Annotated in this window: 58 protein-coding genes and 1 tRNA gene (1 of these 59 running past the window's edge); 33 read left to right on the top strand and 26 right to left on the bottom strand. The window is 58.5% G+C overall.

Annotated features, from left to right (window positions below):
- Both DXY10_RS08590 and DXY10_RS08585 read right to left on the bottom strand, forming a co-directional pair.
- A protein-coding gene (locus tag DXY10_RS08590) for a heme o synthase (RefSeq protein ID WP_115018528.1) crosses the window boundary here: on the bottom strand, positions 1-722 show its 5' portion. The gene continues 283 nt to the left of window position 1, outside the view; 722 of the gene's 1,005 nt are visible here — the first part of the coding sequence; it begins with the start codon at positions 720-722; the stop codon falls past the left edge of the window.
- Positions 715-1,653, bottom strand: a complete 939-nt coding sequence (locus DXY10_RS08585; RefSeq protein ID WP_115018527.1) for a heme A synthase — start codon at positions 1,651-1,653, stop codon at positions 715-717. The genes DXY10_RS08590 and DXY10_RS08585 overlap by 8 nt, the downstream gene beginning before the upstream one ends.
- Before the next feature lie 282 nt (positions 1,654-1,935).
- Here DXY10_RS08585 and DXY10_RS08580 point away from each other — a divergent pair, with 282 nt between their 5' ends.
- The 4 genes from DXY10_RS08580 to DXY10_RS08565 all read left to right on the top strand — a co-directional run bounded on the left by DXY10_RS08580 (position 1,936) and on the right by DXY10_RS08565 (position 5,630).
- Complete coding sequence (locus DXY10_RS08580; RefSeq protein ID WP_115018525.1) at positions 1,936-2,826, top strand: cytochrome c oxidase subunit II; 891 nt, start codon at positions 1,936-1,938, stop codon at positions 2,824-2,826.
- Positions 2,823-4,493: a cytochrome c oxidase subunit I gene (gene ctaD, locus DXY10_RS08575; RefSeq protein WP_115018523.1), complete on the top strand. Its 1,671-nt coding sequence runs from the start codon at positions 2,823-2,825 to the stop codon at positions 4,491-4,493. Before DXY10_RS08580 ends, ctaD begins: the two co-directional genes overlap by 4 nt.
- Positions 4,490-5,089 (top strand): cytochrome c oxidase subunit 3, encoded by a 600-nt coding sequence (locus DXY10_RS08570; protein WP_115018521.1) that lies wholly within the window; start codon positions 4,490-4,492, stop codon positions 5,087-5,089. The genes ctaD and DXY10_RS08570 overlap by 4 nt, the downstream gene beginning before the upstream one ends.
- Positions 5,090-5,219: 130 nt before the next feature.
- Complete coding sequence (locus DXY10_RS08565) at positions 5,220-5,630, top strand: AbrB family transcriptional regulator (RefSeq protein ID WP_115018519.1); 411 nt, start codon at positions 5,220-5,222, stop codon at positions 5,628-5,630.
- Positions 5,631-5,709: 79 nt separating this feature from the next.
- Here DXY10_RS08565 and DXY10_RS08560 read toward each other — a convergent pair whose 3' ends face one another.
- The gene (locus DXY10_RS08560; RefSeq protein WP_115018517.1) at positions 5,710-6,294 is read right to left on the bottom strand and encodes an HdeD family acid-resistance protein; all 585 of its coding nucleotides are present in this window, start codon (positions 6,292-6,294) and stop codon (positions 5,710-5,712) included.
- An 87-nt stretch (positions 6,295-6,381) separates the two neighbouring features.
- Complete coding sequence (locus DXY10_RS08555) at positions 6,382-7,047, bottom strand: riboflavin synthase (protein ID WP_115018796.1); 666 nt, start codon at positions 7,045-7,047, stop codon at positions 6,382-6,384.
- 66 nt (positions 7,048-7,113) lie between these two features.
- On the opposite strand from DXY10_RS08555, the gene DXY10_RS08550 reads away from it, so the two are divergent.
- Both DXY10_RS08550 and DXY10_RS08545 read left to right on the top strand, forming a co-directional pair.
- Positions 7,114-7,752, top strand: coding sequence for a bifunctional nuclease family protein (locus tag DXY10_RS08550; protein ID WP_170955760.1), 639 nt, complete (start codon positions 7,114-7,116; stop codon positions 7,750-7,752).
- A gap of 18 nt (positions 7,753-7,770) precedes the next feature.
- Entirely contained in the window at positions 7,771-8,928 is a 1,158-nt protein-coding gene (locus DXY10_RS08545; RefSeq protein WP_115018514.1) for an aldo/keto reductase, read from the top strand.
- On the opposite strand, the gene DXY10_RS08540 is transcribed toward DXY10_RS08545, so the two are convergent.
- Genes DXY10_RS08540 through topA form a run of 5 tightly spaced genes read right to left on the bottom strand, consistent with a single transcriptional unit; the run spans position 8,917 to position 15,054 of the window.
- Positions 8,917-9,951 carry an ABC transporter substrate-binding protein gene (locus tag DXY10_RS08540; RefSeq protein WP_115018512.1) on the bottom strand — a complete coding sequence of 345 codons (1,035 nt, stop codon included), beginning with the start codon at positions 9,949-9,951 and terminating at the stop codon, positions 8,917-8,919. The two genes, DXY10_RS08545 and DXY10_RS08540, sit on opposite strands and share 12 nt — an antisense overlap.
- On the bottom strand, positions 9,948-11,165 hold the full coding sequence (locus DXY10_RS08535; RefSeq protein ID WP_115018794.1) for a nicotinate-nucleotide--dimethylbenzimidazole phosphoribosyltransferase: 1,218 nt from the start codon (positions 11,163-11,165) through the stop codon (positions 9,948-9,950). Before DXY10_RS08535 ends, DXY10_RS08540 begins: the two co-directional genes overlap by 4 nt.
- A 33-nt stretch (positions 11,166-11,198) precedes the next feature.
- Complete coding sequence (locus DXY10_RS08530) at positions 11,199-11,864, bottom strand: DUF2232 domain-containing protein (protein ID WP_115018510.1); 666 nt, start codon at positions 11,862-11,864, stop codon at positions 11,199-11,201.
- A gap of 20 nt (positions 11,865-11,884) precedes the next feature.
- Positions 11,885-12,364: a hypothetical protein gene (locus DXY10_RS08525; protein ID WP_115018509.1), complete on the bottom strand. Its 480-nt coding sequence runs from the start codon at positions 12,362-12,364 to the stop codon at positions 11,885-11,887.
- Positions 12,364-15,054: a type I DNA topoisomerase gene (topA, locus tag DXY10_RS08520; protein WP_115018507.1), complete on the bottom strand. Its 2,691-nt coding sequence runs from the start codon at positions 15,052-15,054 to the stop codon at positions 12,364-12,366. The genes DXY10_RS08525 and topA overlap by 1 nt, the downstream gene beginning before the upstream one ends.
- A gap of 137 nt (positions 15,055-15,191) precedes the next feature.
- Between topA and DXY10_RS08515 the strand changes: the two genes are divergently transcribed.
- The 3 genes from DXY10_RS08515 (at position 15,192) to DXY10_RS08505 (ending at position 18,268) form a co-directional block, all read left to right on the top strand.
- Complete coding sequence (locus tag DXY10_RS08515; RefSeq protein ID WP_115018505.1) at positions 15,192-16,763, top strand: NAD(P)H-quinone oxidoreductase subunit N; 1,572 nt, start codon at positions 15,192-15,194, stop codon at positions 16,761-16,763.
- The gene (locus DXY10_RS08510) at positions 16,756-17,472 is read left to right on the top strand and encodes an ABC transporter ATP-binding protein (protein ID WP_115018503.1); all 717 of its coding nucleotides are present in this window, start codon (positions 16,756-16,758) and stop codon (positions 17,470-17,472) included. Before DXY10_RS08515 ends, DXY10_RS08510 begins: the two co-directional genes overlap by 8 nt.
- 61 nt (positions 17,473-17,533) lie before the next feature.
- Positions 17,534-18,268, top strand: coding sequence for a response regulator transcription factor (locus DXY10_RS08505; protein ID WP_115018501.1), 735 nt, complete (start codon positions 17,534-17,536; stop codon positions 18,266-18,268).
- On the opposite strand, the gene DXY10_RS08500 is transcribed toward DXY10_RS08505, so the two are convergent.
- The 5 genes from DXY10_RS08500 to DXY10_RS08480 form a co-directional block, all read right to left on the bottom strand.
- Complete coding sequence (locus tag DXY10_RS08500; protein ID WP_115018499.1) at positions 18,234-19,229, bottom strand: M23 family metallopeptidase; 996 nt, start codon at positions 19,227-19,229, stop codon at positions 18,234-18,236. The genes DXY10_RS08505 and DXY10_RS08500 overlap by 35 nt on opposite strands.
- A gap of 32 nt (positions 19,230-19,261) precedes the next feature.
- The gene (locus DXY10_RS08495) at positions 19,262-20,041 is read right to left on the bottom strand and encodes a biotin--[acetyl-CoA-carboxylase] ligase (RefSeq protein ID WP_371411141.1); all 780 of its coding nucleotides are present in this window, start codon (positions 20,039-20,041) and stop codon (positions 19,262-19,264) included.
- Positions 20,023-21,216 carry an aminotransferase class I/II-fold pyridoxal phosphate-dependent enzyme gene (locus DXY10_RS08490; protein ID WP_115018495.1) on the bottom strand — a complete coding sequence of 398 codons (1,194 nt, stop codon included), beginning with the start codon at positions 21,214-21,216 and terminating at the stop codon, positions 20,023-20,025. The genes DXY10_RS08495 and DXY10_RS08490 overlap by 19 nt, the downstream gene beginning before the upstream one ends.
- Complete coding sequence (gene trxA / locus DXY10_RS08485) at positions 21,203-21,529, bottom strand: thioredoxin (protein ID WP_115018493.1); 327 nt, start codon at positions 21,527-21,529, stop codon at positions 21,203-21,205. Before trxA ends, DXY10_RS08490 begins: the two co-directional genes overlap by 14 nt.
- A gap of 70 nt (positions 21,530-21,599) precedes the next feature.
- A complete protein-coding gene (locus tag DXY10_RS08480; RefSeq protein WP_115018491.1) occupies positions 21,600-22,370 on the bottom strand; it encodes a PspA/IM30 family protein in 771 nt (256 codons plus the stop codon).
- Between the two features lie 105 nt (positions 22,371-22,475).
- Between DXY10_RS08480 and DXY10_RS08475 the strand changes: the two genes are divergently transcribed.
- A complete protein-coding gene (locus DXY10_RS08475; RefSeq protein ID WP_115018489.1) occupies positions 22,476-23,015 on the top strand; it encodes a DUF721 domain-containing protein in 540 nt (179 codons plus the stop codon).
- Here DXY10_RS08475 and DXY10_RS08470 read toward each other — a convergent pair.
- Genes DXY10_RS08470 through DXY10_RS08460 form a run of 3 tightly spaced genes read right to left on the bottom strand, consistent with a single transcriptional unit; the run spans position 23,009 to position 26,936 of the window.
- Complete coding sequence (locus DXY10_RS08470; RefSeq protein ID WP_115018487.1) at positions 23,009-24,859, bottom strand: glycosyltransferase family 39 protein; 1,851 nt, start codon at positions 24,857-24,859, stop codon at positions 23,009-23,011. The two genes, DXY10_RS08475 and DXY10_RS08470, sit on opposite strands and share 7 nt — an antisense overlap.
- Positions 24,859-25,947, bottom strand: coding sequence for a glycosyltransferase (locus tag DXY10_RS08465; protein WP_244282139.1), 1,089 nt, complete (start codon positions 25,945-25,947; stop codon positions 24,859-24,861). Before DXY10_RS08465 ends, DXY10_RS08470 begins: the two co-directional genes overlap by 1 nt.
- 26 nt (positions 25,948-25,973) lie before the next feature.
- Positions 25,974-26,936, bottom strand: coding sequence for a DMT family transporter (locus DXY10_RS08460; protein ID WP_115018484.1), 963 nt, complete (start codon positions 26,934-26,936; stop codon positions 25,974-25,976).
- 53 nt (positions 26,937-26,989) lie between these two features.
- Between DXY10_RS08460 and sppA the strand changes: the two genes are divergently transcribed.
- The 14 genes from sppA to DXY10_RS08395 all read left to right on the top strand — a co-directional run bounded on the left by sppA (position 26,990) and on the right by DXY10_RS08395 (position 38,575).
- Positions 26,990-27,799 (top strand): signal peptide peptidase SppA, encoded by an 810-nt coding sequence (sppA, locus tag DXY10_RS08455; RefSeq protein ID WP_115018483.1) that lies wholly within the window; start codon positions 26,990-26,992, stop codon positions 27,797-27,799.
- Positions 27,796-28,191 carry a chorismate mutase gene (gene aroH / locus DXY10_RS08450; protein WP_115018481.1) on the top strand — a complete coding sequence of 132 codons (396 nt, stop codon included), beginning with the start codon at positions 27,796-27,798 and terminating at the stop codon, positions 28,189-28,191. The genes sppA and aroH overlap by 4 nt, the downstream gene beginning before the upstream one ends.
- A gap of 98 nt (positions 28,192-28,289) precedes the next feature.
- A complete protein-coding gene (locus tag DXY10_RS08445) occupies positions 28,290-28,922 on the top strand; it encodes a DUF2808 domain-containing protein (RefSeq protein WP_115018479.1) in 633 nt (210 codons plus the stop codon).
- Between the two features lie 60 nt (positions 28,923-28,982).
- Positions 28,983-29,120, top strand: a complete 138-nt coding sequence (rpmH, locus tag DXY10_RS08440) for a 50S ribosomal protein L34 (protein ID WP_115018477.1) — start codon at positions 28,983-28,985, stop codon at positions 29,118-29,120.
- A 31-nt stretch (positions 29,121-29,151) separates the two neighbouring features.
- Positions 29,152-29,550 (top strand): ribonuclease P protein component, encoded by a 399-nt coding sequence (gene rnpA / locus DXY10_RS08435; protein ID WP_115018475.1) that lies wholly within the window; start codon positions 29,152-29,154, stop codon positions 29,548-29,550.
- The gene (locus tag DXY10_RS08430) at positions 29,547-29,957 is read left to right on the top strand and encodes a PH domain-containing protein (RefSeq protein ID WP_115018473.1); all 411 of its coding nucleotides are present in this window, start codon (positions 29,547-29,549) and stop codon (positions 29,955-29,957) included. Before rnpA ends, DXY10_RS08430 begins: the two co-directional genes overlap by 4 nt.
- A 68-nt stretch (positions 29,958-30,025) precedes the next feature.
- Positions 30,026-31,174 (top strand): membrane protein insertase YidC, encoded by a 1,149-nt coding sequence (yidC, locus tag DXY10_RS08425; protein ID WP_115018472.1) that lies wholly within the window; start codon positions 30,026-30,028, stop codon positions 31,172-31,174.
- Positions 31,171-31,704, top strand: coding sequence for a DUF177 domain-containing protein (locus DXY10_RS08420; protein ID WP_115018470.1), 534 nt, complete (start codon positions 31,171-31,173; stop codon positions 31,702-31,704). Before yidC ends, DXY10_RS08420 begins: the two co-directional genes overlap by 4 nt.
- Positions 31,697-33,211, top strand: a complete 1,515-nt coding sequence (locus DXY10_RS08415; RefSeq protein ID WP_115018468.1) for an AAA family ATPase — start codon at positions 31,697-31,699, stop codon at positions 33,209-33,211. Before DXY10_RS08420 ends, DXY10_RS08415 begins: the two co-directional genes overlap by 8 nt.
- Positions 33,212-33,292: 81 nt before the next feature.
- Complete coding sequence (locus DXY10_RS14590) at positions 33,293-33,454, top strand: hypothetical protein (protein ID WP_170953791.1); 162 nt, start codon at positions 33,293-33,295, stop codon at positions 33,452-33,454.
- Positions 33,455-33,495: 41 nt separating this feature from the next.
- On the top strand, positions 33,496-34,773 hold the full coding sequence (serS, locus tag DXY10_RS08410; protein ID WP_115018466.1) for a serine--tRNA ligase: 1,278 nt from the start codon (positions 33,496-33,498) through the stop codon (positions 34,771-34,773).
- A gap of 19 nt (positions 34,774-34,792) precedes the next feature.
- Positions 34,793-35,884, top strand: a complete 1,092-nt coding sequence (rseP, locus tag DXY10_RS08405; RefSeq protein ID WP_115018464.1) for an RIP metalloprotease RseP — start codon at positions 34,793-34,795, stop codon at positions 35,882-35,884.
- Positions 35,885-35,945: 61 nt separating this feature from the next.
- On the top strand, positions 35,946-36,248 hold the full coding sequence (gene rpsN / locus DXY10_RS08400) for a 30S ribosomal protein S14 (protein ID WP_115018462.1): 303 nt from the start codon (positions 35,946-35,948) through the stop codon (positions 36,246-36,248).
- A gap of 161 nt (positions 36,249-36,409) precedes the next feature.
- Positions 36,410-38,575 (top strand): polyribonucleotide nucleotidyltransferase, encoded by a 2,166-nt coding sequence (locus DXY10_RS08395; RefSeq protein WP_115018460.1) that lies wholly within the window; start codon positions 36,410-36,412, stop codon positions 38,573-38,575.
- Positions 38,576-38,662: 87 nt separating this feature from the next.
- Here DXY10_RS08395 and DXY10_RS08390 read toward each other — a convergent pair whose 3' ends face one another.
- Positions 38,663-39,580, bottom strand: a complete 918-nt coding sequence (locus DXY10_RS08390) for a 3'(2'),5'-bisphosphate nucleotidase CysQ (RefSeq protein WP_115018458.1) — start codon at positions 39,578-39,580, stop codon at positions 38,663-38,665.
- Between the two features lie 23 nt (positions 39,581-39,603).
- Here DXY10_RS08390 and rsmI point away from each other — a divergent pair, with 23 nt between their 5' ends.
- Positions 39,604-40,485 (top strand): 16S rRNA (cytidine(1402)-2'-O)-methyltransferase, encoded by an 882-nt coding sequence (gene rsmI / locus DXY10_RS08385; protein ID WP_115018456.1) that lies wholly within the window; start codon positions 39,604-39,606, stop codon positions 40,483-40,485.
- A 19-nt stretch (positions 40,486-40,504) separates the two neighbouring features.
- Positions 40,505-40,732 (top strand): hypothetical protein, encoded by a 228-nt coding sequence (locus tag DXY10_RS08380; protein ID WP_115018455.1) that lies wholly within the window; start codon positions 40,505-40,507, stop codon positions 40,730-40,732.
- A gap of 45 nt (positions 40,733-40,777) precedes the next feature.
- On the opposite strand, the gene DXY10_RS08375 is transcribed toward DXY10_RS08380, so the two are convergent.
- A complete protein-coding gene (locus DXY10_RS08375) occupies positions 40,778-41,572 on the bottom strand; it encodes a helix-turn-helix domain-containing protein (protein ID WP_115018453.1) in 795 nt (264 codons plus the stop codon).
- Positions 41,573-41,640: 68 nt separating this feature from the next.
- On the opposite strand from DXY10_RS08375, the gene DXY10_RS08370 reads away from it, so the two are divergent.
- A tRNA-Arg gene (locus DXY10_RS08370) sits at positions 41,641-41,714 on the top strand.
- A gap of 867 nt (positions 41,715-42,581) precedes the next feature.
- On the opposite strand, the gene DXY10_RS08355 is transcribed toward DXY10_RS08370, so the two are convergent.
- Positions 42,582-42,992 carry a hypothetical protein gene (locus tag DXY10_RS08355; RefSeq protein ID WP_170955759.1) on the bottom strand — a complete coding sequence of 137 codons (411 nt, stop codon included), beginning with the start codon at positions 42,990-42,992 and terminating at the stop codon, positions 42,582-42,584.
- 215 nt (positions 42,993-43,207) lie between these two features.
- Entirely contained in the window at positions 43,208-43,414 is a 207-nt protein-coding gene (locus tag DXY10_RS08350) for a hypothetical protein (protein WP_136989125.1), read from the bottom strand.
- 291 nt (positions 43,415-43,705) lie between these two features.
- Here DXY10_RS08350 and DXY10_RS08345 point away from each other — a divergent pair, with 291 nt between their 5' ends.
- Positions 43,706-43,966, top strand: a complete 261-nt coding sequence (locus DXY10_RS08345) for a DUF1651 domain-containing protein (RefSeq protein WP_115018444.1) — start codon at positions 43,706-43,708, stop codon at positions 43,964-43,966.
- 607 nt (positions 43,967-44,573) lie between these two features.
- Here DXY10_RS08345 and DXY10_RS14725 read toward each other — a convergent pair.
- A complete protein-coding gene (locus tag DXY10_RS14725; RefSeq protein WP_206749694.1) occupies positions 44,574-44,771 on the bottom strand; it encodes a hypothetical protein in 198 nt (65 codons plus the stop codon).
- Positions 44,772-45,004: 233 nt separating this feature from the next.
- Here DXY10_RS14725 and DXY10_RS14280 point away from each other — a divergent pair, with 233 nt between their 5' ends.
- Entirely contained in the window at positions 45,005-45,268 is a 264-nt protein-coding gene (locus DXY10_RS14280) for a hypothetical protein (RefSeq protein WP_136989122.1), read from the top strand.
- A 47-nt stretch (positions 45,269-45,315) separates the two neighbouring features.
- Here DXY10_RS14280 and DXY10_RS08325 read toward each other — a convergent pair whose 3' ends face one another.
- Together DXY10_RS08325 and DXY10_RS08320 are read right to left on the bottom strand one after the other, a co-directional pair.
- Positions 45,316-45,780: a hypothetical protein gene (locus tag DXY10_RS08325; RefSeq protein WP_136989120.1), complete on the bottom strand. Its 465-nt coding sequence runs from the start codon at positions 45,778-45,780 to the stop codon at positions 45,316-45,318.
- A 185-nt stretch (positions 45,781-45,965) separates the two neighbouring features.
- Entirely contained in the window at positions 45,966-46,265 is a 300-nt protein-coding gene (locus DXY10_RS08320; RefSeq protein WP_115018439.1) for a hypothetical protein, read from the bottom strand.
- Between the two features lie 1,202 nt (positions 46,266-47,467).
- On the opposite strand from DXY10_RS08320, the gene DXY10_RS08315 reads away from it, so the two are divergent.
- The 3 genes from DXY10_RS08315 to DXY10_RS08305 are packed head-to-tail and all read left to right on the top strand — an operon-like array spanning position 47,468 to position 49,676.
- Complete coding sequence (locus DXY10_RS08315; protein WP_115018437.1) at positions 47,468-48,070, top strand: CDP-alcohol phosphatidyltransferase family protein; 603 nt, start codon at positions 47,468-47,470, stop codon at positions 48,068-48,070.
- On the top strand, positions 48,067-49,038 hold the full coding sequence (locus tag DXY10_RS08310; protein ID WP_115018435.1) for a phosphatidate cytidylyltransferase: 972 nt from the start codon (positions 48,067-48,069) through the stop codon (positions 49,036-49,038). The genes DXY10_RS08315 and DXY10_RS08310 overlap by 4 nt, the downstream gene beginning before the upstream one ends.
- Positions 48,999-49,676, top strand: coding sequence for a lysophospholipid acyltransferase family protein (locus DXY10_RS08305; protein WP_198412988.1), 678 nt, complete (start codon positions 48,999-49,001; stop codon positions 49,674-49,676). The genes DXY10_RS08310 and DXY10_RS08305 overlap by 40 nt, the downstream gene beginning before the upstream one ends.
- Before the next feature lie 273 nt (positions 49,677-49,949).
- Here DXY10_RS08305 and DXY10_RS08300 read toward each other — a convergent pair whose 3' ends face one another.
- Positions 49,950-50,219, bottom strand: a complete 270-nt coding sequence (locus tag DXY10_RS08300) for a hypothetical protein (protein WP_115018433.1) — start codon at positions 50,217-50,219, stop codon at positions 49,950-49,952.
- A 436-nt stretch (positions 50,220-50,655) separates the two neighbouring features.
- Here DXY10_RS08300 and DXY10_RS08295 point away from each other — a divergent pair, with 436 nt between their 5' ends.
- Positions 50,656-52,029 (top strand): triacylglycerol lipase, encoded by a 1,374-nt coding sequence (locus DXY10_RS08295; protein WP_115018432.1) that lies wholly within the window; start codon positions 50,656-50,658, stop codon positions 52,027-52,029.
- A 2,269-nt stretch (positions 52,030-54,298) separates the two neighbouring features.
- Here DXY10_RS08295 and DXY10_RS14585 read toward each other — a convergent pair.
- Positions 54,299-54,469, bottom strand: a complete 171-nt coding sequence (locus tag DXY10_RS14585) for a hypothetical protein (RefSeq protein ID WP_170955757.1) — start codon at positions 54,467-54,469, stop codon at positions 54,299-54,301.
- Positions 54,470-55,844 lie beyond the last annotated feature (1,375 nt).

Raw genomic sequence — 55,844 nt, 5'->3', positions numbered from 1 at the left:
ACAACCGTGGCCCAGCCGTAGCGACGGATCGCGCGAGCGGTGACAACCGGACCCTTCACCACTGGAAGCATCGGGATGCCGACAGCTCGGTAGTCATCGCGGAGCAAGAGGGCTAGGGCCCAGAAATGGGCCGGAGTCCACACCATCACCAGAGCAAACAGCCACCAACCGCTGAGGCCCACGTGCCCCGTGGCCGCAGCAGCGCCCACCAGAGGGGGGATCGCTCCAGCGACTCCGCCAATCACGATGTTCTGGGGTGTTCGCGGCTTGAGCAAGGCCGTATAGAGCAGCACATAGCTGCACAGACCAAGCAACGACAGCCCCGCCGCCAAGCAGTTCACACCGCTCACCAACAGGAGAGCAGCCGCCAGAGTGCAGGAGACGGCACCAGCGAATGCAGTGCTAGGGGAGAGGCGGCCGGAGGGAAGTGCACGGCCACTGGTGCGATGCATGCGACCGTCCAGCTCCTGCTCCCAGAGGCAATTGAGAACTCCGGCGGCAGCAGCAGCCAAAGCCCCTCCGCCAAGAGTGCAGGCCAATCGCGGGGACGACAAAGGCCACCCCTCGCTCAGGGCCATCCCACCCAGGGTCGTGGCCAGGAGAAGGGGAATCAGACGCGGCTTAGCCACCTCAAGCCAAGCCGGCAGCTTGACCCGTTTTCGAGAAGGCACCACCTGATCACGGGTGATGACCTGAGAACTTGTTGCAGTGGAGCTAGCCATGACAAGGCTCCAGAGAGGAGGAATCGAGAGGTGCGGCATCGGGCTGCGCCGACAGCTGAGGCCGCCTGCAGGTGAGGGCTGCCAAGAGCGCAACCAGGAGGCAGGCCACCAGTTGATGGGCCACGGTGAGCGAGGGCTGAGCCAGTCCGAGCCGCAGCGTGAACACACCGAGCGCGATTTGCAGCAACACAAGGGATGCCACGGTCAGCAGCAGGGGCCATTGCCGCCGAGCCCAGCCCCCGGCCACCATCGCAACGGCAACGAATAGACAGACGGTGAGCGCTGCTGGTGTCGCCGCAGTGCGATGCCAGTGCAACCACTGACAAGCCTGGCCAGCATCAAGACATCGCTTGGCCGCCCAGGATGTCGCCATCCGTCCTCCCAGCAGGCACTGGGCACTCACCGCCAGCACGCTCAGCCCTCCCAGCAGTCGCCACCAAAGTGGAGAGGAAGGCGCCAGAGACGACGCTTGCGGAGCCAGCAAGAGCTGACTCAATCCGCTCATCAGCGCCACAAGCAGAAGGCCCAGCGCTAAATGCGCTGTCACCACTCCAGAAGGGAGGAGATTCAGCACCGTGAGTGCACCGAGGCCACCCTGGACAAGCACCAACAGCACAAGAACGGCACTGCAGGGCAGAAGCCACGTGGGCAGCTGACGCCGCCACCACCAGGCCGCCCCCAGCTGAACCAAGAGGGCAATGCCGATCACGAAGGCATCAAGCCGATGAAACCATTCCAGAAAAACCTGGACGTTCATCTGCCTGCCCGGCAACAAGGAGCCGTAGCAGAGAGGCCAGTCAGGACAGGCGAGACCCGCTTCCATCACTCTGGTGGCGCCACCGATCACAACAAGGGCGACAAGGGCCACCACAAGATGACTGGCCAGGAGAGCGAGACGATGCCGAATCGGCAACGAAGAGGAGCTAACCAACGGAACGCCCCCCTAGGCAGCAACGTGAATAGTCGGAACGTAGCGATCTAATCGACAACGGCACGGTCTATGGCCGTTCGCAACATCATTCGCCCACATTCACGGCACAAACGTCTCCTTCCGCTGACAGATTCACGGCAAGATGGTCACAAACGCAGTCGCCCATAAGGATTTCGACGCGCAGCATCATCAATATTCCAGGAATTTCCAAACGGCTTAACAATCAACGTGTGGTTGCCATCTGACGATGCCCATAGCCTGAAATGAATCACGGATCGTGCCGTGCCAATCCCCTCTTCGATTCTCACCCTTGTTCTGGGGATGATCCTGGTACTCGGTGGACTCTGGATCGGCCAGAACGTCAACCTCCTACCCGCCGATGCCAGTGCCAATGCACCCGTCTACGACGAACTCTTCCGAGTTCTCTTCAGCATCGGGACCATCCTGTTCATTGGCATTGTCGGGTTGGTGATCTTCAGCCTGATTCGCTTCCGCCGCAGGCCGGGCCAACGCGGCGATGGCCTTGCGATCGAAGGCAACCTCCCTCTGGAAATCTTCTGGACAGCAGTTCCCGCGATCGTGGTGCTGTTCGTCGGTCTGTACAGCTACGACATCTATGACCGCATGGGCGGCATGACCCCGCTCAACCACGGCATGGATCACAGCGGCATGCTTCACAGCGGCATGCTTCACAGCGGCATGGATCACTCAGCTCCGATGCAGGATGCGCCACCTCCTGACGAGCATGGAGAACGGGTTTGGGGAGGGATTGGCACCAGCTCCATCCAGGCGAAGGATGGTGGTGCCATTGCAGCCGTGCCCATTGAGGTCACCGCAATGCAATTTGCCTTTCTCTTCCGCTATCCACAGGGCGATTTCATCTCCGGCGAGCTGCATGTGCCAGCAGGAAAGCCCGTCAGCCTGCGCATGGAAGCGAAAGACGTGATCCATGCCTTCTGGGTGCCTGAATTCCGACTCAAACAAGACGTAATTCCTGGACAGCCGACCGTACTGAACTTCACCCCCACAAGGCCGGGCACCTATCCGATCGTCTGCGCAGAACTCTGTGGTCCTTATCACGGTGGGATGCGCACATCTGTCGTCGTTGATGACCCCGAAAGCTACGAGGCCTGGTTCAACGCCAACAACACTTTGGAGGTCGCTGACGCATGACTGTCTCTCTTACACCTGAGGGTGAACAACACAGACCTTCACTGCAACCGACTGGGTGGCTGCGCTACTTCAGCTTCAGCGTCGACCACAAGGTGATCGGTCTCCAGTATCTGGTTTGTGGATTTCTCTTCTATCTGATCGGAGGTGCTCTAGCAGGGGCCATCCGCACCGAACTGGTCAGTCCGATGTCGGACTTCATGCCGAGAGATGTTTATAACCAAGTGCTCACCCTGCACGGAACGGTGATGATCTTTCTCTGGATCGTCCCAGTTGTGAACGGGGCCTTCGGCAATTACCTGATCCCGTTCTACGTAGGGGCCCGCGACATGGCCTTCCCGCGGTTGAATGCAGTTGCATTCTGGTTAATTCCCCCAGCGGGGCTGTTATTGATCAGCAGCTACTTCATCACCGGTGCAGCCCAGTCTGGATGGACCGCCTATCCACCGCTCAGCACCACGACCGCAGCCAGCGGACAAGTGATCTGGATCTTGAGCGTGCTTCTTCTAGGCGGAAGTTCAATCTTCGGTGGCATCAATTTCATCGCAACGGTGCTCAAGCTGCGACGACCTGGATTAAAGCTGATGCAATTACCGATGTATTGCTGGGCCATGCTGGGCACAAGCATTCTCGTCGTACTCTCGACCCCAGTCCTCGCAGGCACACTCATTCTTCTTAGCTTCGATATTGTTGCCCATACCGGATTCTTCAATCCAGGTCTTGGCGGGAATGTGGTGGTGTATCAACACCTGTTCTGGTTCTATTCACATCCAGCCGTTTACATCATGGTGCTACCAGCCTTCGGACTGGTGAGTGAGATTCTGCCGGTGCATTGCCGTAAACCGCTGTTCGGCTACGCAACGATGGTTTACTCAATCATGGCAATCGTTGTGTTGGGCCTGGTGGTGTGGGCCCATCACATGTTCACCAGCGGTACGCCTCCATGGATGCGCCTGTTCTTCACCATCGCCACCGCCTTCATCGCCGTTCCCACAGGCATCAAGTTCTTCAACTGGCTAGCCACCCTCTGGGGAGGACGAATTGCCTTAAACAGCGCTGTTCTCTTTTCATGCGGGTTCATTATCAATTTTGTGCTCGGAGGCATCACAGGCGTGGCCTTAGCCCAGGTGCCATTCGATGTTCATGTGCATGACACCTACTTTGTCGTCGCCCACTTCCACTACATCGTCTATGGAGGCACGGTGTTTGTGATCTTCGCGTCGATCTATCACTGGTATCCGAAGGTCACCGGTCGCATGCTCAACGAAACGCTGGGTCGCCTTCACTTCCTGCTCACCTTCATCGGCTTCAACCTCTGTTTTGCCCCCCAGCACTGGCTGGGCCTCAACGGCATGCCAAGGCGGGTGGCGGAATACGACCCACAGTTCGCTTTCATTAATCAGCTCAGCAGCGCTGGGGCACTGCTGATGGCCATCAGCACCCTTCCTTTCCTCTGGAACGTGGTCGCCAGCGCTTTCCGAGGTGAAATCGCCGGCGACAACCCCTGGAACGCTCTCACACCTGAATGGCTCACCAGTTCACCGCCACCGGTCGAGAACTGGGAAGGGGAAGCACCTCTCGTTCATGAGCCTTACGGCTACGGCGTGCCCATCGACCAAATCGACCTAGCGGCTGCCAGCGGCAGTGACCTCTGGAGCAGCGGAAAATGACCACCCTCAAGCCATCAAGCACCGACGTCGCCAGCACCGCGACTGACCACGCCCATCAGGACCACCGCATGTTTGGTGTCGCGACCTTCTTGGTCGCTGACGCGATGACCTTTGCCGGTTTCTTTGCCGCTTACCTCACCTTTCATGCCGTCAATCCGCTTCAGCCCGATGCCATCTATGAGCTTGAGCTGCCCCTACCGATCCTGAACACGGTGTTACTGCTGGTGAGCAGCGCCACCTTCCACAAAGCCGGGCAAAACCTGCGCAAGGGTGCCAACCAGGTGTGCCGCCAGTGGCTGATGCTGACCGCAGTCCTCGGCCTGGCCTTTCTGGTCAGCCAAATGGTCGAGTACTTCACCCTGCCCTTCGGGCTCACCGACAACCTCTTCGCCAGCACCTTCTATGCCCTAACTGGCTTCCACGGCCTCCACGTCACGCTTGGGGCCTTGATGATCCTGATCGTTTGGTGGCAATGCCGCACTCCAGCCGGCCGGGTGACCTCTGAAAATCAGTTCCCGCTCGAAGCCGTTGAGCTCTACTGGCACTTCGTTGATGGGATCTGGGTTGTGCTCTTTCTGATTCTCTATCTGATCTGAGCACAGCCCTGAGCAAGGCCCCTACAACAAGCATGAAGCCTGCAGGCAGAAAGAAGAGGCCAAAAAGCGAGCATGATCCTTGCGGCAATTGCTCAGAATCGCCAGAATTCAATTAACTCTTCCTGATCAGATGCTGGTCGGCCAGGAACTCCTCGACAAAGCGCGCGCCCTCAGCAATCGGCGTGAAGATGAAATCGCACGTGGATGCGGCTATGTGGGCCCTAGCGGACGGGTACTCAAGAAAAGCTTCTACAAGGCACTGGTAGAAGCGAAGGGATACACGCTTCCATCCGCCAGTGGCAATGCTGGTGGTGGCACCAGAGGCCGGCAGGCAGAATTCCGCACCAGGGTGCATGGGAATGGCAATCTCTTAATCGGCCATGCCTACACAAGACGGCTAGGTCTTGAGCCCGGGCAGGAATTCCGAATCGAACTTCACAAAGACTCCGGCTCAATCTGGTTGCTTCCACTTGAGGAAGACGCAGCCATGAGCGGTGATGCGGCCCTATCTGATCAGACCGGATCAGACCAAGCCACCTGAATCAACCCCCGCGATCGGCAGGGTTCAATCGGCTTCAACGCTTGAAGGTGTTGAAGCCGATTGAAGGTGTTGGACAGCGTCAAGCCGTTGCTGGCGGATCCTGACCATCGTGAAGACTGGAACTGAAGGCGATCAAGTCGATCCCGCTGAACAGGAAGCTGATGCCCACAAGGGTCCCCAGCACCCAGAGAAGACCCCAGAACTTAAGGGTGACGATCAGCAGGCCAAGGATGAACGTGATCACGCCATTCGCAATCGCCCAGCCAGCACCGGGTCGACTGCTGTTGATGAGGCCGCTGAAGAAAGCCACCACCCCCTCAACCAGAAAGACGATACCGATCGCCAAAGCGAAGACAGCGACCTGCTCGAGGCTGTCTTGACGCAGATCCTTGAGAATCGAACCTCCGGCCACGATGAACAGGGTCGATACAACAAGACGCCAGAAGCACACCCAGCGCCCCATCCGTCCTGCACGGGCCAAGTTGCTGATCCAGCCCACCAAGCCGCCGATCAAGAACAAAACACCGACAACAGCCACTGTCCAGACAGAGGCCAAGACGGGAAACACAAGGGCAAGAATGCCAAGCACAATCAGCAAGACACCTTCGGCGATGGCAAAGGCCTTGAAGCTGCCCAGAGAGTCAGGGCGCTCATCAACAGTCATTGTTGGTTCACAGCGAACAACTCCCGCAAGGTATTGACGACCTCGCGGGACGGCCACGTTTCATGACCGTTTCACCGGCGGCACCGCTCAGCTCCAGCCGTGGTCCGTCAGCCATGCATTGGTGATCGCGGCGTCATTCGGATTTTGCTCCATGTCGCCACCTGAGCCGGTCTGGGCCAGCAGCCGTTCGGCATAGCGAGCGATCAGATCCGCCTCCAGATTCACCACAGCACCAACCGAAAGATGCTTCAGAGCGGTGGATGCCCAAGTGTGCGGAATCACCGCGACCCAAAAGCGACGTCCTGCCTCGGAGCAGCCCGCCACCGTCAGGCTGACCCCATCCACGGCGATGCTCCCTTTCTCACAGACATAACGGCCATAGGAGGGGTCTCGCCACTGCAGCTCCAAGCGCCAGGACTGCGGCAACGCCTGCACCGCCACAACCTCTCCAGCCCCGTCGACATGACCGCTCACCAGATGGCCACCAAGCCGATCCTCCAGCCGCAAAGCGGGCTCGAGATTCACCGCACCACGTTTCAGAGCCTTGCTTCCGAGTGTGGTGCGATGCAGTGTTTCCTCGCTCACATCAGCAAGGAAGCCATCACCGACGCATTCAGCAACGGTTAGACAGACCCCATCGACAGCAACGCTATCGCCAAGTTGAAGCGGCAGAAAAGGGCCACATCCAGCCACAAGCAGTCGCTGACCACGTCGCTGCACGGATCCAACAGCCTGCACCAGCCCAGTGAACATCGCTTCTCCGCCCATGGCCTTTCCTCTGGCCATAATCGGATAAAGGGCAGAGAGGCCGTGGTTGAAATGCACGTTGCCGGGATTGCTCTCGATGCCGGCAGTCGAAGTCCGATCGTGCTCCTGCGCGACCCTTCCGGGCGCCGTCAGGTGCCGATCTGGATCGATCAGCCCCAGGCCCACAACATCATGGCCGGCATTCAGGGAGAAGAACCACCTCGACCCCTCACCCACGATCTGATGGTGGCCCTGCTGGAGGCGGGAGGATTGCAGCTGGAGCGTGTCATCATCCACGCCATTGAAGACAGCACCTTTCGAGCACTGCTCAAGCTCCAGCGCTGTGGCCATAGCGGCGTGGAGGCCGATCAACTGAATGATGACGACCAGAGCGATCAGGAGGGGCAGGAGCAACCTCCAGAGCCGCGGATAGCAGCGTCTGAGGCCGTCACCGACACAAGTGAAGAGATCGAGATCGATGCACGCCCCAGTGATGCCATTGCCCTAGCGGTTCGGACTGGCACAGGCATCTGGATGCTCGAGGAAGTCGTGGCCGAAGCCTCAATCCCCGTCGATGCCGAGGCCGACTCCGAAGAACAGGACGAATTCCGACGCTTTCTTGAACAGGTCAGTCCTGCCGCCCTCGTCCGTCACCTCCAGTCCCGACAGCCTGATGATCCCAACGAAGCGGGCGGCGAGAACGCGCCATGAGCGCAACATGACCACGGCATGACCCCAGCTCCAGTCGTCCGCACCCCAGCCCGTCGCCGCTTCGGCGATGGACCGGCTGTGAGTCTCTTCACCCTCGGCACGATGCGGGCACTCACCTCGCCTGCTCAGATGCAGGAGGTGATGGAAGCGGCGGTCACAGCAGGGATCAACCATCTCGAAACAGCTCCGGCCTACGGGCCTGCAGAAGCGTTTCTGGGACAGGCGCTGCGGGAGCTCAGCGATCGGGGAATCGCACCCACCGGCGGCTGGGTAATCACCAGCAAGGTGCTTCCCGGAGTGACGTTGCAGGAGGGACAGGCCCAGCTCCAGAACTGCCTCCAGCGTCTTGGAGTGCCAAGACTCGACAACTGGGCCATCCACGGACTGAACCTGAATGACCATCTCCACTGGGCCCTGAAAGGAGATGGACTGGAGCTGATGCGCTGGGCCCGCGAAGAAGGCCTGGTCGGTCAGGTGGGCTTCAGCAGTCATGGCACGACCGCAGTGATCGCTGACGCCATCGCCAGTGGCAGGTTCAAGTTCTGCAGCCTCCACCTCCACCTGCTGGATCCTGTTCGTCTGCCCCTCGCCACCTCAGCCCTACAGGCAGACATGGGGGTAATGGCGATCTCCCCAGCCGACAAGGGAGGGCACCTGCAGGACCCCAGCCCGACCCTGGAGGCCGATTGCAGTCCCCATCACCCTCTCGAACTGGCCTACCGCTATCTGCTCAGCCACGGCATCAGCACCCTCACCCTCGGTGCCAGCCGCGCCGAGGACCTGCATCTGGCTCACCAACTCGCCGAAGCGGAGCACCCCTTAAGCGACAGCGAACAACAGGCGCTCGATCAACTCCAGGCACGCCGCCGCGAGCGTCTGGGACGACATCAATGCGGACAGTGCAGAGCCTGCCTGCCCTGCCCAAACCAAGTGCCGATTCCGGAATTGCTGCGCCTGCGCAACATGCGTCTTGGCCACGATCTGCGCGGTTACTGCGAAGAGCGCTACAACCTCATCGGCCGCGCCGGCCACTGGTGGGAATCTCACAACGCCAGTGCCTGTGAACGCTGCGGAGACTGCTTGCCCAGATGTCCACACGACCTGCCAATTCCCGATCTCCTAGCAGAGACCCATGCGCTGCTGGCTGCAGCACCACGGCGGCGCCTATGGGGTTGAATCAGCCCAGCGCTCCTCCAGCTGTTGCGCCTCAGAAGGCGACAGAGGGCCGAAACTCCAGCAACGGTCCCAGATTGGCTGAGGAGGAAGCACCACAGGACGCAGACGCGACGGCACAGACGCACGCAGCCCCCTCAAAGCCTGCTGGGGCAAAGGTGGCACCCAGCCCTCAGCCAGCAGCCGAGCCAGAAGCGGCTCGGTCCAGGCCTCCTCAACCCAGGCCTGGGGCAGTGGTTCCTTGGTTCCGCCAGGCCGCATCAACAGTGTCCAATTCAGAGGCGCTCCCTGCTCAGGCAACACCGCCTTCACCCTCGGATCACTCCTGAGCATCTTCATGCATCGCACTAGAGGCAGAACCACCACCCGAGCCTTGCCCTGCAGCAGCCAGTTAAGAGCATGGCGATCGTCGAACACTCGAGCCGCTCCCCGCAGACGACGCACCGCATCAGGCGCATCCATGTGATCGGCAAGACTGAGCACAAGCCTGGGGCTAGCGGGGAGAACCACCTGCCCAGCCAGGCCAGGCTCGAGCAACGTTCTCCACCCCTCCTTGGCAACAGTCGGCCCGTCGTCATCGCCCCGGAACACCATCACCCAGGGACTGACCGAGACCGGCAACAGAGCGGCAGCCAAATCGGGAGGGAAGCTCTCCAGCAAGCTGACGGCCTGCTCGCTGAGGCGCTCACGCAGCGAGGGCGCTCCTAGGGACTGCAAGGCCTCAGGTGGGAGCTGGGAAACCCAGCCATCTGGAAGGGCTAGGAGGTCCGCCGGCAGCGGGAGCTGGCCCTCCAGCTGCCGGATCGAGTCCAAAGGTTTGAACTGCCAAGGCTTCGCGATCCGACGGCGCCAGAGCATCGGCAGAGTCTCAGGGGCCGCCATCAACGTGGGGGCAGTGGCCCTGGCACATCCCGAAAGGCCACTCATACCAAGCAGCAAACCCATCTGCAGCACCTGTCGCCGCCGGATCCCCGCCGAGGGCAGAGCAGGTAAACGAAGGGCTTGAACGTTGGAGTCGGCGGTCATGGCTTCGACCCTAAAGACCCGCCACCAGTGCACCCAGCGGGCTGTTGCAACAGAGCATCCATCGCCCGATCGCAATCCGCCAGCAACTGATCCGTACCAATACCGCGCAGCTGGGCGAGCAGAGCCAGCCCCCCTGCACCGACTCCCTCCTTCACGTGACCGAGTTCGTAATCGCGCAGCTGCTGATGACGACTCAACTGCAAACGCAGACCACTGGCGATCGCCAAAACGGGTAGCTCCAAAAAACGGGAAACGCGCTGCAACAGCTCCGGGAAGGCGGGAGGGGTAGGCCTCTGATCCACCATCAATGTTTCAGCAAGCTGCTCATCCGCAAGCCAGGCGGTGGTGCCCAGAAGTAACTGGCTTGCCAGCACTGGGCGCTCGTGAGGGGCACAGCTGGTCAGAGCAAGAGCCAGCACAGCCAGCATCTGGCTGCCTCCCGCCAGCATTAACGGCTGGCCAGACTCCATGGCCCCCTCGATCAGCCCAGCGGCCAGAGCCTGAAACGGGTCTCCCACAGCAGCAACCAACGGCTTCGGCTGGACAGGCGAATGCAGAGCAGCTGCTTGCAATCCGGCAGCGACCAGACTTTGTTTCAGGGCAAGAGGTGGCTGCCGAGCACTGCCGCTCACCAGGTCATCCACGGGCACCCCAAGGCCACACAGCACAGCCTGTGCTGTGGTCGTGCCACCCGGGACGCATTCCGCCAGCACGAGCGGTCCCCGCAGAACAGACCCCAGTCTCCGCCCGCGCTCCCAAAGCTGCTCGACCCTGTCAAGCGACATCGCCTGACCACTGCTCAGGCAATCTGCAGCCCCAAGGGAGGGTGCTTCAAAGCGCAGATGCGGGAACGGGGGCGGTTGGTGCAGACCGATGGCAGCCACCTCAGGAGCCAGGGCGAGTCGTTGCGTTGCAGCCCAGCTAATCAGTGCCGGTGAGACCCCTGCCGGCAGTGGGGGGAGGGGCCAGTGCGGCTGATGAGCAGGCCCATGCAGCAGCAGCTCGGCATCGGCGATAGCGGTGTAGCGACGGGATGCCGTTGTGGCCCCTGCCGCCGAGATCCCAAGGACCTCGGCGGTGCGGGTGGCCGCCAGCACCACCAGCAACGACGGTTGCAAAGCCGGATCACACCAAGGGCGCACGCGCGCGTTGAGATCGGCATGCGACCAACCTGCACCGATCAACTCACATCCAGGCGGAAGAACTGAGGCCATGGTGGGAGGCATCGCAGAAGAAGGAGATCTGCTTCAGAGAGGATCAAGGGCCACCAGGCCCTCTAGCGCCTTGGGAGGCGGTGGAACAGGAGCCTTCAAACGCGGAAAGATCCAATAGGACAGAGCGTGCAGGGCAAGCACATAGATCAACTGCTGGAGCATCACCAATCCCAGCGCCATCAACTGCACCTGCTCGAGATCGGGGGAAAGGGTGACGCGCAAAGGTAGATGCAGCAGCACCAGAACATTGTTGAGGGTGCTGATCAGGCCATTGAGCATGTTGTCACCAGCCCGGGTGATCACCACCCAGAGGTTCTCTCCCACCAGCAGCGATAACACCACGACCCGCACCAAAAAGCCGGCTGCACCGAGCAGGGTTCCCAGGCCCCAACTCAGCCACCAGCTCAGGCCCCGAAGCCAGCACCAACCCAGCCAAAGCGAGAGCAATCCGTAGGGGAAGAGGATCAAAGGCCCGCGCACTGGACCCATCAGAGCCACTAGCAGCAGCACCACCAAGACCACGCCCTCCAGGCCAGCCTTCCAGCCTCGTCGCAGCAGCAGAAGCGCCAGCGGCAGGGGCAGCGCCAGCCGGAACAGCGCCCCACCAACAGGCAAGTAATAGAGCGCCAGCCAAATCAGGCCTGCGGTAGCGGCCAGATAGGAGGTCTCCATCACCCGCAAGGCCTGGCGACGGCTCATGCCATGGCCGACAGGCCGGCTCAAGGTTTCGCTCCTCGACTGTCCGGGGTCACCTGAAGGCTGGCAGGGGGCTGAATGCGCTCGATCCTCTCCACTTCAAACTCAATGCCGGCCTCCCGCAGGGACCTGGTCACCACTTCAGCCGGAGCTGAAGGATCCGCCGCCGACAGCCGAATCGTGATCCTGTAAGGCTGAGGAGTCGCTGGCTTGGGGGGCGCCGGGCTCACCACCGCTCGGGACGGCACCACAGTGGCTGGCTTGTCATTCTTGCTATCCGCAGAAGCCCCGTCCGCTGGCGTTGGCTTCAACGGCTGGGGACGGGGCTTCTGCGGTGATGGCTCGCCGCTAGATGCAGAGGTTGAAGGCAGCGACGCGGTGCCGGCAGCTGGTGTGGACGGTGCATCGAAACTGTCTGCGAGCTTTTGGCCAACAGGGGTGCTCCCGCAGGCCTGCAAGAGCATGATCGCCACCAACAAGAGGCCAGAACGGGCCTGGCCCATCAGGCATCTCCAGGCTTGATCACGCGCACGGCACTGGCCCGGAGCCGACCCGTTTTGGTGGTCGCCGGTGGCTTCTTAGCCGCCGGTTTCTTTGCAGCCGCCTTTTTGGCTGTGGTCGTTTTGCGTCGGGAGGTCTTTTTGGCCGCGGCCTTGGCCTCCAGCAGTTCAACGGCATCCTCCAAGGTGATGTCGTCAGCCCCCTTACCCTCCGGCAAGGAGGCATTCACTTTGCCCTGTTTCACATAAAGGCCGTAGGGACCGTCGTACACCTGGATGGTTTCATCACTGCCCTTGGGCTTGCCGAGGTCTTTGAGAGCGGTGCGACCTCCACGACCACGCTTCGGCATGGCCAGCAGCTCGAGAGCCCGACTCAGCCCCACGCTCAGCACATCGTCGTCGCCCTTGAGCGAGCGGTAATCCTTCTCGCCCTTGCCCTTGTCCCACACCACATAGGGTCCGAAACGACCCAGGCCGGCTTGCACCTTGCCACCATCGGCATGCTCGCCAAGCAGGCGGGGTAGGCGCAGCAACCCAAGGGCATCGTCCAAGGAGAGGTCCTCGGGCTTCACACCCTTGGGAAGCGAAGCCCTCTTGGGTTTGGGATTCTCATCGCTCACCTGACCGCGCTGCACGTACGGGCCGTACTGACCAAACAGCAGGTAAACCAAATCTCCGGTTTCAGGATCCTCACCCAGCGCTTCAGGTCCATCAGCCTTCTGCTTGAGGATGAGCTCAGCCTTCTCGGCATCGAGATCAGCAGGGGTGATTTCCCGCGGCAGCGTTGCTTTGAGCAACTCCTCCTCGCCATCCTCCCCAACACGCTTGGCCTCGAGGTAGGCACCAAAACGTCCGATGCGCACCACACAGGGGAGACCCTCGAGATCCACCGTGCGTGAGGTGCCGGCATCGATGTCTCCTTCCCGTTGCTGGACGAGGTGCTCAAGGCCCTTTTCGCCCTTGTAGAACCCATCGAGATAAGGCAACCACTGCACCTTGCCGTGGGAGATCTCATCGAGAGTGTTTTCCATCCGGGCCGTGAAGCCAGGGTCCACCAAATCGGGGAAATGCTCCTCAAGAAGAGCCGTCACAGCAAAAGCCGTGAAGCTGGGGGTGAGGGCATTGCTCTGCAGGCTGGCGTAACCGCGGTCAACGATCGTGCCGATGATGCTGGCGTAGGTGGAAGGACGCCCGATCCCTTCCTTCTCCAGCATCTTGACGAGGGATGCCTCGCTGAAACGAGCCGGCGGCTGGGTCTGGTGACCGAGTGCCTCCACCTCCTGAGGACTTGGGGCATCACCACTTTTCAGAGCAGGCAGCAGCACTTCCTGCCCCTCAAGAGCCGCATCCGGGTCATCGCTGCCCTCGACATAAGCGCGGAAGAAGCCTGGGAAATCAATCCGTTTGCCGTTCGCCCGGAAGCGGGCTTCGCCAACCGCAAGCTCAACAGCCATCATCGTGAGCCGCGCTTCAGCCATCTGACTGGCAACGGTGCGCTTCCAGATCAGTTCGTAGAGCGAAAGATCCCGCCCCTCAAGCCCCGTTTCGGATGGGGAGCGAAAGCTTTCGCCGGCCGGGCGGATCGCTTCGTGAGCCTCCTGGGCATTTCGAGCCTTAGTACTGAACTGTCGTGCTGCCTTGCTGAGGTACTCAGTGCCGTATCGGGATTCAACACAGCTGCGAGCAGCCGTAATCGCCTGTTCGGATAGGTGCACTGAGTCGGTGCGCATATAGGTGATGAACCCGCGTTCATAGAGCCCCTGCGCGCAGCGCATGGTCTCCCTTGCGGAAAGCCGCAGTTTTCGGTTCGCCTCCTGCTGCAGGGTGCTGGTGGTGAAGGGCGGAACAGGGCGCCGCACCGTCGGCTTCTCCTCCACCGCCTCGACACACCAATCAGCACTGCGCACTTGGTCGGCCAGGAGACGGGCATCGTCTTCACTGAGCAAACGAACGGCACTGCCCTTTTTCAGGGCGCCTGTGCTCTCATCGAAATCGTTACCGGTGGCAATCTTCTGGCCACCAAGATGGCTGAGCTTGGCATCGAAACTGCTGCCGGAATGGCTGAGCCTTGCTTTGAGGTCCCAATAACTGCCACTGCGGAACGCTCTCCTAGCCCGTTCACGCTGCACGAGAAGCCGAACAGCCACCGACTGCACCCTGCCAGCGGAGAGCCCCCAAGCCACTTTCTTCCAAAGAAGGGGAGAAAGGGTGTAGCCGACCAGACGATCGAGTATCCGGCGAGTCTCCTGAGCATGCACAAGCTCCATATCGAGCTCTCGTGTGTCATCGAGAGCTCGGGAGATGGCCTCCTTGGTGATCTCGTGGAAGACCATGCGCTTCACAGGCACCTTGGGGGAAAGAAGCTCGAGCAGGTGCCAGCTGATGCTTTCTCCTTCCCGGTCTTCATCCGTCGCCAGGAGGAGCTGATCAGCACCCTTCAGAGCGTCCTTCAACTCGCGCACCACCTTCTTCTTGTCCTTCGGAACCACATACAGAGGTTCGAAGTCTGATTCAGTGTTCACACCGAGGTTGGCCCATTTCTGCCCTTTCTGGGCCGCTGGGATCTCGCTGGCGTTGTTGGGGAGGTCGCGCACATGCCCCATCGAGGCCTCAACCCGGAAGCCCTTGGGAAGGAAACCACGGATGGTTCGAGCCTTGGTGGGGCTCTCGACGATGACCAGGGTGTTCGCCACAGGCGGGAGGTAACCGTCCCCTTCTTTATCGCACCGTCGATCCCAGTGCAGCGAATGGACAGGTTTTCATGGCCTCAAGCAGGTCGATCCGGCAGCGCGGCTACAGTCATCCGAACAGGTCTGATCCCGCGAGCGCCATGCCCGAGTTGGGTGCACTGCTTCTCTCCACCCAGGCCATGCCCGCGCCGGGCGAATTGCTGAATCTGGCGCTGAATGCCGGAGCCATTGCCCCGGAGGGGGCAGTGCTGCTGGCCATGCTGGCCACCCTTTTGGTGGATCTAGCGGGTGAACGTGTCGCCATCCGTTGGGTCCCTCCCATTTGCTATCTGGGCCTCGGGGCTGCCCTAGTGCTGCTGGCCCTGCAGTGGAATGCACCCCTGGAGCCCTCGTTCCTCGGCGCCTTTCTCTCCGACCGACTGGCCATCGCCTTCAGGGCGGTTGTGGCGATGTCGACCTTGCTGTCGTTGCTGATCAGCTGGAGATACGCAGAAAAAAGCGGCACACCCGTCGGTGAATACGCCGCCATCCTCCTCGCAGCAACCTTGGGAGGCATGCTGCTGTGCGGCGCCACCGATCTAGTGAGCGTGTTTGTCTCGCTGGAAACCCTTTCAGTCGCCAGTTATTTGCTCTCGGGCTACATGAAGCGGGACGCCCGCAGCTCGGAAGCAGCGTTGAAATATTTGCTGGTCGGTTCAGCCGCTGCAGCCGTCTTTCTTTACGGCGCGTCCCTGCTGTATGGCCTGAGTGGCTCCACCAGCCTTGAAACCATCGGTCTTGCCCTGATCGATAGTCCATCGCCTTTGGCAGCCCTTGCACTGGTGTTCGTGCTGGCAACAGTGGCTTTCAAAATTGCTGCTGTGCCCTTCCACCAGTGGACGCCTGATGTGTACGAAGGCTCACCAACTCCGGTCGTGGCGTTCCTATCGGTGGGGTCTAAGGCAGCAGGTTTTGCCCTTGCTCTGCGAATCCTTGTGGGCTGTTTCGGCTCCTTCGATACCCAGTGGAAGCTGCTGTTCACAGTCTTGGCCCTGCTGAGCATGACCCTTGGCAATGTGGTGGCTCTGGCCCAGACATCGATGAAGCGCATGCTGGCCTACAGCTCGATCGGCCAAGCGGGCTTCGTGATGATCGGCCTGGTGTGTGGCACCGAAGAAGGCTTCGCCGCCATGGTCCTTTACATGGCTGCCTACCTGTTTATGAATCTGGGCGCCTTTGCCTGCATCATCCTGTTCTCAATCCGCACCGGTAGTGATCGAATCTCCGACTACGCCGGTCTTTACCAAAAGGATCCCCTGATCACCCTTGGACTCAGCCTCTGCCTGCTCTCACTCGGAGGCATCCCACCGATGCTTGGCTTCTTCGGCAAGATTTATCTCTTCTTCGCCGGTTGGGCCGATCACCAGTATCTCCTGGTGGTGGTTGGCCTGATCACCTCCGTGATCTCGATTTACTACTACATCGGGGTGATCAAGATGATGGTGGTCAAAGAGCCCCAAGAGGCCTCAGAGGTGGTCAAGGCTTATCCCGAGGTGACCTGGAACACCATCGGCCTACCCCCACTCCGCTTTGCCCTCGTGACCTGCGTGATTGTGACAGCGGTTGGAGGCATTCTTTCCGACCCGATCTTCCGCTGGGCCAATAGTGCCGTTGACGGCACACCGCTTCTGCAGCAGGCAATCGCCATCGCTAGTCAGAAAGCCCTTGGCTGACGCCTCCACCTCTAGCTCCGGCCATGCAGTCGCCCGACTGACGGGCGTGAAGAAGATCTACGGCCAGGGTGCGACTGAAGTGAGGGCCCTTGATGGCCTTGATCTCACCGTTCAACAAGGCGATTACCTGGCTGTGATGGGCGCTAGCGGCTCTGGCAAGAGCACCGCGATGAACATTCTTGGCTGTCTCGATCGCCCCAGCAGAGGTGAATATTTGCTCAACGGCGTGGCCGTGGAACAGCTCGACGATGATCATCTGGCCGATCTGCGCAATCAGCAACTGGGGTTCGTGTTTCAGCAGTTCCATTTGCTGCCGCACGCCACCGCCATGGAGAACGTCATGCTGCCAATGGTGTATGCCGGTGTGCCAGCAGCAGAACGGCGCCGTCGAGCCGCCGACGCCCTGGAGCGTGTGGGGCTAGCGGAACGACTGGAGAACCGTCCCAACCAGCTTTCTGGAGGCCAGCAGCAGAGGGTTGCCATCGCCAGGTCGATCATTAATCAACCGGCCTTGCTCCTTGCGGATGAACCCACTGGAGCTCTCGACTCCCGCACCACCGAGGACGTGCTTGATCTCTTCGATGACCTGCACAGCCAGGGCATCACCCTTGTGCTTGTCACGCATGAAGATGAGGTTGCTGCCCGCGCCGAAACCGTGGCCCTCTTCCGTGATGGCCGTGTGGACCACATCTCTAGGAATAAGCCATGACTGAGAATTGGGTCAGGGCTTCTCAGCCTGATTAACCTAGGAAGAGGCGCCCGCAGCCTGCATGCCAGACCCGTCAACACCACGCCTGCGCGTCCTCGTGGTGGACGACGAAGCCAAGCTCACCGAACTGCTTCAGCTGGAACTGGATGTTGAGGGCTATGACGTCGACATCGCCTGTGATGGTTCGTCCGGCCTGGTGAAGGCACGGTCCGAACCGTCCCCTGATTTGATCGTTCTCGACTGGAACCTGCCCGACTTCTCCGGTGTAGATATCTGTCAGCGCATCCGAAGAAGTGGCGTGACCATCCCGATCCTGATGCTGACGGGCCACGACGACATCGCCGACCGCGTGATGGCTCTGGATGCCGGGGTGGATGACTACCTGATCAAACCCTTCTCGATCGAGGAACTGATGGCTCGCCTGCGGGCGATGCAACGGCGAGCCCAGACGTTCTCTGGAGGCAGCCAGGGGAGAGAAACGGTGGTCCTCACGATGAGTGATCTACGGATCGACACCAGCACGCGCGATGTGACCCGTGGCGACCGGCCGATTCAATTGTCCGTCAAGGAATACGATCTGCTGCTGTTCCTGATGCGGGCCGACGGCAAGGTTCTGGAACGTGCAGAGATCATGCGCGGCGTCTGGGGCGACAACTTCTATGGCGACGACAATTTGCTCGACGTCTACATCCGCTATCTACGCCAAAAGATCGAAGCACCTGAATTACCCGTCCTGATCCACACCGTGCGAGGTGTGGGATTCATCCTTCGTGACGCCTCGAGCCAGGAGACCTGAGGCTGTCCAGCAGCTGGCCGACAAGCATCGCTACGGCATCCCCACCCTCACCGGTGAGGGGATTGAGGTCCATATCGCCAGGATCGGTGGCCACCCATCCAGAGCCATGGGGCTTGCGCAACTCGAAATGCAAATGCGGCCCGGTGCTGATGCCCGTGCTTCCCACCCGGCCGATCACCTCACCCTGTCGCACTCGGTCCCCGCTCTTGACATAGAGCTCAGACAGATGGCCGTAGAGGGTACGCCGTTTCGGATTGGCATGCTCCAGCTCCACAGCGATGCCATAGCCACCAGCCAGGCCGCTACTGGCGACCCTGCCAGACAGGGCTGCTACCACAGGCGTGCCCTCAGGGGCTGCGAGATCCCGGCCGGCATGCATCAGCCACTCACCGAATACTGGATGCAGGCGGAAGCCGAACTCGCTGGTGGTGATCGCGGACCCGATGATCGGGAAGAGCAAGCTCCGATCACCGTTCCCCACAAGCGGCAAGGGTCTTGGGGTGACAGCAAACACCGATTCGAGTCGAAAACCGCTGCCCCCGAGCAGGGCAGACACCGGCACCGTGATCGGAGGCAGGAGACGGCCATCCCTGCCCCGCCGCAACGTGGTGGGCAAGCCAGCTCCACCCCGCTCGCGCCAAGCAATCCGCTCTGCCAGGCGGCGGCCGGCCCCGCCCCGGATTGCGACACCTGAAGCACACTCCTGACGGGACAGGGCCCCACTGCGACAGGCTTGCTGAAGACGAGGAACATCAATCGGCAGCCCGGGTGCATCACCCTCAAGCGCACGCCTTTCAGCAGGTGTAATCACCTGATTGCGCTCGAGATTTTCGAGCGAATGATCGAAGCGCAGAGGGGACTGCGGCGCAGGCAGATTGGCAGGAGGCCGCACTGGACCAGGAGGCTGAAGGGGCACCCCAGACGGAACAGTCAGCAGCCAGGCAGCAGCGAGCCAACGCACAGCCGGACTCCGATTGTGTAATGCGAATGACTTTAGAGACCAGCAAAAGAGGCGTCTTCCCAACGCGTCCAGGTGTTCGTCCGGGTCCCCTGACGCAACCGCAGAGCACCATCTTCCGCGACCCCCTCAACGCTCCACTGTTCACCGCTGCGGGGGTCCTGCACCTGACGTGTCCACAACCGCATCTCGGTCGCATGGCAGACCCGCTCAGGGTCTGCCACTAGGGAGATGGCATGGTCAAGAGCCGCCAGCACCTCCGCCGTCCAGTGGAGCTGCTGACCTCTTTGAATAGCAAGAACCTCCGTCAATGCGATGCCTCCTGGGGGCACCGCATTGACGAGATTGAGGCCCACACCGACTCGAGCCAAACGGACCTTGTTGCCGCGGACGACCATGCGTGGCAAGACACCTGCGAGTTTGCGGCCCTGCACCAAGAGATCATTCGGCCATTTGATCAGCACAGCCACACCGGAGGCCTCCAAGCGCTCCGCCAGCGCCACCGCCACCGCAAGCCCCAAGATCCCTGGCGCTGAGGAAGGCGCTGACCAGGGCAATGCGGCGCTGAGCCAGACACCTCCCGGAGGCGACTGCCAGCGACGACCCCACTGACCCTGGCCCAAGGTTTGACGACGGGCAATGACGGCACGGGGGAGCAGTCCATCCCAAGGATGCAAGCGCAACCAGTCGCTTAAAACCTGCTCTGTGCTCGCACACACCGGCAAACAACGCAACTGCCAAGGCGGAGCCCCGCTTTGTCTGCGCAGCCGAGCCAGGGCAGCGCCCCCAGTTGGCCTCAGCACTGCTGGCGCCACCAAGGTTCCAAGCGAGCAACCGCGGCTTCCAACTCTTCCACCGGCCTAACCAACGCAAGCCTCAGCCAATTCAAACCGGCATCGCCAAACCCCGATCCAGGCGTGAGTGCCAGGCCGGTGTGCTCCAGCAAGGCCGCGGCCAACTGCTCGTCATCCCAATCGGAGGCAGAGGCCCAACCGGGTAGCGGCAGCCATAAGTAGAGAGCCATCGACGGGCAAGGGGCCTGCCAGCCAAGGCGACTGAGGGCAGCCAGCGTTCGATCCCGGCGTTCGCGGTACACAGGCAGAATCTGCCGAGGCCAGTCAGGGGCTTGCGATAGGGCTGCGATCGCGCCGTGCTGCAAGGCGAGCGACTGATTGAAATCGACCACACCCTTGAGCTGGCGCAATGCCGTGATCAGCGGCTCAGCACCAACGGCGAAGGCCAGCCGGAAACCTCCCATGCACCAACCCTTCGAAAGGGAGAAAAACTCAATACCCCGCTCACGCCATCCATGCGTGCGCAGCAGAGCCGGAGCCTCACCGTCCAGAGCCAGATCCACGTAGGGATTGTCATGGGCGAAGACCAAATCATGACGTTTGGCGCGGTCCATCCCCTCGTCTAACCAGGCCTGCTCACCCACTTGAGCGGTGGGATTGTGGGGAAAGCCCATCACCATCAGCCGCAGCTGGTCCCAGCTGCTGGCGTTAAGACTGTCGAAACAGGGGCGCCACTGCTGTTCAACGCGCAGAGGGAGAGAGCGGATCAGCGCATCGGCGAGCAACAGGCCACCGCGATGGGAGGGGTAACAGGGATCAAGGATCAGTCCGGCATCACCAGGATTGAGAACAGCCAAAGGGAGGTGGGCTGTTCCCTCCTGGGAGCCAACCAAGAGAAGCACTTCCCGGTCGGGATCCACCGTCACATCAAAACGGTGGGCACACCAATCGACCACCGCTTCCCTCAGGGGACGCGTGCCCGCATGCAGGCAATACGTGGCACTGCCAGGGCGTTCAAGGGCCGAAGCCATGGAGTTGATGGCCACCGCTGGCGGATCCAAATCAGTGGACCCCAGTGAGAGATCCACGAGAGGTTGATGACCTTCGGCTCCACTGGTTCGATAACGCTGCTTGCGCTGATCGTTGCGATCGAAAACGCCGCTTCCAAGGCGTTTCAGTCGTTTAGAGGTGAGCATCCAGGAAGGCCTGCAGTTGGGGCTTTGCAATCGCCCCCTCCTGACGGGCGACTTCCTTGCCATCACGGAAAAGGATCAGGCTGGGAATGCCCTGCACCTGATAAGCGTCTCGGGTGACGGGATTGCTATCCACCTCCATTTTGCCGACTAGCAACCTGTCGGCATAGGTCTCAGCAGCCCAGTCCATCAGTGGAGCCATCAGGCGGCATGGGCCGCACCAGGGAGCCCAAAAATCCACCAACACGGTGGATGTTGCCTGCAACACCTCTGAAGCGAACGTTGCATCGGTGTAGTCAGACACGGCTTGGCCCACTGCAGCTTGTAGAACGCCCCCCGATCCTATGAATCAAGGGGGGGTGGTGGACAGGGATCAAAGCTGAGGTTCAGAGTTTATCGATCGATTTCTTCAGTTCCTCAAGGTCGGCATCCACCTCAGACACTTGCACTGGCTTGACCGCTGGCGCCTCTCCGGCGGGCAAAGCCACGGCCTCAGGACCGCCGGCAAGCTGCTGGCGAAGGCTCGCCAATTCGTCGTCCACATCGCTACCGCCTTCCAGGGCCATGAACTGACTTTCGAGGTCAGCACCAGCCAGTTCTGCCGCCGCCTGGCTGCTGGCCTCCATCGCCTCCACCTTGTCTTCCATGCGCTCGAAAGCCGCCATGGCGGAGTTGGTGCCCAGAGTGCCGACGGCGTTCTGTAGCTGCTGCTGGGCCTGCGCCGCCTGGGCACGGGCCTTGAGCATGTCTTTCTTGGTTCGTGCCTCGGCGATCTTTCCCTCCAGTGCGACCAGACTCTTCTTGAGGGTCTCCACCTGAGCGTCCTGGCCCTGCACCTGAGACGACAGAGAGGTCGCTGTCTCCTGGAACGTCTTGCGACGGGTGAGTGCTTCCCGTGCCAGGTCGTCCTCACCTTTCTTCAAAGCCAATTCAGCACGCTCGTACCAGGTGCGGGCCTGGGCCTCGGACTGTTCAGCCTGATTGCGGAGTCGCTTCTGGCTGGCGATAGCCATTGCCACGGCCTGGCGCAACTTGACCAGATCCGCCTGCATGTCAACGACGGACTGGTCGAGGATCTTGACCGGGTCCTCCATGCTGCTCACCGCAGCATTGGCATTGGAACGGACCAGGCGGCTCAGCCGATCGAAGAAACCCATGGGTGGAGGTCAGCACAGAAGGGCAGCAGCTGGAGGCTAGCGAGACAACCACGTCATCCCACCTACGATCCACAAACCACAGCACGGACCAGGACGGTAACGGCGATGGCACGGGCCCCAAAATCCCAGCGTCGCCCTTTCGGCAAAGGGGAACTGCTGCAACCACCGCCTCCCGCCCCGGCCCAGTCCCTCAGCGCCTGCCTGGAAAGATTGCGAAGCCAGTGGCGACGTGACGGCTCACTGGCGGCCATCTGGCAAGACTGGCCCAAATTGGCTGGCGCACAACTGGCGCCCCATTGCCGGCCGCTCCATCTTCAGGGCGACGTGCTCACCGTGGGAGCCAGCCACCCGCAATGGCGCCAAGCCCTGCTCTATAGCCGACCCCAGCTGCTGGCCTCCCTGCGGGCTGCAGGCCATGCCATTAAAGATCTCCGCATTCAACAGCACCACAGCCAGCCAAAACCAGACCTGGAAAGCGAAGCAGCAGTCTGGGCACGTCATCCCAGCCGCATTGATGTCCACGGCATGGAGACCTGTCCACGCTGCGGGCGCCCCTCACCGGCAGGTGAGATGGCCCTCTGGGGCCATTGCGGCTTCTGCAGACGAAGCGAACTGGCGGCCATCAACCCGACGGACTCTCAGTAGCGCTCAGGTCTGGGCTTCCGCCAGTCAGGGGTCACACCTTGCTGACGCAGCTGCCTGGCTCGGGCCTCCAGACGGCGGCGATCCACTCGCCAGAGCCGATAGATGCCATGGCTCGCCAGCTTCTGAGGTTGCAGTGCCTGCCAATGGTCCGACTCACTCGTCCGACCATCAATCACCACAAGGGCTGTGGGCTGCTCTTCCACACTGGAGCCGCGAAAACCGCGACGGGACATCTCGGTGCGGAATCGATCGACCACATTGACCAATGCCGCCTCAGAAATCCCCTCATAAATCACCACCTGATCGGTATAAAAGTGCAGCGATGGCTTCATGGCTCCAACCATCGCCAGTGGTTCCACACCGACGGATTGACGTTCGCGCACAATCGCTTCGGCCACTTGGCGAACGGGGACCTGTCGCACCCTGTCTCCCAACAGCATCATTGGGACCAAAGCCACAAGCTGAAACACCACCAGGGGCCCCTGCATGGCCAACAGCCTTCCAGGCTGGGGGCGCCACCACAGCCAGGCACCAAGCACCACAGCGACACTGACGCACACTGCAGCCCGTAGCACGAAGCCGCTGGCAAGCAGCTCGGCGGGGAGGGTAGGCATCTCCGGATCATCGATAAGGGGCACCCAGAGACCTGCACCCCAAAGCCCCGCCGCCAACACCAAGGCCAGGAGCACCGATCCCAGCCAGCACCAGCTTTGGGCGCGACGCGATCGACTGGGATCCGGGAGCAGGGCCAGGGCGATCAACAAGCCTGCAGCAGGAGTGGCCGGCAGCCAATAACTCGGCAGTTTGGTGGCCGCAGTGGTGAACAACAGGAACACCGCCAGCAACCAGCAGGCCGCGAACGTCTGGAGGCTCTGATCAGATGTCGAAGGTGGGCGTCGACGCACCAGCCCCTGCACCACCTGCGTGAGGCCCAGCAGCAAGAGGGGAGTGAACGGCAATGCGGCGATCAACAGCACCGGAACAAAAAACCACCAGGGCTGCAGATGACTGTTCACCACAGAGGTGAACCGCTGAAAATTGTGGTAGCCAAAAAAGCTGTCCCAGAACGGCTGGCCCTCGACAAGCAACTCCAGGGCATACCAAGGGAGGCTGATCAGGGCGGTAATTGCGAGACCCGGCAATGGACGGAGCTCACACCAAAGTGCTCCGAGATTGCGGCGAGCCAGCCCAAACAACACCAGGGAGATGCCGCTGAGCACAACGGCCACAGGGCCCTTCGTCAGCACGGCCAGGCCGAGCACAATCCAGGCCAACCACCACCGACGCCCCCCCGAGGCATGGCAGCGCCATTGACAGAGAAGGCTGATTGCAAGAGTGCCCGATAGCAACCCATCACTGACGGCGGTGCGGCTCCAAAGCAACACCAGAGGTGAAAGAACGAAGGCCAGGGCAGCCGCAAGGGCTGTGCGACGGGGGGTGAAATCGTTGCCCTGCGGAAAGCGCAGCAACGTGTCAGCCAGCATCAGCAACGTGCCCAGCGTGCCGAGAGCGGACGGCAAACGACCGGCCCAGGTCCCTAAGGGATCCCACTCAGACTGGCCTGGGAGGGAGTACCCCAATCCCATCAGCCAATACACGAGGGGAGGCTTGTCATAGCGAGGCAGTCCATTGACCCGGGGAGTGAGCCAATCACCGGTGCGAGCCATCGCCCGTCCAGCAGCCGCAAATAACGGTGGAGTTTCATCCACCAAGCCATTGCCTCCGAGCTGCCAGAAGCAGATCAACAGACCAACAACAAGCACCAACAGCAGCCCGCGACGTCGCTGACGCGGCGTCAGATGGGGGGAAGCGACGGTGGCCACGGCCTCAGGGGAGCTGGTCATCAGGAGATGCTGCCATCCTCGGTCTCTAGACCGGCCCTGATCCAGGCCTCCACACGCTCAGCGAACACGTCCTGACTGGCATGGCTCTCGACCCAGCGTCGGCAGGCAAGACGCTCCAGGCTGGCGGCACGCACGGTTGCCTGCCGAAGCGCATCCACGTCATCGGGCGGAACCAGTAGGCCGGTCAGACCATGCTGAACGAGTTCACCAGGTCCACCGCGGTTGTAGGCCACCACAGGCACACCGCAGGCCAAGGCCTCCACCACCACATTGCCGTAGGCCTCATTCCATTTCGGCGTATTGATCAACGCCCTGCAGCACCCAAGCTCTTTCTGCAAGGCATCGGTAGGAAGGAAGCCCCGCCAATGCATGGTGCCTGGTGGGACCCCGGCCTCAACACGCTTGGCGTAGGCCTCGTCTTCACGCATCCCCCAGACCCACAGCGGCTCACCCAACGCTGCGGCTACGGCAGCAGCATCCTCAAGACCTTTTTCGGGAGCAACCCGGCCAGCCCAACCGAGTGGGCCATCGGCACCGGATTGGAATTGATAAGCGCTGAGATCGAAACCATTGCCGACCACTCTGGGGGAGGCGGGCAACGCAAAATCTGATGCCTGGGCCTGGGTATGAAAGGCGAGACGACGCTGATCCCAGCAGGCGAGAGCAGCAATCTGCTCGTCCATCACTGTGGACACTGATCCCATGCTCACCAAGTGAAAGAGAGCCTGAGGCACCTGGGGCGTCAGCCAGAGCGGCAGCCAGTCGTAGCCGAAATTCAGCACTGCATCCGCCTCATGCCCCAGGGCTAAGGCCCTTTGCCACAGTCGCGGCAGCAGACCATCAGGGGGAATCACCACAGCTGCTTGGCGCTCAAGGTGCTGCCAGCTCGGCTGATCTACGCCAACCACGGACTCAAGACGAAGATCCGGATCGACCGCGGGGGGGACGGAACCCTGCCCTGCCACCAACGTCAAGCGGTGCCCACGCTCCAGAAGGCCACGCACCAAAGACGCCAACGTGAGCTCCACGCCACCACCTCGACCACTGCCGAGGTACCCGATCGGTGTACTCACTAAAACAAGATCCATCGGGCGGCCCGATCTCTCCTTGCTGGTCATCCTCCAGACCCTCCGGCTGCTCCAAACACCTCTGAGGGCCCTTGCTCCCACCAGCGCCGGCGCATGCTCACGAGCACCACAGAGAGCAAGACCAAAACAACACCGACCCATTGCAGCGGCTCCAGCCTTTCAGCCAGCCACACACCCCCGGAGGCAAGCGCAAACAGCGGGGTGAGGAATCCGAGGCTGGAGAAAGCGGTGAGTTCACGATGGGTGGCAAACCAGAAGAACAACCCGTAGGCCACAGCACTACCCAGCAGGCTGGCGTAGGCCATCAAGAACCACTGGCCTGAGCCCCAGTCAGGGACGAGGGGATAGGCCGGATCCGCAAGATGCCAAACCAACAAGGGCAGTCCTCCCAGCACCATGTGCCACCCGGTCACACTGACGGGATGACTAGCGCTGCAGGCATAGCGACTGATAACCGTACCCAAGGCCATGGCCACTGCAGCGGCCAACATCCAGGCCGTACCGCCCTCCCAAAGACCAGAGAAGGGAACGGCGTCCCCCAGTAGCCACCAGTGACGAAGCAGATCGGTTGGAACCCCGAGGCAGACAATCCCCGCCAGGCCCAGCATCAAACCGAACCAACCCACAGGATTGATCGCTTCGGCGAAGAGGCTACGGGCCAGAAGCGCCACCATGAGTGGCTGGGAATCAATCAGAACAGATCCAAGGCCGGCGCCTGTTTCCCGCAACCCTCGCGCCAGACAAAACTGGAACAAGGTGGCATCAATCAGCGTGAACACAACGAACCAGATCCGGTCCTGAGGTGCAATCCTCCATGACGCACCCAGGGCTGGCAGGGCCAGAAGCAGAGCGATCCCAGCCGGCACAAGGCGTAAAGCCGCCACCAATTCTGGGCCCCCAGACTCGAGCAATGGAGCCATCGCCGCCATGGCTGTTCCCCAGAGCGCGAAGGGCAACACCATCAGCAGCCCGAGGCGAATCGACACCATGGCGGCAGATCACAGGCTCCTTTTTAAGATCTGATCCATAACGACTGACGAATATGGTCTGGCCCTGGCGCCGCAAATCCCGGCGACGGATGGCACGCATCACCATCGAAGGGGCGATTGCGTCAACCACCCGCAAACGGGTTCTCAAGGCACTACGGGAGGTGCAGCAACGGGAATTCCCGGCTCTGCTACTGCGCATCGACAGTCCCGGCGGCACCGTCGGTGACAGTCAGGAGATCCATGCGGCCTTATTGCGACTGCGCGACAAGGGCTGCCACGTGGTGGCAAGTTTTGGCAACATCTCGGCTTCGGGCGGGGTGTATGTCGGCGTCGCAGCCGAAAAAATCGTTTCAAACCCGGGCACGATCACCGGATCCATTGGCGTGATCTTGCGCGGCAACAACCTCTCCAAACTGCTCGAGCGGATCGGAGTCCGGTTTGAAACGGTCAAGAGTGGTACTTACAAGGACATCCTCTCCCCTGACCGAGCGTTGACGGCGGAGGAAAGGGAGTTGCTGCAGGCATTAATCGACAGCAGCTATGACCAGTTCGTGGAGGCGGTTGCGACAGGCCGGGGGCTTAGTACCGAAGCAGTCCGTCAATTCGCTGATGGCAGAGTCTTCAGTGGAGCCCAGGCCAAAGAGCTTGGTCTCGTGGATGAACTGGGCGATGAGGAACGCGCTCGTGCTCTGGCCGTGGAATTGGCCGATCTTGATGAGGACTGCAAACCTGTCACCCTTGGCAAACCCAAAAAACAGCTGCTGTCCCGACTCCCAGGGAGCAGCCTGGTCAACAGGCTGAGCGACATGCTTGAGACAGAGCTGTCCCATTGCGGCCAGGCCCTCTGGCTCTATCGCCCATGACCCGTCCTTCCATCGCCAACGGACTGGCCCTACGGGGATTGCGGGGTGCCACAACCTGCTGTGAGAACAGTGTCGAGGCCATCGAAGTGGCTGTGCATGAGTTGGTCACCTGCCTCGTCGAGCGGAACGCCCTGGAAGCGGACCGAATTGTGTCGGTGACGTTTTCGGTCACCACCGATCTCGATGCCTGCTTTCCAGCAGCGATTGCCAGACGCCAGCAGGGATGGGATGGGGTGGCACTGCTCGATTGTCAACAGATGGCTGTTCAGGGCGACCTCAAGCGCTGCATCCGGCTCCTGGCCCACGTATGGCTGCCAGCCGAGCAAAGCCCTTGCCATGCCTACCTTGGCGAAGCCTCTCGGCTGCGGCCAGACAGATCTGGTTACAACTGACAGATCGAACGCCGGCCCAGCCTCTTCCGATCTTCCTCACTCTCCAAGACAATCAGGACACAAGTCATGCCGATGGCCGATGCCATTGTCTTCACGAGATGTCTAATCCCAGCCCTAACTCCAGTGCCCAGAGACTGCGTCGCTTCGGCCTCGCCGCCGGCATGGTCGGACGGGTCACTCTCACCGGATTACTGGGAGCAGCATCCCTGATCCCAACCCTGCCGCCTAGTGAAGTGCAGGCCCAGGCCACACCTGCACTGCTTGAGTTTCGCTGGGAAGACAACAAGGACTACAAGAAGCTCTATTACTGGCAAAGCTCCACCCGCCAACTCGAGAGGGCCAGGTATTACCTGATGCTCCGGCCCAAGGACCGCAAAAATGCAATCCTGAAACTCACCATCACGGTGCCGGATTATTTCGACGCCAAGATCAAACCCTCAAGGCTCAAGCTCTGCAAGATGAAGCTGGGGGGAATGCTTGGCAGGAGCCAATGCGAGGAGACTCTGCCGGCGGTGTTTGAAGTGAACGAGAAGCAAACGGCCATTGAGGTCTTCCCTGACGTGCCGATCCCTACCGGAGGCACCTATGCCGTCGTTATGCAAATCTTCAACCCAAGCAGCAGCGGCATGTTCCAATTCAATGCCCTGGCACAAGCGCCTGGCGATGTGCCGGTGTCTGGTTACCTCGGAAGCTGGAGCATCGACATCGACAGCGGAGCCAACGGCTTCTGAGCGGTCATCCCAACTGATAAATTATCGAATTGACGACAGGCCGGGCGCCGGAATTCCATCATGACGAAACGAACTCTCGGCGGCACCAGCCGCAAACGCAAGCGCGTTTCGGGCTTCCGCGTGCGCATGCGCACCCACACTGGTCGTCGTGTGATCCGCACCCGCCGCAAACGCGGGCGCTCTCGTCTGGCTGTCTGATTCAAAGTCTCACCTCGTTCAGCATTTACCGATGGTCCTGCCGACACCGATGCGTCTGCGGGGCCATCGCTGTTTTGATCGCTTGCATCGCGACGGTCGACGTCTCAACAGCACCCACATGCTTTTGCGGATTGTCGATGCCAAGCCGACCCTGCTGAGGCCCTTCATGGCCTCTGCCGAGAACGCCTCCCCTCAGTCCCGTCGATGCCGATGCGGCGTTGTGATCAGCAGCAAGGTGAGTAAACGCTCCGTTGTGCGAAACCGTCTACGCCGCCAACTTCACAGCCACCTACGCAAGCGGCTGGAGACCAAACCAGAGCTAGGACGCCACTGGCTTCTCCTCAGCATCAAGCCCGGAGCGGTCGAATCGGGGGCTCCGTTGCTGGAAGAATGCGACAGATTGCTCACAGACGCGGGACTGCTTCCATGACAACCACCATTCAGGAAGACACCTTCTATGAAGGTGGGCCTGCCAAGGGCGATCTGGTCTTCAACCTGCTTTTAGGGCTAACCCTGATCGGCATTCCCTTCGCAGTCGGAGCCATTGTCCGCGCACTGTGGTTGCGCTTCCAGATCACCAGCCGTCGTGTTTCCGTCAGCGGTGGCTGGAGGGGAAAAGACCGCAGTCAAGTGGTCTACAGCCAGATCAGTGAATTGCGTTGTGTTCCCCGCGGCTTCGGAGCATGGGGCGACATGGTTCTGGTGCTCTCTGACGGTTCCCGCCTGGAAATGCGCTCGGTGCCCAACTTCCGCGCCACTGAGGCCTACATCCTCGAGCGGATCGACCAGCGTTCAGCCGGCAAAGACGAGAGTGAGTTCAAAGGCTTCGCGGCCTGATCCCCCACCCTCCTCCTGCCTGTTGCACACTGGCAGGGCTTCTCTGACCCCTCTTCAGGACCTTCATCGTGATCGGATACATCTCCGACAACCTGCTGATTCCAATCCTTGATTTCTTCTACGGATTGGTGCCCAGCTACGGCCTGGCGATCGTGGCGCTCACTGTTGTGATCCGCCTGGCGCTGTTTCCCCTCAGTGCAGGCTCCATCCGCAGTGCTCGACGCATGCGCATCGCCCAGCCAGTGATGCAGAAACGGCAGGCGGATATCAAATCCCGCTTCGCCAACAATCCCCAGAAACAGCAGGAAGAGCTCCAGAAGCTGATGAAGGAGTTCGGCAGTCCCCTGGCCGGATGCCTCCCCCTGCTCGTGCAGATGCCGATCCTGTTCGCACTGTTCGCCACCCTGCGGGGGTCACCGTTTGCGGATGTGCCGTACACCTTCAATCTGAAGGTGCTGCCCGCAGATCAAATTGCCGCGGTTGAACCCAAACCGTTCAACACAGCAAGCCACTCGATCTTCATTACCGAAACCGACCATGTACCCGTGATCGGGAGCCTTCCTGGCGGGAACAAGCTCGGAGCGGGCGACAGCGCCAAGATTCAGCTTCAGACCAAGACGGGCGAAAGCTTCAGCCAGGTCTTGAGCGGAGTGAATGAGGGCCAGAAATTCCAACCTGATTGGTCCGTCACCAAAGGGGATGGGGTGGTGTCTGTCGCCGCTGACGGCACGATCAAAGCCATCACACCTGGTGATGCCACTGTGGAGGGCAAGATCCCAGGCATCGCCGCTCGCAGCGGCTTCCTGTTTATTAGGGCTCTTGGCCAGGTTGGCTTCTACACCGATGGAGCCGTCAACTGGGATATCGCCATTCTTGTCGGTGGCTTTGGTTTGAGCCTGTTTGCCTCCCAGCTGCTGTCTGGCATGGGGATGCCTGCCAATCCACAACAGAGCACTGCGAACAAAATCACCCCTGTGATGATCACCGGCATGTTCCTGTTCTTCCCGCTGCCAGCGGGGGTGCTGCTCTACATGGTGATCGCCAATATTTTCCAAGCAGGTCAGACCTTCCTGCTCACCCGAGAGGCTCTTCCTGACAACCTTCAGACGATCCTTGATGACCAGATGAAGCAGAAGAAAACAGCTGGCGCAACGGCCGGTGCGGGTGGCCAAGGGGGATCAAGGCTTCCCTTCGAACCTCGTGGTGGAAGCAAATGATTCCAGGGCTTGAGCCCGTTCCGCTTCGAGACCTCCAGACCCTGGCGATAGCCAGAGTCTGGGCTGTGGAGGGTCAGCTCGACGATCTCCCCACTCTCACCCCAGTGCGTGGCGAGGTGCAGGCCGAGCATCGAGGCAACATGCTTGAGGTCAGCGGGTCTCTGAGCACGATCATTAGCCTGTGCTGCGATCGCTGCCTAGGCCAGTTCAACCAACAACTCAATGTCCAAACGGAAGAACTGATCTGGCTCGGAGATGGGCAGTCGGTCGAAGCCCTCAGCGGAGCAGGACTGGATTGCAAGAGCCCAGACGGCCTGATTGAGAGTCTCGACCCCCGTGGCAGCTTCGAACCCGAACGCTGGGTGTTTGAACAGCTCAGCCTTCAGCTTTCTGTCGTCAACCGCTGCGGCGACGCTTGTCCAGGCCCTCCAAAACCGGCGAAGTCCACTGCAACGGCCACAGCCTCAGACCCAGTTGATCCTCGCTGGAAGTCCTTGCAACAGCTTCGGGAGACCAACGGCAATGCTTGAGCTTTGGAGTGATCAGCTCGACCTGCTGATCCGTGCTGGCACCCCACTGATCTGGATCCGAAGCCCCGAAGAAGAGCGCGTCGAGACCCTGCTCAACAAGGCCGTGACCCGCCTTGGCAATCGTCGACTCGCCACCTGGAACTTCATCGATGGTCTCGGAGGAGTGCTCAACAATGATGGGCTGGGGGCTCGTCAGCCGATGGCCATCCTCCAGTGGTTGCAGGAGTTGGAAAGCAGCAACCCGACGCTGCTCCTGCTCAAAGACTTCCATCGCTTCTGTGAGGACCCTGGGGTCGCGCGCATGCTGCGCAACCTCACCACCCGTCTCCGCGAACAACCCCACACCCTGGTGCTCTGCTCCGGTGCTTGGTCTCCACCAGAAGAACTGGAGGAATCCATCACCCTGCTGGACCTTCCACTACCGCGTGAGCAAGAGATCCGCCCACTGCTCCAATCGATTGCCCAGGCGAGTGGCACCCCGCTGGATGGGGAGGTTCTTGAGGAACTCACCCACGCCTGCAGCGGCCTCAGCGAGGCGAGGGTGCGCCACGTCGCGGCAAGAGCCCTGGCCCAACGCGGCGCCCTCAGCCGCCATGACCTGGCCGATGTGCTCGAGGAGAAACGGCGTGCCCTCGCCCGCAGTGAAGTGCTCGAGTATTGCCATACCAACGCGGACCCCGCCGACATCGGAGGGCTCGATGCGCTTAAACATTGGCTCAACCAACGCCATCAGGCGTTCTCCGATGAAGCACGCAGCTTCGGCCTACCCCTACCCCGTGGCGTGCTGTTGGTGGGCCCCCAGGGCACTGGTAAATCGCTGACCGCCAGGGCTGTCGCCCATAGCTGGTCGATGCCACTGCTTCGCCTGGACGTGGGGCGTCTGTTCGCAGGCCTGGTGGGAGCCAGTGAGGCGCGTACCCGGGAAACGATCCAACGAGCCGAAGCGATGGCCCCGTGCGTGCTTTGGATTGATGAGATCGACAAAGGCTTTGGAGGGGATGCCCGCAGCGACGGCGGCACCAGTCAGCGGGTGCTGGCCACCGTGCTCACCTGGATGGCAGAAAAACGCTCCGCAGTGTTTGTGGTGGCGACGGCCAATGCCGTCGATCGCCTACCGGCAGAACTACTGCGCAAGGGGCGGTTCGATGAGATTTTCCTGCTCGACCTGCCTGCCCCAGCGGAACGGGAGAGCATCTTGTCGCTGCACGTGACAAGGCGGCGACCAGGCATTTCCCTTCCGCTCGGAACCGTCGTCGGGCGAACCGAGGGCTATTCAGGGGCTGAATTGGAACAAACGGTGATCGAAGCGATGCACCTGGCCTTCGCCGAACGCCGAGAACTGAACGAAAGCGATCTAATCAAGGCAGCCACACAGTTGGTTCCCCTCTCCCGCACGGCCCGAGAACAGCTGGAGGCTCTCAAGCGCTGGGCGAGCAGCGGCAGGGCCAGAGCCGCCAGCAGCAGCCACTCGCCCTCCACGCGTATTACGCCAAATGAAGAACTCTGACGCGGCGTAAAGAGCCCCGGTCCCAGCCGGGGCAAGCCGATTCCCCCTCCTTAGCGTCGCTTCAGTACAAAGGAAGCGGGCGTGAACCGATTCAGCGATCTCACCACCCAATTGGCTGTCGCATGTCTCGGTGCCGGTGTGATTACCACCGTCGCAGTCGCTCAGGGCCAGAACCCACTCACCGCCCTCGGAATCACGCTGTTCTCTGCCGTCGCAGCCGTGATGATTGGCCAGGTGCTCTAAGCACCAGCGCCTAGGCTGCCGGCGCCGCGATCCAAACCGCCGTGCTTGATCAGCGCCTGGTGCGTGACAACCCCGATTTCATTGCCCAACAGCTTGGGCGCAGAGGGTTGGATGTCGACCTCACCGGCCTGCAGTTGATCGCCAACCAACAACGCGATCTCGAGGAACGACGCAGCTCCCTTCAAGCAGAAGGCAACAATGTCGGCAAACAGGTCGGCTTGAAGATCAAAGCTGGTGCCGACCCGAAGGGCAGTGAAGTCGCCGAGTTACGCCAGAGGGGCAACACCATCAAGCAGCAGGTGGCCGTGCTCGAGGAGGAGGAGAAACAGCTGTCCTCAAAGCTGCGCGAGCAACTCCTGAGCTTCCCAAACCTGCCGTCTCTTGACTGCCCCGAGGGACGCAGTGAAGCAGACAACAAAGAAGTGCGCCGCTGGGGTGAGCCCCGTAAAGCCGAGGGCCTGGAGGAGCATTGGCAGATCGCCGATCGACTTGGCCTGCTCGAAACAGAGCGCTCTGTGCGGATCGCTCAGAGTCGCTTCGTCACCCTGATGGGCCAGGGCGCAAGGCTCGAGCGGGCACTGATCAATTTCATGCTCGACCTGCACTGCAGCAAGGGGTACAAGGAAGTGCTGCCGCCGGTGCTCGTGAATAGCGCCAGCCTGCAGGGATCGGGTCAGCTACCCAAATTCGCCGAAGAAAGTTTCCGCTGCGCCGACGACGACCTCTGGCTGACACCCACCGCCGAAGTTCCGGTGACCTCGCTCCATCGCGACGAAATCATTCCGGCGGATCAACTCCCGGTCCGCTACGTGGCTTACAGCCCCTGTTTCCGCCGAGAGGCCGGTAGCTACGGCCGGGACACGCGTGGGCTGATCCGCCTGCACCAGTTCAACAAAGTGGAGTTGTATTGGTTCAGCCATCCCGATCAATCAGACCAGGCCCACGCGCAGATCACCGCCGATGCCGAAGCGGTGCTCCAGGCCCTTAAGTTGCCCTATCGAGTGCTGGACCTCTGCACCGGCGACATCGGCTTCTCCGCTGCCCGCACCTACGACCTGGAAGTCTGGCTGGCCGGGGCAGGGGCCTACCGCGAGATCTCAAGCTGCAGTGTCTGCGGCGACTTCCAGGCTCGCCGCTCCTCGATCCGCACCAAAGAAGGCAAGGCCACGCGCTTGGTGCACACTCTCAATGGCAGCGGCCTGGCCATCGGCCGCACGATGGCGGCCTTACTGGAGAACGGCCAACAAGACGATGGCAGCGTGCTTCTGCCAGAAGCATTAGCGCCCTACTTCGGCGCCGACCGTCTCCAGCCAGAATGACGATCCTGATAACGACCGCGTGAACGTTCTTGCTGCACTACTAGCCCTGGGGCTGCTGGTGGTGATCCACGAAGCGGGCCATTTCCTGGCCGCCGTCGGGCAGGGCATCCGCGTCAACGGGTTCTCCGTGGGGTTCGGACCAGCCTTGATTAAGCACGAACGCAAGGGAGTCACCTATGCACTGCGCCTTTTGCCCCTCGGTGGATTCGTGTCATTCCCCGACGATGATGAAAACAGCACGATTCCGGACGATGATCCTGATCTGCTGCGCAACCGACCGATTCGCCAGCAGGTGCTGGTGATCAGCGCCGGCGTGCTGGCCAATCTGCTGCTGGCCTGGGTGATCCTGGTGGGCCAATCAACCTTCGCGGGGATTCCCTCTGCTCCGGAGCCGGGGGTGATGGTGGTGGCTGTACAGCCAGGAGAAGCCGCAGCCCAAGCAGGCCTTCAGGCAGGCGATCGAATTCTCAGCCTCAATGGAGCCCCGCTCGGCGTCGGCCAAAAGGCAGTGCGGAGCTTGGTGGAGCACATCCAGGCGCAACCCGGCCAAAGCCTCGAGCTCGTGAGCAGCAGCAATCGTGCTGGCAGCAGCGAACGCCAACTCACACTCACTCCCGCCGATCGGGATGGCCAGGGCCGGATTGGCGCACAATTGCAGGCCAACCTCACTGGGGCACTTCATCCAGCGTCTAACCCCTTCGAAGCGGTGGCATATGGCACCACCCAGTTCGCAGGATTAATCAAGAACACCGTTGTGGGCTACAGCGGCCTGATCACCAACTTTGGCCAGACCGCGCAGCAAGTCAGCGGCCCGGTGAAGATCGTGGAAATGGGTGCCCAGCTCAGCAGCCAAGGCGGAGGTGGCCTGGTGCTCTTCACGGCTCTGATCTCGATCAATCTGGCCGTGCTCAACGCCTTGCCCCTGCCTCTGCTCGATGGCGGTCAGCTCGTTCTGTTGCTGCTCGAGGGTGTGCGCGGCCGGCCGCTGCCGGATCGTTTTCAGATGGCCGTGATGCAGTCTGGACTGCTGCTCCTGCTAGGCCTGAGCGTGGTGTTGATCGTGCGGGACACCAGTCAGCTTCCGTTGATTCAGCGACTGATGGGCCAGTAAGAGGTTGAGGGCGAGTGAACAGGTATCGTGGTTGATCCGTCCGCATAGAACGCCAGCCGGTATGGCCAAGAAGTCGATGATTGCCCGCGATGCCAAGCGGAAAAAAATGGTTGAGCGCTATGCGGCCAAGCGCGGAGCCCTGATGGATGCATTCAACGCATCCAAGGACCCGATGGAGCGCCTGGAAATCCACCGCAAGATTCAAGCCCTCCCCCGCAACAGTGCGCCTACCCGCATGCGGAACCGCTGCTGGGCCACGGGTAAGCCTCGCGGTGTGTATCGCGACTTCGGCCTCTGCCGCAACCAGCTACGCGAACGTGCTCACAAGGGAGAACTTCCAGGCGTGGTCAAGTCCAGCTGGTGAGTTTTCCAGCTTCGACCTGTCATGGAATGACGGATTGGCATGGTCTGTGCTCTAACAAATGATCGAGGAGGTGCTGTTCAACCTCCTTTTTTTTGCCAAACCATCGCCAATCGTTCCTATCAAGTGCGAGACTGTTGGTTGACAGAAAGACATAAACACACGTGAAAGGTCAGACACAGTCGATCTCCTTCGATGGTCGGGAGATCCGGCTGACCACTGGGCGATATGCCCCTCAGGCCGGTGGTTCGGTCATGATTGAATGCGGTGATACTTCCGTTCTGGTCACCGCCACCCGTTCTTCAGGCCGCGAAGGAATCGATTTCCTTCCCCTCATCTGTGACTACGAAGAGCGCCTCTACGCCGCCGGACGCATTCCCGGCAGTTTCATGCGGAGGGAGGGCAGGCCTCCTGAGCGAGCCACGCTGATCTCCCGCCTGATCGACCGCCCGATGCGGCCACTGTTCCCCAGTTGGCTGCGTGATGACCTCCAGGTCGTCGCCACCTGCATGTCTTTGGACGAACGGGTTCCTGCCGATGTCCTTGCTGTAACCGGGGCCTCTCTGGCCACCCTGATGGCTGGCATTCCCTTCAACGGCCCGATGGCGGCTGTGCGCGTGGGGTTACTAGGCGACGACTTTGTACTCAATCCCAGTTACCGCGAGATCGAGCGCGGTGATCTCGATCTGATCGTTGCCGGCACACCGGACGGCGTCGTGATGGTGGAAGCCGGCGCCAACCAGCTTCCTGAACAGGACGTGATCGAAGCGATCGACTTCGGCTATGAAGCCGTCTGCGAATTGATCAAAGCCCAGCAATCGATCCTCAAGGATGCGGGAATCGAGCAGGTCCTTCCATCCACCCCGGAGCAAGATTCCACTCTGCCCACCTACCTGGAAAAGAACTGCACCAAGGCCATCGGCGAGGTACTCAAGCAGTTCGAGCAGACCAAGGGCGAGCGCGACGACAAACTCGACGCCATCCGCACATCCACCGCTGAGACCATCCAGGGGCTCAAAGAAAATGATCCGGTGCGCGCCGCAGTGAATGCCAACGGCAAAGCCTTGGCCAATCATTTCAAGGCCCTCACCAAGAAGCTGATGCGTCAGCAGATCGTGAAGGATGGCAAGCGCGTTGACGGCCGTGCCCTCGATGAGGTGCGTCCGATCAGTGCAGCCGCTGGGGTCCTGCCCAAACGTGTGCATGGCTCCGGCCTGTTCCAACGGGGTCTCACCCAGGTGCTCTCGACAGCAACGCTTGGCACACCAAGCGATGCCCAGGAGATGGATGACCTCAACCCCAATACAGAGAAGACCTACCTCCACCACTACAACTTCCCCCCCTACTCAGTCGGCGAGACCCGGCCAATGCGCTCACCCGGTCGCCGCGAGATTGGTCACGGAGCCCTGGCGGAGCGAGCCATCATGCCCGTGCTCCCTGCCAAAGACACCTTCCCCTATGTGGTGAGAGTGGTAAGCGAAGTGCTGAGCTCCAATGGATCCACCTCAATGGGCTCCGTTTGCGGCAGCACCCTGGCACTGATGGATGCCGGTGTCCCTCTTAAGTCACCCGTCAGCGGTGCTGCCATGGGACTGATCAAGGAAGGTGATGAGGTGCGGATTCTCACCGACATCCAGGGCATTGAAGACTTCCTGGGCGATATGGACTTCAAGGTGGCCGGCACCGACAAGGGCATCACGGCCCTCCAGATGGACATGAAAATGACCGGTCTGGCAGTGAACACGGTGGCCGATGCCGTCAACCAGGCCCGCCCTGCCCGCCTGCACATCCTTGAAAAGATGATGGAGGCGATCGACACACCCCGTCAGGGCCTATCCCCTCATGCCCCGCGCCTGCTCAGCTTCCGGATTGACCCTGAACTGATCGGAACGGTGATCGGACCCGGCGGCCGCACGATCAAAGGCATCACTGAGCGCACCAACACCAAGATCGACATCGAAGACAGCGGGATCGTCACCATCGCCTCCCACGATGGTGCAGCCGCCGAGGAAGCTCAGAAGATCATTGAAGGGCTCACCCGCAAGGTGAACGAAGGCGAGATGTTCACAGGCTCGATCACCCGCATCATCCCGATCGGTGCCTTCGTGGAGATCCTCCCAGGTAAGGAAGGGATGATCCACATCTCCCAACTCTCCGAAGCCCGCGTGGAGAAGGTGGAAGACGTCGTCAAAGTTGGCGACGAAGTCACAGTGCGCGTACGCGAAATCGACAACCGCGGCCGCATCAACCTCACCCTGCGTGGTGTGCCTCAGAACGGAGAAGAGGCAGCACCTGAGCCTGCCCCTACCCCGGTAGCACCACTCACCTGATCCACTGGGATCTCTTTCATCCCGGGCCTCCAACTCTTGGTTGTGAGGTCCGGGATTTTTGATGGGCTGATGGCGAGATCACACCGCTCAAACCGGAAAGCCTGGATCAATCAGGGCCATCGCTTCGGCCGATTGCTCGCACAAGCTGGTGTGAGCTTTGCCATGGCTGGCGATCAGACAGCCTGCCTGCCTCACATCGCCGGTGTTGTAGAGCAATGCACGACCATCGGCGTGGGTGAAAGCACCTCCGGCGGCGAGCAACACGGCTTCTGGAGCCGCCATATCCCAGTCCTTGGGGGCACTTTTTCCAGACAGAGACACATATAAGTCGGTTTCACCGCGCAGGATCGTGGCCACCTTGCAGCCAACGCTTCCCACCGCCTTCGAGCCACCGAGCTGCAGTGCCTCAATCAGCTGTTCCAGGCGCTGATCCCTGTGGCTCCGGCTAGCCACCAGGGTGAGATCAGAAAGAGCGAGGCGATCACTAAATCGCACCTCGGAGCGCACCGCCTCCCGGTTTTCGCACCAGGTGCCGTCACCCACCACACCAAACCAGAGCTCCTCGGCTTCTGGAAGCAACACCACGCCCACCACAGGTCGCTGTTGATGCACCAAAGCGAGATGAACGGCGTACTCACCCGTGCCCTGAAGAAAATCCTTAGTGCCATCCAAAGGGTCGAGAATCCATAGCCATTCCGCAGCCAACGGCACTCCTTCGGTGAGCTGCTCCTTCGCCGTCTCCTCGCTGAGGAGGGTCCAACCGGCGGACGGGAACGCATTTTGAAGTCCATCCAAGAGCCACTGGTTCACGGCCAGATCAGCGGCAGAGACCGGTCCTTCGCCGCCGTGATCCACACTCAGGGCCTTGGCAAATCCATGGGGAGGTTGCTCACCTCGGGCGTAGGCACGAAGAATGTCAGCTGCACCCCAGCACAGGGGGCGGAGTGCCTGCAAGAGGGATTCCTGACTGACGCCGGCAGGGAGGGTGGGCGCGCTCGGCATCATGGATAAGTCTGGGCTGAGTCATTGTGAAGCAAGGAGCGGAGCCCGCACCAGGGGTGCTCTATCTGGTGGGCACACCAATCGGCCATCTAGCAGACCTGTCCGAGCGCGCCCGGTCTGTGCTGGCCAAAGCCGATGTGATCGCCTGCGAAGACACCCGCCACAGCGGCCAATTGCTTAGCAGTCTCGGAGCCGTTGGCAAGCGGCTGAGCTTTCACCAGCACAACACCCGTGGTCGGATCCCCCAGCTGCTCGCACTGCTCGCCCAGCACCAGAGCGTGGCCGTGATTAGTGACGCCGGCCTCCCTGGCATCAGCGATCCTGGAGAAGAGCTGGTGGCCGCAGCCCGCGAAGCAGAACGGCAGGTGATCTGCATCCCCGGCCCCTGCGCCGCGACCACCGCATTGGTGAGCAGTGGACTACCGAGTGGTCGTTTCTGTTTCGAAGGGTTCCTGCCAACCAAGGCGAAAGAGCGTCGTGAACGCCTGAAGGCGATTGCGGCTGATCCACGCACCACCGTGCTCTACGAAGCACCTCACCGTTTGCTCAAGCTGATCGAAGAACTGAGCGATCACTGCGGCGGCGAGCGTCCCCTCCAGGTGGCTCGCGAACTGACGAAACGGCACGAAGAGCAGGTGGGACCAACGATTGCGGCTGCCCTCACTCACTTCAGCAGCCACAAACCCCAGGGAGAATTCACCCTCGTTCTGGGTGGGTCTCAGGAGCCAGCAGCCATTGAGCACGATGATCAGCATTGGCTGGAGGAGCTGAACAAGTTGATCCACCAGGGGCTCAGTGCCAATGCAGCAGCAAAACAACTAGCCCAAAGCAGTGGTCGAGCGAAGCGGGAGCTTTACGCCCTCCTTCACACCGAGGGAAGCAAGACAGACGGGCAGGGCTCAGACTGAATGCAGTCCTAGTGGTTCCATGCTGCAGCGCCTGCGCCTGTTTCTGCTCAGCTGCGGCGGGGCCGGCTTATTGCTGCTGGTGCTTTGCCTCGGAGCTCAGAACCTGAACGAGCGCCGCGCGATTGCGCTAGGAATCGGTCGCACGGCACCCTTGCCCACAGGATTCATTGTGGGCGTCAGCGCCGTACTGGGTGTACTAAGTGGCGGGAGTCTGGCTGCAATCCTGCTTCCTGAGCAGCAACAGTGATCGCATCTGATCGCCTTGCGAAGGCGATGCCAAGCAGGGACAGATTCAGCTGTCGAGAGCGATCAATGATCCTTCCATGACGAGACGGGTGATTCCACGAGCCAACAGATAGCGGCTGGTGCGCGTGAACACACTGGTGTCCGGCACACGGATCACGCGTTGATTGCGTCCGCACTGACGCTTGGCCATGCGTGGGCTGGAGTAAAGGCAGAGGGCCTGACGATCCTGCTCAGCCGAGCCGAGAGTCCCCAATTCAGGGAAGTCAGCGAGGGGGCGAGGATCCAACTCCACCACTTTGTCCACGAGCATATAAACACTGTCAGGCAGAACCCCTGGGCCGATCGGCTGACAGGCAACGGGTGCGTGGCTGTCATGGTGCGTCACACCAGTGAGGATGGCCACTTCATGGAACTGATTAGCGGGATCGTCTTCCTCGCCAAGGCTGTCCTCCTCGTCATCCACGCTGAAATCATCAGCATCATCGAGCGCGAGGGATTGAACTGCGTCCTCAGCAGCATCAGTCTGATCAGGTCGAGAACCCTCTTCAGGCTCACTAAGACTGGACACCGCAGGGGACTCAGCGGACGCATCCTTCTCCGTAGCCGCCACCACGGCTTTGGGGGATGGCTCAGCAGCCGCTGCAGGGGCAGCCACCATCCCTTTGGCTCGGGCCGTCTTGAGGGCGTCGTATTGGTCTGGAGGCAGCAAATTACGAACCGTGCGACTGACGGTGTTGACGCTGCAAGCGAAAGCCGTAGCCAATGCAGAACTGGCTTCCCCGGCGCAATAACGCTCGACAAGCTCTTGCTTCTGGCTGTCGTTAAGCCGGCTCGGGGCCATTCCATGGTCTACGCAGAGACCAATCCTAGGCGGCGCCACCCCTCTCCCTACTGTCAATATGGCGCCATGCTCCCTTAGCTCAGCTGGATAGAGCAACTGCCTTCTAAGCAGTCGGTCGATGGTTCGAATCCATCAGGGGGCGTTAGTTACAGCAAGGGTTCTTAGCGAAAGCTGGGAGCCCATTTTTATGTTTGATCTTTTTTTGTGCGTACAAACAATCCCTGGGATGACGCTGAAATTTCGCGGGCACAGTCCTGAAGACCTTCAGCCAGAAAGGATGAAGGCCACGACTGCTCCAGGGTTGTTGTGCGCCTTGGCCAGAACCGCACCACAAGGCGCTCCTTATAGTTTTGCAGCCAGCCTTCTGAATTGGCCGCGTCAATACCCTGGGACCGGGCATCAGAGAGAAAAGCAGGGGGCGTTGAGTAGTCGCTATCGATCTCCCGACAAAACACCTCACACCAATCACGCCCCGCCAAGTGCGGGGCTTTTGATGACCTGGCATCATCTTTGACCAATATCACTAAGGCCTGAGACACGCCTCATCAACTAATTTATGGATCAAAGAGATCTTGAGTGCATTAGCTGAACTCCTTCGGCTCTGCTCTTCGCATATTCAAGTCAATGATGAGCCTTCTACTCTTAATTGCTCTCGCTTACCTACTGTTTTTATTGTTGAAACAACTTGAGGACAAAATTACCGAGCTAGAGGAATGGAAACAATATGCACTATTGATTTTCGCTTTCGCTTTTATGATTGAATTAAGCCGACATGGGTATATACCTACAACTTCATACAGGCGGTAGTGCAGGTTCAGGCGGTGACGACATCTGAGCCAATGACAAGCAATGAACAACACCATGCCCCGCCAAGATCGGGGTTTTTATTGCCTGGTTTTAAGAAGCAGATGGGTGTGCCCAAGCCCGAGCTGTCAAGTTGAGTAAGATGCTTTTACTGATATTTTGCCCCTGATCCTTGTCGCCGAATGCCTGAACTATCGAACTGGTTTTACCGGAGCGGCTTACAGGTACCGCTTGCTTTCCAGTATTTATACGAGGTGTCATCGCTGTCCCAGCGCTTGTCCCAGGTGAAGCTATTTGCTCTCCTGTCGATGACGATTTTTATCATCTCTGTTTCCTGAATATACGGTTCTTTTGTGCCGTACTCACCCTTGAATTCACTTAAGAACTTGATGTAGGCATTGTTAATAGTCGCATCGAACTCCTCAGTGCTATTCGTATCCATTCCAAATATCTTGTATGTCAGCTTGACTTTTCTGCTAAGCACTTCAACTATCAGATCCCAAGCAGGCAGTGTTTTGGATGATGATTTTGTCTCGTCCCACGAATATTGCCATTCCTTTTCGGCTTGCTCGAACTTGCAGAGGAGTTTGTCGGGAGGAGGGCCGGAGCGTGCCATGAGAGGCATCATGAGAACGCTGGCTAAAGCAGCACTTAGAAGGTTTTTCATAAGGTCTTACCGGTTTTGACCGCTTCGATTTATCTGGCAAACATGAGGCTCCTTTGTGAAACCTCAATCCGCTGCCTCAATTCAGCAATGTAGACCTCAGTGCTGTAAGGGCCAGGCCATATCTCCGCGCAAAAGTGCGACCACAATGGATATCCCAACTCGTTTCAATTCACATACCAGTTATTGGCTATGCTTGGCAGTCTTTTGGCTATTTTGGCTTTCTCTGCAGCAGTCATTTCAGACCAGAGCTTGTATTTGCAATCCAGTGCACCACGGTCCTTGAGTGCTTCTTGATAGCAAGCGGATAGCTCTGCAAACTCTTTGGCACGGACAACGGGAACGGTCATGCGGTTTGCCCAGTAGTCACTCATGGTCATAGAAACCAGTGGTACCAACATTTCTAGCAATGGAGAGGAAATTCGCTACTAGGCCTGTATTGCCGCTCATAGAGAGCAATTCTCCCTTCCCTCCAGGTTCAAGATCCCCGTAACAATTCCAGGAGTCCTTCTGGGCCTTCTAGGCATGAACTTGGGAGCCATGTAGACGAAGCCTGGCAGGAGAGTTGATTTGAGGGCAGACCTCACTCCTCACATCCCACATCCCCCAAATGGGGGATTTTTCAGTGCTCCCAGCAGCCAAGGCTGTTTCGCCATCCTGTGGGGATGCCAAGCAAGGACCGCCCGCTCGTTGATCGCCACGCACCGAAGAACGGGGAAGGCTGGCTGCTGAGTATTGAGCAACAGAAGGTCTGCCGGTTCAGGAATGACATGCCTACAGCCCATGCGAAGTGGGTGGAAGTCGAGACCAGATCACTGTCTGCGAAAGGCCGCCCGATCATTAGGCGTATGTTGCGCCACAACGCGATCGATGCCTGGGAAGCGATGCTGAAGGCAGGCTGGCAACCGTGCCCGCCACGGTGGTGATTAGAGATCAATCGGAATCAGAGCTGACCGACCCATTGGCAGAACTTCAAGTAGGCAGGGGTTCCGATGGCAACGACTGCGGCGAGTGTGAGAAGGGGCATTTCCACATCTCCTGAACTCCTTTCACCCTCTCCGCGGCACCCCACCCTTTCCATCCCCCAAATGGGGGAGATATTGAGATGAGTGGGGATCCATTGCGGCACCTACTCCCGCTCTCGGTCACATCGGTGCTGCAGCTATCAAACCACCAAGCATTTAGAGAGGTGCAACCTGACTTCGCGGCCTTACTCATCGCAGCTGCCTTCTCAATCGTTGGCTTAGCGATTGTGAGAATGGTTCCAAAGGCATCTCTCTTGGCCGCATTTTTCCTTGTTGGAGCTCTCTCGCTCAATGTCGCGCTTTCCTTTGCCTGAATCTCAGCAAAGCCAATAAGAAGTGCGCTCCTATCCCTTCAGCCAAGTCGATCCGCAGGATTGAGGGGGCTGGGGTTACTACCGAGCAGGCAACAAAAAACCCCACTTTTGGCGGGGCTGGTGAGGGATCATTGCCAGGGGTAGCGTCCGCCGACAACTATTCGCCCATTCGAATTGCAGGAGAGATAGATCGTTCAACTCCATTGCCGCCACAGGTTGGCTAGGAATTTGTGCGATCGTTCCACTTCATAGCCGACCCGAACGACACTTCCACCTTCGACGAGTTCTAATTGGTCATCAGACAGCTCGATGATTTGGGCTTGGATGTTGAGTTCAGTCATGGTTTTAAAAGTCAGTTGGGTGTGTGGGGTCGGTGGTGTTTCCTCCGACATTCACAAGATCACACCCCTTCTGGTGAGTCCCACTGCATGGTTCTGGTGATTGCATCAGTAGCTTCTGGTGAAGCTCTGGTGATTGATCCAGACCCATCTCACCACCTAGGCTGTCAACGCACGAAGACAACGAAAACCCCGCTCGTAGAAGGGGCTTTGTCACTGACTGTCCGCTTTGAGGCTTCAGACAAGGTAGCTGCCCCTGCGCTGGAGGTCACCAGCGCCGTCTTCTAATGCCTTCAGCTGTGCAGCCAGCCCCGCTTCACGCTGCTGCACTTGCTTACCTCTGGCCAGCTCTAGATCCATTCCCTGGTGTTCACATCGTCGGATTGATCCACGACGAGATCCTGCTTGAAGTGCCCAGGCATTTGGTGGATCAAGTCAAGGGAATTGCTCTGGAGCCCATGACCTCCCAGAAGGTCAAGGATCAATACCTCGGCGGCATTCCCTTGGAGGCAGATTGCAATGTTGCTGAGACGTGGGGTGAGGCTCATTAATCCACTGCTCAGCGCAGTGGCCTGATCACAGGCGAGCACCTTGCGTATCAGTTTTGGGATTCCTTCAAAACCTCTGCAAACACTGATTCGGCCACAGCCACGCAATCACCGACTATATCAATATCAGACGAAATCATTCCAAAAGCAACAGCCAAAACCTGGGAATTCAATTTACCCGCCGGCTGAAACTCAACAACAATCTCTCCATCAACTTGCAAAGCCTCATTGTTTTCAGAAAGGCTTGCCCTTAAAGCGCCGCCCACAACGGCAGCCTCATTCCACTTGAGCACCTGTTGACTTGAAGAAGGATTATAGGATGTAAATCTTTTGCCAGCAGGATCAATTTTAAAGTAGACCGTCTCTGATTTAGTCTCTCTATTGAGAAGCTTCTCAGTTCCCACCTCTGTGGAAATAAGCGTCATCTTATTTTCACATTTTAAATAAACAAAGTCATCAGCAAAGACAGGAGACGCTGAGAGCAAAAGAGAGACTAGGGCTAGAAAAGATTTCATCGACAGAAGCGAGATCCCAGAATAGTAGGTCAAACAAGCCAAGTCCCTCAACTGGAAATGGCCTGCATCAGCTTATTTCGAACAAATCAACAATGCCGGAGCACCCAACGAGAATGCACCTCCACAACGCCATCGAGGCATGGGAGCGGAGCTCAATTGCGGCTGGGTGCGCTGACAGTCTGTGATCAGCTTTTATGAGTCACCACTGATCCCGAAACTGGATCGGTGACACCAAGATCAGAAGATAGCTCCTCAAAGAAATCACGAACCCGGTTCAGGTGTTCGATCATGAGCGGACGGGCTGCGACCAGCTTTTCCTCGCTTTCCCATAGGCCTACAAAGCAGTAGCTGCGCTCTCCTGTCTTTGCCCAGTAGGCATCCAACATCCCCTCAGGGTTAACCCACTGCTCTGTCTCTGCGATGAACTTTTCCTCGCAACCCTCCTTACAGCGCACTCGAACGTTATTGAGGTAGGTGGCAGCCACTTGATGAATTCATCTCAAGCAATCATCTCACGAAAAATTGCATTGAGGGGTGACTCGCCCCCCCCATTGAGGGGATGTGTTCAGCCCGCCTCTAGACGCAGGCTGAACACAGGAAGCCAAAAACAAAGCTCACTGCCCTTCTGCTCTGCTCCATTGCTGTCTGACAGCTCTCACTCACCGACAATGGCCGGAGCAAAAAGCCATACAACTACTGGCTTGAGCGAACCAAGGGCCTACACACGAATCCAAGTAGACAAAGCTCGCAGCACGCTGCATTCGATTGCGGGCGGCCTTGCCCTTGGACTGCTCATGCGGCGGGAGAAGACAACTTAATCCTGTTAGATCCCATGAAATGCCTGGGCAGCACGCGTTGGGGTGTGACCAAGATCAAAGCAACCGTTGAGCCAGATCAATGAGTTGGGTGGCAATCACAGTGATGGTGAAAGGTCCCAGATACAAGTCAAATGACCTTGCTCGCAGTAGTCGCAGTCGTTGTCATCGGAACTCCGGCCTACCTAAAGTTCTGCCAGTGGGTCGGCAAGCTCTGAGGCCGATTGATCACCATTTCCACCGTGGTGCACATCGCTTCCAGCCTGCCTTAAGCATCGCGTCCCCGGCCTGGATGGCGCAGTGACTTTGTCATGCTTTTCCATCACATGCAGCGTGGTCTGATCGCCGATTCCTGGCCCCGGAAAGAGCCAATACCACCGAAGCAGTTGCCCTGAGCGTCTGCAAATAGCTGCCGTAGCCCCGAGATTACAAACAAGAATGCAAATGTGTACAGCCAATAATCAGCAGACTGTAGTAATTCAAGGGACTTTCAAGACCAAATGCATCTGCATTCTAATCAGTGGGTCGACGGCTCGAATCCATCAAGGGGCGTTAGTTACAGCAAGGGTTCTCGGAAAAGCTGAGAGCCACTTTTATTTTTTTGTGCACAAAACTGTGATCAAATCACCCTCGCCTAGGCTAGCCCCAAAGCTGGTTATGCAAGCGGCTTTCACAGACTGAATTCTGAACGCACGGCAGGGCATAAAACTCTTTAATGAAGAAAGAAAACATCGCTATGGCATCTTGCGGCTGGTTATGAAAACCATAATTTATCCACAGCAATGGCGGCGCCATCAAAGTCGCAGTCAATAAGAGTGGGTAAGTTCCTGGCAAGCGAGCATGGCCCGACTCGCCTTATCAGCACAGGTTCGATGGCAACGATCTATCAGCTCAAACCGCGTTTTCAGGCATTATTGAGACCACTCTCTTCGAGGCTTGTACGCAGCGGCGTAACCGCGAATGGCATCACCATTGCTGCCATCGCTCTCAGCCTAATCAGCGGCGCGGTGGTGATCGCTGCTTCGGATCACCCAGCTCTCCTACTGGTGATTCCACCGACCCTATTGCTTCGGATGGCGCTCAATGCACTCGACGGAATGATCGCGAGGGAGTTCAAGCAGAGCAGCCGAAGCGGTGCGCTGATGAATGAATTGGGAGATGTGATCTCCGACACGGCGATGTATCTGCCCTTCGGTCTGCTGCCAGGTGTTCAGCCCCTGCTTCTCGCCCTCACGGTGCTGCTTGGAGTGATCAGCGAAATGGCAGGTGTCGTGGCGGTGCAAATCGGTGCAGACCGCCGCTATGACGGCCCGCTCGGCAAGAGCGATCGTGCCTTCGCCTTTGGTCTACTGGCACTGCTGCTGGGACTTGGTATTCCTGCCGGCGAATGGTTCTCGATCGTGCTGGCGGGGCTGTGCCTGCTTGCCACCATGACTGTGGTGACACGCTCCCGAGCTGCTCTTATCACCCGATGACCATGCTCCAGCCAGTGATAGTGACCTTCGTCGTGATCATCGTGATCCTGTCGATCGCCACGGTTATAGCCAAGCGACTGCGTCGATCAGACCCAAGCGATGCTCACGAAAATCTCTGGCTGCGGTTACGTACCTGGTGGCAGATGGTGGGGGTGTTCGCAATGGGGATTCTTCTGGGAGGCGTCTGGTCGCTGCTGTTCTTCGCATTTTTAAGCTTTCTGGCCCTCAAGGAATTCTTCTCCTTGATCCCAACGCGTCGTGCGGATCGTCGGGTGCTCTTCTGGGCATACATGGCAATTCCGCTGCAATTTCTCTGGGTGCAATGGCATTGGTACGGCATGTTTCTTGCCTTTATTCCGGTGTTCTGCTTCCTACTTCTTCCGCTGAGAATGCTCAGCATTGGCAAGACCGATGGCTACCTCAAGGCAGCAGGGACCATCCAGTGGGGGTTAATGACCACGGTGTTCTGTCTGAGTCATGCAGCCTTCCTGTTGATCCTTCGACTGCCAGACAGTCCTGAACAGATTGTGGGACCTGGCCTGGTGATGTTTCTGGTGGTGCTGACCGAACTCAACGACATCGCCCAGTACATCTGGGGGCGCAGCATTGGGCGCAATCAGATTGCACCGTTGGTGAGTCCTAACAAAACCCGCGCTGGCTTTATCGGAGGCGTCACCACCACACTGCTCGTGGGAACGTTGATTGGGCCCTGGCTCACGCCTCTGGAAACATGGAGCGCTGCTTTGGCAGCCTTGATCATCGGCCTGGGAGGCTTCGCCGGTGATCTCAACATTTCAGCGCTGAAACGAGACCTAGGCATCAAAGACAGCGGCACACTGCTGCCTGGCCATGGCGGCATCCTTGACAGGGTGGACAGCCTCACCTACACAGCTCCGTTGTTCTTTCACTTCATTTACGCCTTGTTGCCATGGCATACCTATTCAGGAGCCGTGTGGTGGTCCGGTTGAAGCAACTCCAGAAAGCATTGTTCTTCCTGCTGCTGGTGAAACCGATTCTCAGCCTGATCATCGGCCTGCATATCCGGGATCAACAACGCCTGCCGAAACGAGGCCCCGCGCTGGTGGTTGCCAACCACAACAGCCATCTCGATGTGTTTGTTCTGATGAGTTTGTTTCCCCTAAGGATGCTGAGCAAGCTACGAGCTGTGGCTGCAGCGGATTATTTCCTCAGCAACCCTCTGCTCGCCTGGTTCAGTCTCAACTTGGTGGGCATCCTGGCGATCGATCGACACCCAAAACGTGGTCGCACCGATCCTCTTGCTCCGGTTGAGGCTGCACTCGCAAGGAATGAAATCGTGATCCTCTTTCCTGAAGGAAGTCGCGGTGATCCTGAAGTAATGACTCCCCTGCGCTCCGGCATTGCCCACCTGCTGCAACGACACCCGGAGTTAGAGGCCACTCCGGTTTTCCTGCATGGCCTTGGCAAAGCACTACCAAAAGGTGAGGCATTGCTGGTCCCATTTTTCTGTGATGCGCTCGTGGGTGAACCGATACGCTGGTCAGGAGACAAACAACAGTGCTTGAGCCAACTGATGAAGACCTTCAAGCAACTGGCCACGGAACTCAATGCTGCTACCCAGGAATAAAGCCATCAGGAATTGCAGAAGGGCCAATAGCGGCTATCTAGCGTATTGAACGAGACCCAGCCAAGCGGAAATCGGTTCCAACTCCTTCTGCCTATTCACACTTAACAAGCGGCTTGGGTCCTGAAAACAACGCAGGGCATAACTGCCTCAATTGAGCCCATCCCTTTTTCCAAAGTCATCAATCTCGAAGGTTCCCCAGGCTCTAAGTTGAATGCTTTTGGAAGCCACGTAAAAACCTGATCCAATACCTACACGAACCCATAGATTATTGAGTTAAAACTTGAAGGCGTTGCGGCCGATCGGGGTGCCGTTGACGCAGCCTGTGGCGGATTGCCGTCCTGATGGACGGATGACGCTGAATCCACTGGCGCCAGCAAGACTGGGGCTGCAAGAAGGTGACATCCAGGTCCAGCGCGACCAGCTGTTGATCCTGGGAAACAAGCCCATCGCTGCCGCGACAAAGCTCGCCAAGCTCGCTTTGAACTCGGACAGCCCCACCCCGTTGGGAGTGCAGAAGCCAATCACTGTGTAGTTGCAGCGCATCTCCGCAGGCCGAGGTGCTGCAAATACCAACTGGTCTACGCGAATTCCTGCAGGAGTTTCAGGACACTCACAAAGCCAGAGCAGAAAAATACTGGGAACACATCACCAGGATCCAGTATGAGCTTGAGCTCACCCTCGCAGGGGCGGGATGGGGGCCGCCGCGCTGAACACTCCGATTGCGATCACCCCTAGGGATACATCAGTACTGATATCGCACATTCTGAGCCGACTGCAATGCTGCCAGCAAAGCGAAAGCATCAGCGGCCAGGACCTCTTGCTGCGTCTTCGCTATGATCAAGTTGTGAATTGAGCTCGGATTGAAAGCCAATTGGCCGCACAACTTCCAAAAAAGACTGCTTTATTCATTCTTATAGCGAGCCTCACCTCTTCATGCTCGAGAGGTAATTTCATATATTCGCCGAGCCATGGACCATTCATGGATGAGATCATGGCTAGCACCAAAGAGGCAAATCCAATAATTCTTATTCCAGGAATTGGCGGAACAAGGCTAGTCGATGCGAGCAATGGAAAAACAGCATGGGGATCATATGGCTACAACAGCTTTTGGCCTTCCACGGAAAAAGACAACAAATTACTTGCCTTACCTTTGGCAGGCAACTCGACTACTTCGGGACAGGCCAAAAACAAAGTAAAGCCCATGTCTGTTATTGAACAAATAAAAATAAACCTATTTCCATTCTCAACTTTCGACCTAGCAATCTACGCAACAGTAGTAAGCTCTCTCGAAAAAGCTGGATACATACTCCACAAAGACAATCAATCAACAAGACCAGTAAAACCACATACAAACACTCCCATGTTTGAATTCGCCTATGACTGGCGGGAGTCAAATGCTGATAGCGCCATCAAGCTAAGCAACTTCATAAAGGCAAAATCAAAAGAACTAGAAAGCAAGAAATTATATAAAAAGGGGCAAAAGTTTAACATCATTTGCCACTCGATGGGGTGTCTTACAGCAAGGTACTATTTACGATACGGAGACCAAGGACTAGGGACTAATGAAACCGCCCCCAAACTCGACTGGAGAGGTGGCGATAAAATCGAAAATATAATCATGGTTGCCCCACCAAATAAAGGCTCAGGCGAAGCATTAAAAAATCTCCTTAATGGTTTCAATTTAGATAAAATCAAATGGCTGAAATACCCTTCCGCCGTACTCGGAACCATGCCATCAATGTACGAGCTCTTACCACGCAAAGACATAGTTCAGGTAACAGATCAAGAAGGGGGGAAAATTAACTTGCTTGACCCAAAACTATGGCAGGCAATGAGCTGGGGGATACTCAACCCAAACCAAGAAAAAATTCTTGCTCAAATTGCCCCCGCAGCTAGCACAAGCCAGAAACGTTACTCTTTAGCAAAAAATCTGCAAGCACAGCTACTGCAAAAAGCAGAATTATTCCATTCAAGATTAGACATAAAAAGCAAGCCCCCAAAGGGGCTTAAATTTTATTTATTTGCCGGCGTTGGCGAGCCGACAGAATCAAAAGTCCATATCAATACAGACACCAAGTCATCTTCATTTAAGAGCACAAAGTCCGGAGACGGGGCAGTCCTAAGAGCTAGTGCATATGCAATTGAAGACACCAAAATGCCAGAAAAAGGATCAATTATTGAATGGGAAAATGCAATATTTTTCCTCTCTAACCACTTGGGCCTGGTAAGGAATAACGATTTTTTCGTCAATCTTTATGATATTCTCATGTGGAGAGAAACTTTATCAAAAATGGGTGACAAGCTGCACCATAAAGACGATAGACAAATGAATAAGGACGCCAATTCAGGCTAACTACTCCAGGTGGAATCAGAAAAAGATCAGCATCATCAACCTAGCCAGGGCACTGACTTCTGACACCACTGATCAACAGTGTCACAACTCTCTCGGCTGCAGTCTGAGGCAAAAGCGACTGCAGCGTGGTGAGCATCTGAGCAAGCGGCACAAACAATGGGCACCGACCTGAAAGAAGCAGATTGAGTGGGCTCCAGAGGCCGGCTGGCTACTGCTTGAGGAGCTCCTGAAGTAGCCGCCACCTCTCATCTCTAACTTCAGGGTCACCAACCATCTGGATAACCCCAGTTGAAGGCCACCAGTTCAGCTTGAGATTGCTGACCCCATCATCAAAAAACGCCGATTCGAAATCGTGCCGGTGTTCCCAATGGCAGGGCACACCCAATTTCTCAACAGCAGCCTGGAGCTCAAGGAAGGACCCATGAAATTCCATTGGAGCTCTCCAGGGGCAAACAACCAATAAACCTCTAGCAACGCCAGGCGAGCCAAGCCGTATCGGAAGCTGGCGCAGACCCCTAGCGTCACAAAACCAGCTTTAGCCCTCGCTGGATGGAATGATCCGCTTGGCCCAGACCCTCAACGGCCGCACGACGCTGATCATTGATCTGGCTGTGATCGGAAAAAAGCTAACGACAGCATGGTCTGCAGTGGAACCCCGCATTTTCAAACAATGACCATGACGCATCTCCAATGCAAACAAGACTGAACAAGGAGCAGGCAAGAGGCACCAATGAAAGAACGGTAAAGCTTGGATGCTGAGCGATCAGGTGCAGAAGATCTGCCGGTTCATCAACGACATGCCAACAGCGCAAGCGAAGTGGGTCGAACTGGGAAAGAGATCTTTGTCGCGGATCGTCAGCCGGTAGCAAGGACGATTCTCAGCGACAATGCCAATAGGCCAATTCCTTCCATCAAGGCACTACATTGGCACCCATCAATCGCCATCTGGGATACCATTCACTCTCGCTAATTACACCGCATCTTGAAACCACTCTTCTTAAATTGCATGAGTCCAAGACGAAAGAAAAACGGCATTTATCCATTTCACAATGGAACCAGAGATTTCATATTTTGCCTGCCCCTGCACTGACCTACCAATCGTTTCAGCATCCTTGAGCCCGAGGGAGACCTGGAGCCGCATTTGATTGTGTGCCGGTAGTTCTGGCAGAACCAGACATAGCGCTTTGAGCAGCCATGCCCCAAGTGCCATTCAGTAGCCCGGCCCTGAGCGATGTTGGCTATTGCCTACTGAATAGCAGCAAAGCCTAAACTGCCTACTGCAGCGGGCAGCAGCATCTCAAGCAAGTCATTCTGCGCTCAATAGAACCTGTTCAATGCAGCGTTCACTGCGCCTTTCGCTATCGCTGATCTAATCAAAGGATTTAGTGCCATCACCGCCATTGCAGTTGGCTCAGGGCTGTTGGTGGGATGTGATGGGCGCAAGCGGCTTGCGTTCGCCAGCTCGCTGAGCGGGGCAATCGCTACCTGCAAAGCAAACGCTCAGTTCAATTTAACTGCAGACCGTGAAGCCCTCGAAAATGATGGATCCGGTAGATATCACTCTGGCAAAGACGCCCTTCGCGACGTGCTTTCGACCCCTTGCGACACGAACTATGTCCTCGATGACGGGCTGGACTGGGGTGAAATCTGCGCGGTCAGCGATGGCGCGACGATGCGAGTTCAGAAATTCATTCCAGATAAGCCCAGCATCGACGCCCCAAACTGGGACAAGTCATTTGTCAAAAACACCTTTATCGCGTTGGTCCTGTACCCCTGCAGATACGGGAACGGCTGCGAAAAGGTTCTCGTTTCTAATCCCGTTCGGTGGGTCGTGCGAAACCCCAGCAAGTGCAACCTACCCACCAGTTCGCTGAAGCCATAACAGTGCCCACCCAAGGGGACACTGACCAGACAGATGCCGCCAAGCAAGTGCAAGACCAACTGCGCTCAAGGCAGTCGGTGGATCTGCAGCAAGCTGAGTACAACTGGTTTTCTGTATCCAGAAACGTCCATTTCAGAGTCGCACCCCAATCGAGCGCAGGCCTTAAGAACCCAGTCATGCCCTTAAAAACCCTTACGACGACTGGGCTGAAATGTGCCTTTTCAGCAGTCAATCGATGGATGCTTCGAATCCATCACGAGGGTGTAACGCAAGCCTTCTCAGCCAAGCTCAAGCTGCATCAGGCGGTTGTGTATTGCGATGCCCCGTCAGCGCAGGGGGAGAGGGGAGAGCATTTCACCAGAACTTCACCCGATAGTGCAAAGCTCCTCACCAGAGCCTCACACGGGGGTTCACCAGCAATGCTGTGATCTTGAAGGAGTCGAGGGGCAACACCCCACACTCACGCAACCAACGACCCAAACCATGATGACTTTCCAACTGAAAAATCCTTGCATCGCTGCTGAGGAAACCAAGATCAAAGCTCAGGAGGTACAGCACGAACTAGATGATTCTGTACTTGAATTGATTCACGGAGGGCGTGCCTTTAGTAAGCCAGCTCTGTTGAAAGACATGTATCTCTAGCCATCGAAACTTCACACGAGTCCGAAGGTTGAAGCACAGCACAACGCCCCGCCATTCGCGGGGCTTTGAACCGGCTCTACCACGATGCGATCAACACCTGAGCGACAGTTGAAGCCAAGTATCGAGCACAACGGTGAATCAAGAGATGGTCTGCCAATCGAGAGACAACAGCACTCCACTAATCGACAAGTCATCACCTCATTCACCACCTAAAACAGAAGTCCTAAAGACGTTCGCAACAACTGCTACAACCAACAAACCGAACGAAGACAGGGCCCCCTCAGTGGCCACTGGCCACTCACGGGCAGTGCTCAAAGTGCATTACCTGAAATGATGAGCTGCCGTTCGGCAGCAAGCAAGGACGTCTAACATTCTGAGGCGACGATGCGAGCCCATGCCGGAAGAGTTGAAAAAAGGCTCTGGATGGATGGCTGCTCCTGTGGATGGTGGCTACCGAGTCACATATGACGATCAAGACATCTGCATCTCTGTACTAGTGAAGGATCCAGCAGAGATCGAGGCGAAGAGAAGATGCATGCTAAAAGCCCTTAGAGTCTTGAAAGGTGAAAGCTCAGCCAAAGGGATTCATGCAGATGTATCGCTGCCACCTCTAACATTCAACTGATAATGCAGCCACAAGTCAAAACCGGAAACTACTTTTGCAGAACCCGATCACATTTGTACTTCACCGTCACACCCAAAACGAGAAGCTGATCGCAGACTAACACCATAAGCAAGTCAAGCAAAAGCCTTCATCAATAGCGGGAAACTATTAAAAATCAAGCCGTTCTGCAGAAACGTATTTGATCAACCCATTCCGGATTGATTGCAAGCCAAGCGAAATACCACTGACTTGAGACTCTCAATCCGGCAACATGCTTAATTGGCTCCACCATGAATGCCAAAGCATTCCTTGTCGGCCAGTTCAAAATTTTGATCCAACGGAATGAGGTCAGCCTGCGAGCGAGACGAAGTCATCATGAACTTGCAGCAAGAGAAGCCTGCGACATGTGTAATGTGACCCCTCAACTTCTTCCAGATCACATCCCTTCTGATGAGCCCAATTCACAGCCTTGGTGGAAGTACAGGCAGGTTCTAGTCAAGCTGTTGCGAAGCAGTCAAATCCCATGCTTCGCTTCGCCTGGCGAACGGACAACAGAAGCCCCGCTCCTGGCGGGGCTGGGGCAGTCATCGTTTTGCCTGGGTATCGATCAATAGCCGTAGCGCGGCTGCTGTTGATAGCCATAAGCAGGCTGGTGATACACCGGAGCCTGAGGCGCAGGGGCGTAGT

The sequence above is a fragment of the Synechococcus sp. UW140 genome (assembly GCF_900474295.1).
Taxonomy (GTDB): Bacteria; Cyanobacteriota; Cyanobacteriia; order PCC-6307; family Cyanobiaceae; genus Synechococcus_C.
Note: the sequence above shows the minus strand (reverse complement) of the source record. Positions and strands in the feature narration are given on the sequence as shown.

Excerpts from the sequence above, each read along its gene's own strand:
- DXY10_RS08325 (WP_136989120.1), bottom strand. The coding sequence starts at position 45,780 with ATGAAATCTTTTCTAGCCCTAGTCTCTCTTTTGCTCTCAGCGTCTCCT.
- rpsN (WP_115018462.1), top strand. The coding sequence starts at position 35,946 with ATGGCCAAGAAGTCGATGATTGCCCGCGATGCCAAGCGGAAAAAAATG.
- DXY10_RS08430 (WP_115018473.1), top strand. The coding sequence starts at position 29,547 with ATGACAACCACCATTCAGGAAGACACCTTCTATGAAGGTGGGCCTGCC.
- DXY10_RS08380 (WP_115018455.1), top strand. The coding sequence starts at position 40,505 with ATGCTGCAGCGCCTGCGCCTGTTTCTGCTCAGCTGCGGCGGGGCCGGC.
- DXY10_RS08415 (WP_115018468.1), top strand. The coding sequence starts at position 31,697 with ATGCTTGAGCTTTGGAGTGATCAGCTCGACCTGCTGATCCGTGCTGGC.
- DXY10_RS08530 (WP_115018510.1), bottom strand. The coding sequence starts at position 11,864 with ATGAGCCGTCGCCAGGCCTTGCGGGTGATGGAGACCTCCTATCTGGCC.
- DXY10_RS08475 (WP_115018489.1), top strand. The coding sequence starts at position 22,476 with ATGGCACGGGCCCCAAAATCCCAGCGTCGCCCTTTCGGCAAAGGGGAA.
- rnpA (WP_115018475.1), top strand. The coding sequence starts at position 29,152 with ATGGTCCTGCCGACACCGATGCGTCTGCGGGGCCATCGCTGTTTTGAT.
- DXY10_RS08570 (WP_115018521.1), top strand. The coding sequence starts at position 4,490 with ATGACCACCCTCAAGCCATCAAGCACCGACGTCGCCAGCACCGCGACT.
- DXY10_RS08355 (WP_170955759.1), bottom strand. The coding sequence starts at position 42,992 with ATGGCACGCTCCGGCCCTCCTCCCGACAAACTCCTCTGCAAGTTCGAG.
- rpmH (WP_115018477.1), top strand. The coding sequence starts at position 28,983 with ATGACGAAACGAACTCTCGGCGGCACCAGCCGCAAACGCAAGCGCGTT.
- DXY10_RS08300 (WP_115018433.1), bottom strand. The coding sequence starts at position 50,219 with ATGCGCTGCAACTACACAGTGATTGGCTTCTGCACTCCCAACGGGGTG.
- DXY10_RS08540 (WP_115018512.1), bottom strand. The coding sequence starts at position 9,951 with ATGACCGCCGACTCCAACGTTCAAGCCCTTCGTTTACCTGCTCTGCCC.
- DXY10_RS08460 (WP_115018484.1), bottom strand. The coding sequence starts at position 26,936 with ATGGTGTCGATTCGCCTCGGGCTGCTGATGGTGTTGCCCTTCGCGCTC.
- DXY10_RS08555 (WP_115018796.1), bottom strand. The coding sequence starts at position 7,047 with ATGTTCACTGGGCTGGTGCAGGCTGTTGGATCCGTGCAGCGACGTGGT.
- DXY10_RS08550 (WP_170955760.1), top strand. The coding sequence starts at position 7,114 with ATGCACGTTGCCGGGATTGCTCTCGATGCCGGCAGTCGAAGTCCGATC.
- DXY10_RS08490 (WP_115018495.1), bottom strand. The coding sequence starts at position 21,216 with ATGCTCACCTCTAAACGACTGAAACGCCTTGGAAGCGGCGTTTTCGAT.
- DXY10_RS08345 (WP_115018444.1), top strand. The coding sequence starts at position 43,706 with ATGCCAAGCAAGGACCGCCCGCTCGTTGATCGCCACGCACCGAAGAAC.
- DXY10_RS08315 (WP_115018437.1), top strand. The coding sequence starts at position 47,468 with ATGGCAACGATCTATCAGCTCAAACCGCGTTTTCAGGCATTATTGAGA.
- DXY10_RS08480 (WP_115018491.1), bottom strand. The coding sequence starts at position 22,370 with ATGGGTTTCTTCGATCGGCTGAGCCGCCTGGTCCGTTCCAATGCCAAT.
- DXY10_RS08445 (WP_115018479.1), top strand. The coding sequence starts at position 28,290 with ATGTCTAATCCCAGCCCTAACTCCAGTGCCCAGAGACTGCGTCGCTTC.
- DXY10_RS08420 (WP_115018470.1), top strand. The coding sequence starts at position 31,171 with ATGATTCCAGGGCTTGAGCCCGTTCCGCTTCGAGACCTCCAGACCCTG.
- DXY10_RS08505 (WP_115018501.1), top strand. The coding sequence starts at position 17,534 with ATGCCAGACCCGTCAACACCACGCCTGCGCGTCCTCGTGGTGGACGAC.
- DXY10_RS08525 (WP_115018509.1), bottom strand. The coding sequence starts at position 12,364 with ATGGGCCAGGCCCGTTCTGGCCTCTTGTTGGTGGCGATCATGCTCTTG.
- DXY10_RS08350 (WP_136989125.1), bottom strand. The coding sequence starts at position 43,414 with ATGAGTGACTACTGGGCAAACCGCATGACCGTTCCCGTTGTCCGTGCC.
- DXY10_RS08295 (WP_115018432.1), top strand. The coding sequence starts at position 50,656 with ATGGATGAGATCATGGCTAGCACCAAAGAGGCAAATCCAATAATTCTT.
- DXY10_RS08375 (WP_115018453.1), bottom strand. The coding sequence starts at position 41,572 with ATGGCCCCGAGCCGGCTTAACGACAGCCAGAAGCAAGAGCTTGTCGAG.
- DXY10_RS08535 (WP_115018794.1), bottom strand. The coding sequence starts at position 11,165 with ATGGCCTCAGTTCTTCCGCCTGGATGTGAGTTGATCGGTGCAGGTTGG.
- sppA (WP_115018483.1), top strand. The coding sequence starts at position 26,990 with ATGGTCTGGCCCTGGCGCCGCAAATCCCGGCGACGGATGGCACGCATC.
- DXY10_RS14725 (WP_206749694.1), bottom strand. The coding sequence starts at position 44,771 with ATGTCGGAGGAAACACCACCGACCCCACACACCCAACTGACTTTTAAA.
- DXY10_RS08390 (WP_115018458.1), bottom strand. The coding sequence starts at position 39,580 with ATGATGCCGAGCGCGCCCACCCTCCCTGCCGGCGTCAGTCAGGAATCC.
- DXY10_RS08310 (WP_115018435.1), top strand. The coding sequence starts at position 48,067 with ATGACCATGCTCCAGCCAGTGATAGTGACCTTCGTCGTGATCATCGTG.
- ctaD (WP_115018523.1), top strand. The coding sequence starts at position 2,823 with ATGACTGTCTCTCTTACACCTGAGGGTGAACAACACAGACCTTCACTG.
- DXY10_RS08515 (WP_115018505.1), top strand. The coding sequence starts at position 15,192 with ATGCCCGAGTTGGGTGCACTGCTTCTCTCCACCCAGGCCATGCCCGCG.
- DXY10_RS14280 (WP_136989122.1), top strand. The coding sequence starts at position 45,005 with ATGCCTTCAGCTGTGCAGCCAGCCCCGCTTCACGCTGCTGCACTTGCT.
- DXY10_RS08545 (WP_115018514.1), top strand. The coding sequence starts at position 7,771 with ATGACCCCAGCTCCAGTCGTCCGCACCCCAGCCCGTCGCCGCTTCGGC.
- DXY10_RS08305 (WP_198412988.1), top strand. The coding sequence starts at position 48,999 with ATGGCATACCTATTCAGGAGCCGTGTGGTGGTCCGGTTGAAGCAACTC.
- DXY10_RS08465 (WP_244282139.1), bottom strand. The coding sequence starts at position 25,947 with ATGGATCTTGTTTTAGTGAGTACACCGATCGGGTACCTCGGCAGTGGT.
- aroH (WP_115018481.1), top strand. The coding sequence starts at position 27,796 with ATGACCCGTCCTTCCATCGCCAACGGACTGGCCCTACGGGGATTGCGG.
- DXY10_RS08565 (WP_115018519.1), top strand. The coding sequence starts at position 5,220 with ATGCTGGTCGGCCAGGAACTCCTCGACAAAGCGCGCGCCCTCAGCAAT.
- DXY10_RS08470 (WP_115018487.1), bottom strand. The coding sequence starts at position 24,859 with ATGACCAGCTCCCCTGAGGCCGTGGCCACCGTCGCTTCCCCCCATCTG.
- DXY10_RS08560 (WP_115018517.1), bottom strand. The coding sequence starts at position 6,294 with ATGACTGTTGATGAGCGCCCTGACTCTCTGGGCAGCTTCAAGGCCTTT.